This is a genomic window from Porphyrobacter sp. MBR-155 (genome assembly GCF_040547625.1).
In the GTDB taxonomy this organism is placed as follows: Bacteria; Pseudomonadota; Alphaproteobacteria; order Sphingomonadales; family Sphingomonadaceae; genus Erythrobacter.
Genome location: NZ_JBEPQB010000010.1, coordinates 1 through 57,671 on the forward strand (window position 1 = coordinate 1; position 57,671 = coordinate 57,671).

Sequence of the window (57,671 nt, forward strand, 5' to 3'; positions counted from 1 at the left end):
CGGCACATCATCGATGATCCGCACATCAAGGCTGGCATTGGCATCGGAGCCATCGGTATCGGTGACCACCACGGTGAAGCTGTCGAACACGCTGTCCTCGCCTGCGGCGGGGTGCGCGGTGGTGTTGTTCAGCAGCGTGACGCTGTAATCAAATGTCGCGCCGATAACTGTCGTCCCGTTCGCAGCGAACACCGGCGTCCAGCCCGTGATAGTCACTGAGAATATCCCGTTATTTGCAATCTCGACCGGGCCAGCGAATGCTCCGCCGGCCACTACGTTCACGCCATTGACCTGAACGCTGGCGAGCCCATCAGGCGCATCGACCGAGAAGGTTCCGCCTTCGTTCAGCGAACCAATGCCGTCCGACCCGTTGGCCAGAGCGCCTTCGTCAAGCACCGCCTCGGGCGTATCGTTGTCCAGGCCGAATATCGTAACTTCGTCATCATCATCGGGCAACAGAGCCGGGATGACTTCTTCTTCAAGTTCGAGCCTGACGGGAAGTTCGGTATAGGGCAGCAGGTCTCCCAGATCGAAGGCAGCCTGAATGTCACCTGGATCTACTGCAAAGTTACCACCAGAACTGGGATTGGGGCCAGCGGCCGGTTCTGGTTCGTTCCCAACCAGCAGGGCCGCGACGTTGGCGGGTGGGATCGGCGTGCCGTCAACAATGATCTGCGGAACCAGAATGATGCCGTCCGGCACCACAATCCTTGATCCATCGGTCAAGACGATCACGAGGTCGGGGCCATCAGCCTCCAGCCGTTCGATCGTCTGCCCTTCATTGAGGACTACAACATTGCCTGCTGCGGCTTGAGTCAACTGATTGGCTTGCCGCGAGGATTGCAGTTGCAGGCTTGCGAGCGACGCTTGCGAAGACCCCTCGTCGACACTGTACGAATCGCCCTCAAAGGCGCCCAGTTCTTCGTTCATTCTTACCCCCTCTTGCGCCGTTTGGGACATGGTCCCAAGCGCTGGCAAAGCCACCGGCACACTTTACCCTACGGGGAATCCAAACAAGCCGATCCGCTTACGAAGATCGCTTGTGACCCGATACGGGATACGTGCGCCGCGACTCAGTTTGTTATGGTGCGATGTTAACTTGAATTTACAAACTGTAAACAAACTCGTCGGTTTCAGAACGCATGGTGTCCTGATTATGGACAGCCGCTCGGGGAGTGTAAACAAAGCCACCTCGGGCAGCCTGAATGCCAGCCAAAGCATTGAGATGATCAAAAAATGGCGTAATAACTGATACTAAAGAGAAGCGCTACGCTGGACAAATCGAACATCTTGGTTGAGGGAAAGCGAGCGTATGGTCAGTTATGCAGATGGGATTGCTTTCGGTGCTAGACGTTGAATTTGACGAAGGGTAAGCTGAAACAACGCTTGGGTGTTAACCATTCCGGCCGGAGCGAACCTGATTCGAACGGTCTGGATTGGGCCACGTTGGGAAAGAATGGCGGCTAAAAGTCAGCACAACAGCTACAGCTGGGATGAGGTCTTCATGGCCTTGCTGCTGATTGTGCTCATTCCCGTTATGCTGCTTGGGGCCAATATTGACCTTCGCTCACAAGTGGGACTGATGCTGCATCAGTTTTCCAGCTCGGACGGCATCCGGTTCAGGCTCGACGACCTCGATTTGGAACAGGCTGCGAAACAAGGCGACGCGACGGCGGCACGCGCAGTGTCGTTGGCCCCCGCCACACAAGAGCCGACGGGGCGCGATCCAGAAAAACCGATCAGCGGCTCTGAAGCGCTGCCAAAAACCGAAACTCGCCTGTTATCGCTGATGCCGGTCGATTTTTCCCTAGATGAACTGGACAGCCTGAAGCTTCGTCAACGGTCAGATGTTGACGGCCAACTCACCGTGAACAAGCCGATTTATGCTGGCACCGATCTCATCGGCAACATCGATATCACCATAGCGGGGGAGGGCAACTTGCTGCTCGATGCAGAAGCAGTCAGGACGATCATGGGACAGCAAGCCATCGGCAAAGCGCAGGCTTCGTCACGATTGCCAGATCAGGGACTGGTGAGTTTTGCGGCCTTGCGTGATTTGGGAGTTGATCTGCGCTATTTCCCGAATGAGGATATCATTAGGTTCAATCCCTGAAACGCAGCAGTTTTGGTCTGCTTCTTTGGAAGGAAACCGATCACGAACGGAACAGCCAAAAACCGCTGATTTCCAGGACTTTCCGGACATCTGTGGATGCATCCGGAAGAACAAATGGTGCCAGAAGAGGCACTCGAACGAAACCCTTATAGATCTAATTTAAAATCTAATTTGTAGGACTTGTAAGCTTTGAACCCCCAATGGAACCCCGGGACTTTTTTGTGAAGAAGGTTCGTGTCTCGGGCTAGGACTAGAGGGGCATTGGCTGGCATCATCACCGCTAACACATCCACAGGCAATGCCAACCACAGCGCTTCAACGGCATCAAGAATTCAGCTGCGGTTTCAGGACACACCTCGCAAGCAGGGGGCTGAGCGAATCCCTTGTGCGAAGCGGTGTCGAACCTCTGGCCATCTATCTGTTTTCCGAACTTCCTGTGACCCACAGAAGTCAGAAGTCTCCTATCCTTATCGGAGGACCACCCTGTCAGGCGTATTCGCTTGTCGGTCGAGCCCGGAACAAAGGGATCGGCGATTACGACGCCGCCTCCGATCACAGGCATTTTCTGTATCGCGAGTACATCAGGATCGTGGGCCTGACTCAACCGGTCGCCTTCGTCATGGAGAACGTCAAAGGGATGTTGTCTGCGAAGGTCAATGGTGTGCGGCTGATCGATCAGATCGTGACCGATCTCCGTGGTGCCGGTGGGACCCCGGACAGCTACGTTTTGATCCCCCTTGCCGGTGACGATCGGGACGGCGCCTCGGCTCACATCATCCGCAGCGAAAGTTTCGGAGTCCCGCAGTGCCGTCACCGTGTCATCTTCCTCGGCATCCGCAAAGACGTCTATCAGCGTTGCGAACGTGATCGCGTGGCCCCCATGAAGCTTCAGCCGGCCGAAAATCGGTTGACCGTTGAAGACGTACTGCACGGAATGCCCCGGCTTCGAAGTGGCATCAGCAGATCCTCTGATGCGGATGAAGCTTGGCGCAACATCGTGGAGCATGCCTACAGGGACGCAAGTGAAGCATGCCGTGTTGACGGAACATGGCTTTCTGAAGTCTCCAGCCGATTGACCGCACAGGCGGAAAGGCTTGTCGAGAGTGGCGAAGTCCCGCCTCGTATCAGCAGGCAGCTCGCGCCTCTCGCGAATAACGCACTGTCAGACTGGTTGATTGACGATTGTCTTCCGGTACTCCCGAACCATGAGAGTAGGGGGCACATGGCTGCAGACCTAGCTAGGTACGCATTCGCTTCCGTGTTCGCTGAGGTTTTCGGGCGATCCCCAAAAGCAGAAGACTTCCCACAAGCTCTCGCTCCCGAACACAGAAGTTGGACGAGCGGCAAGTTTGCCGACCGCTTCCGAGTGCAGATGTGGCATGCACCGTCAACGACAGTGACGAGCCACATTTCCAAGGACGGGCATTACTTCATTCATCCGGACCCGTCCCAGTGCCGAAGCCTGGCCGCTTCGGCAGCGAAAGTTAACGCCCTCTCAAGCATTGCCGGCACACGTTGGAGCCGCCACACCTGATCCAAGTCGAGAACCCGCTTCCTGAGCTGGGCGTCATGCACGACCTTGGAGAATGCGTATGTGACGATGTTCGCACGATATCCCCCGGCATACCAAGGCTGTTGAGGGACCAGTTTTTCCAAGCTGCGGAAGATGATGGCCTTGGCGACAAGCCACTTGAACCAGACTTCGTCGAACACCTCTGCATCACACCGCCCGGTCATGACACCATACCTGAATACCTGGCTGGCAAACGACCGAGCCCGCTTTGCGCTTTCGCGATAGCCTTTCCGCTCGATCTTCTTGAGCGTGGCTAGGAGCTCCTGCGGCTTGATCTCTGCTATCGGTCGCTTGCCTATGCCCTTGCGGAGAAGCTCCAAGTACCAGTGCAGCTTCTTCAATGTGGCCGGAGCAACTTCCTCAGCTTCACGCTTTGCAATGAACTCCTCGGCGATGTCCTCGAACAGGTTGCCCGCACTGAGTTGAGCTGCCAGCTTCTCGTCGCGTCGACGCTGGATCGGGTTTCCGCCTCGCATCATTTCGAGCTTCACCTCGTCACGACGGCTCCTGGCTTCTTTGAGCGTCATCTGCGGGTAGGTGCCGAAGGTGAGTCTTTGCTCTTTGCCGTGGATGGTGAGCTTGCAGATCCAACTCTTGGTTCCCGTAGGACGAACCAGCAGGCTAAGGCCGCCACTATCAGTCAGCTTATATTGCTTATCCGACGGAATTGCTTTGCGAATTTGCACATCAGTGAGAGCCATTGGGGGTCTCGCTTTCAGAAATCCTCGTTCTGCAGGCTGATTCTGGGGTTTGGACCCCTTCCTGAACCCCATGAAACCCCCGATTCTGGGCAAACATGGCTGAACGAGCGTGGACGTTTGAAGCAAGAATATGGCGGTTTTCCGCGGCTTTAGCAACCGCACACGTACATCTGTGTATAGGAAAATGGTGCCCAGAAGAGGACTCGAACCTCCACGCCCTTGCGAGCGCCAGCACCTGAAGCTGGTGCGTCTACCAATTCCGCCATCTGGGCACGGTTGCGACCGGTCATTGGTGCCGGAAGCTGGGTAGGGGCGGGCCAATAGCTGTGGGGAGGGGTGGCTGTCAACGCAATCCTCGCGCTTTTGCGTCGGTTCTTGTGGCGGCAGCTAAGGGTTGGCAAAATGCGGGGTGGTTTATGGGGCCACGAGGGGGTGCGGCCCCTGCATTTTCTTCGGACAGGGGCACTGCATCCACGATACCGTATCCCGCAGCTGGCGGGGCTGGCTGTGACTCTATTCCGGCACAGTTGAAACGGGGTTGCGGGCCAGACGCGGCACCGGCACTAAGGGTATTTCAACCAGCTGCCGATTGCAGCCTTCTGCGGGCCTCCGCCTCACCGATCAAGGGTAGCAGTTCGCCCATATCGGGGCCGTGATCCATGCCGGTTAACGCCTGCCGCAACGGCAGAAACAACGCCCGGCCCTTGCGCTGCGTGGCTTGCTTCAGCGCCGTGGTGAGCGCGGCCCAGGGGTTTTCGTCCCACGTCAGCAGCCGTGCGGCGTCGGCCAGAAAGGCTTTGTCCTCTGGTGTGAAATCTCCTTGGGTGATCGGGCCAGTCACCAGCCGCCACCATTCGCCCACCTCATCGACATGCGCCAGATTGGGCCGGATCGCATGCCACCCAGCCTCGTCCATGCCCTGCGGAAGCCGATGCTGAACCGCCGTATAGGGCAGTTGGTGGACGATCGCTGCGTTGAGACGATCGAGGTCTTCGTCGTCAAACTTGGCGGGCGCGCGGCCAAAGGTCGACAGGTCGAAACCGGCAATCAGCGCAGCCCGATCGGCAATGGGTTCAACCGGCTGCGACGTGCCGAGCCGCGCCAGCAATGCGATGATCGCTTCGGGTTCAATCCCGCGTTCGCGAAAGGCATCGCAGCCAAGCGAGCCGAGACGCTTCGACAACTTGCCTTCACGCCCCACCAGCAGCGCTTCATGCGCGAATTCCGGAACGCATTTTGCTGCACCATTTGCTGCAGCAAAGCCCGCAGCAATAAGTGCGGTAAATATCTGAATTTGCACTGCAGTATTGGAAACGTGGTCTTCGCCGCGCAGCACCTGCATAACGCCCATATCAATGTCGTCGACCGCGCTTGGCATCATATAGAGCCACGAACCATCGGCGCGGCGTATGACCGGATCGGATAGCTGCGCCGCATCGAACTTTTGCGGCCCGCGAATGGCATCATCCCATGCGATCGGCTCGGCGTGGTCGAGCAGGAAACGCCAGTGGGGGGCGATGCCTTCGGCGTGTTTGGCGGCGCGCTCATCGTCGGACAAATCCAGCGCGGCGCGATCATAGATCGGTGGCAACCCGCGTCCCAGCGCGATCTTGCGTTTCACTTCCAGTTCCTGCGCGCTTTCATAGCAGGCGTAGATCCGCCCGGCGGCCTGCAAAGCGGCAAAGGCTGCCTCGTAACGGTCTAACCGCAAGGATTGGCGCTCTTCGCGGTCCCAGTCGAGGCCTAGCCACGCCAGATCCGCGCGGATGGCGTCGACATAATCCTCCCGGCTGCGGGCAGCGTCGGTGTCGTCGATCCGCAAGATGAAGGTGCCCGACGATTGGCGCGCCAGCATCCAGTTATGCAGCGCGGTGCGGATATTGCCGACATGCAGGCGGCCAGTGGGCGACGGGGCGAAACGGGTGGTGGTGGGTGCAGTGGTCATGGCCGAAAGCGGTAAAGCGCACACCGCCCGCCCGCAAGCGTTCACACCATTCGCATCTCCGCCGCGACCAGCGCTAGCGCGCCTTCCCACAGGCGATGCATCCGGTCGGCCCGGATCAATCCCGTCAGCGCAGCTTCAAAGCCCACGCGGTCGCCCGCAGCAGCCGCATCCACAAACGCGCCAATGGTCGCCTCATCATGGCTGAGCAAGCCGCAGCAGAAACGCGAGGCCTGGATGTTTTCCGGCCAACTCGCAGCGATTTCCTGCGCCAGCATCAGCGCCTTTGCCGCCACGTCGACCCCCTGCAGGCGGATTGCCAATTCGGGCACCGGATCGCGCCCGATCCGATCGTGCAGCGCGATCAACCGCAATGCGTGGATGAAGCGGCTCGCAATCGGCCCCAGCGCGTCGGCCCGCGGTGGCTGCGCCAAAGCGGCAATGATGGTGCGCGCGGTGGCGGTGGGGGTGTGGGGCCGGGACATGGAGCCTCGCTTGTGCTACGTGTGAATTGATGACCGCATAGCTAGCTTAATTGCGAGTGCGTTGCAATAGCATTATATGCCCTGAGCGCGGCCCGCTGCGCACATTGGCAAAGATACTGGCAAAGAAAAGCCCCGCCGGAGCATTGGCTCCAGCGGGGCAATTCATGGATCGCAATAACGCTGGGGTGGATTACTCCTCGCCAGCGTCCTCGATATCCGATGCGGGGGCCGCACCGGCCATCGCCGCCATCGCTGCCTTCATCTTCTCTTCCGAGCCAACTGCGTCCGCTGCGGGTTCAGCTTCGCGCTGGCCGCTGGCGGCGAGCGCATCCTGCTGCTTTTTCCACGCAGCCTTCAGCGCAGCGTCGCGGCTGTTGGCGGTCACGCGCAACCTGTTCATGCCCGCGCCGGTACCGGCGGGGATGAGGCGGCCAACGATGACGTTTTCCTTCAGCCCGACCAGCGTGTCCTTCTTCCCTTCAACCGCCGCCTGCGTCAGCACACGGGTGGTTTCCTGGAACGAGGCCGCCGAGATGAAGCTGCGGGTCTGCAGACTTGCCTTGGTGATCCCGAGCAGGATCGGCACCCCTTCAGCGGGCTGCTTACCCTTGCCCAGCTTGGCATTATATTCCAGCATTTCCGCCAGATCGAGCTGTTCACCCGGCAGCAGGGTGGTATCGCCGCCATTGGTGATTTCAACCTTTTGCAGCATCTGGCGAACGATCACCTCGATGTGCTTGTCGTTGATCTTCACGCCCTGAAGCCGGTACACTTCCTGGATTTCGTCGACCATGTATTCGGACAAGGCCTCGACACCCATCACCTCAAGGATATCATGCGGGTTGGGCGATCCGGAAACAAGGGTGTCCCCCTTCTTCACGTAGTCGCCTTCCTGCACATCAATCACCTTGGTCTTGGCGATCAGGTATTCCACTGGATCCCCTTCCTCGGGGATGATTGCGATCTTGCGTTTCGCCTTGTATTCACGGACGAATTCGATCCGGCCGGAAATCTTGGCGATCACCGAAACGTCCTTGGGCATACGCGCTTCGAACAGTTCGGCCACACGCGGCAGACCGCCGGTGATGTCGCGGGTCTTGGCGGCTTCGCGGCTGGCGCGGGCGACGATGTCGCCGGCTTCAACCGTCTGGCCATCCTCGACCGAAAGCGTGGTGCCCGGAGCCAGCATATAACGCGCCGCTTCGGTCTCGCCCTCGCCTTCGGCAAGCAAGGTCATACGCGGACGCAGGTCTTCCTTCTTCTTGCGTCCCGTAGCGCGGTTTTCTGTCACCACGCGCTGGGCAATGCCGGTGGCATCATCAAGCTGTTCTTCGAGCGTGATGCCTTCGATCAAGTCCTGATACTTCACCACGCCCGATTGTTCGGTGATGATCGGCAGGGTGAACGGATCCCACTCGGCAATCCGATCACCGATCTTCACATGGTCGCCATGCTTGAACATCAGCACCGTACCATAGGGCACCTTGTGCATCTCGCGCTCGCGCCCTTCGGCATCGATCACCGCGATTTCACCATTGCGGGCCAAGCTGAGGATGCGGCCGCGTTTGTCGCTGATGGTCGGCATGTCACGGAATTCGACGCGGCCTTCCGAAATCGCCTCAAGATGGCTGGTTTCGTTGATCTGCGCCGCGCCGCCGATGTGGAACGTCCGCATCGTCAGCTGCGTGCCGGGTTCACCGATCGATTGCGCCGCGATAACACCGACGGCTTCACCGATATTGACCGGGGTGCCGCGGGCAAGGTCACGGCCATAACAGCTCGCGCACACGCCCTGTTCTGCCTGGCACACCAGCGGAGAACGGATCTTCGCCGACTGAACTTCAGCCGCCTCGATATCCACCACCATTGCTTCGTCAAGCAGGGTGCCTGACTTGACGATGACTTCGCCGGTTGCAGCGTTGAGGACATCTTCCGCCACGGTGCGGCCCAGAATGCGCTCACCCAGCGACGCGATCACGCTGCCGCCCTGCACGATAGCGCGCATTTCGAGCGCGTTTTCGGTCTTGCAGTCTTCTTCGGTGATGACGCAATCCTGCGACACATCGACCAGACGGCGGGTGAGGTAGCCCGAGTTCGCCGTCTTCAACGCCGTATCCGCGAGGCCCTTGCGCGCGCCGTGGGTGGAGTTGAAGTATTCAAGAACGGTCAGACCTTCCTTGAAGTTCGAAATGATCGGGGTTTCGATGATCTCGCCCGAAGGCTTGGCCATCAGCCCGCGCATCCCGGCCAGCTGCTTCATCTGCGCCGGCGAACCACGCGCGCCGGAGTGGCTCATCATGTAGATCGAGTTGATCTGCGCTTCCTTGCCGTCCGCGTCGATCGGGGTTGCCTTGATCTCGGCCATCATCGCGTCGGCAACCATGTCACCGCACTTCGACCAGGCGTCGATAACCTTGTTGTATTTTTCCTGCTGGGTGATCAGACCGTCCTGATATTGCTGTTCATACCCAGCCACCAGTTCCTTGGTCTCATCCACCATCTTCACCTTGGCGTCGGGGATGATCATGTCATCCTTGCCAAAGCTGATCCCGGCCTTGAACGCGTAGCGGAAGCCGAGGCTCATGATCGCGTCGGCGAACAGCACCGTGTCCTTCTGGCCGGTGTGGCGATACACCTGATCGATCACGTCGGCGATTTCCCGCTTGGTCAGCAGGCGGTTGATGATGTCGAACGGCACCTTGTGGTTTTGGGGCAGACATTCGCCAATCAGCATCCGGCCCGGCGTCGTTTCAAACCGCTGCATCGCCACCTTGCCATGTTCATCGGCCTGCGGAACGCGGGCGATGATCTTGGTGTGGAGCGTGACCGCCTTGGTTTCCAGCGCCTGATGCACTTCGGCCATGTCGGAGAAACGCTGGAGCCGCTCGACCTTGGTGCCATCGGCGTTTTCGAGGTATTCAGGGTGCTTTTCCTGCCGCTCCATCGAAAGGTAGTAGATCCCCAGAACCATGTCCTGCGACGGCACGATGATCGGCTTGCCGTTGGCGGGCGAAAGGATGTTGTTCGTGCTCATCATCAGCACGCGCGCTTCCAGCTGGGCTTCGAGCGAAAGCGGCACGTGGACGGCCATCTGGTCGCCGTCAAAGTCGGCGTTGAAGGCTGCACACACTAGCGGGTGCAACTGGATCGCCTTGCCTTCGATCAGCACGGGTTCAAACGCCTGGATGCCCAAGCGGTGCAGCGTCGGCGCACGGTTGAGCATGACGGGGTGTTCGCGGATCACTTCGTCAAGGATGTCCCAGACTTCCTTGCGTTCCTTTTCGACCCACTTCTTGGCCTGCTTCAAGGTCATCGACAGGCCCTTGGCATCGAGCCGCGCGTAGATGAACGGCTTGAACAGTTCGAGCGCCATCTTCTTGGGCAAGCCGCACTGGTGCAGCTTCAGTTCCGGCCCGGTAACGATCACCGAACGGCCCGAATAATCGACACGCTTACCAAGCAGGTTCTGGCGGAAGCGGCCCTGCTTGCCCTTGAGCATATCAGACAGCGATTTCAGCGGGCGCTTGTTGGTGCCGGTGATGACGCGGCCACGGCGGCCATTGTCGAACAGCGCATCGACCGCTTCCTGCAACATCCGCTTTTCATTGCGCACGATGATGTCCGGCGCGCGCAGTTCAATCAGGCGCTTCAGACGGTTGTTGCGGTTGATGACGCGGCGATAGAGGTCATTGAGATCCGAGGTCGCAAAGCGGCCGCCATCCAGCGGCACCAGCGGGCGCAGTTCGGGCGGGATGACCGGGATCACTTCCAAGATCATCCATTCGGGGCGGTTGCCCGAATCGATGAAGCTTTCGACCACTTTCAGCCGCTTGATGATCTTCTTGGGCTTGAGCAGCGACTTGGTGGTGGCGAGCTCCTCCATCAACGCATCACGCTCGGCCTCAAGGTCGAGCTGGATCAGCATGGTGCGCACGGCTTCCGCGCCGATATCGGCGGTGAAGGCGTCTTCGCCATATTCGTCCTGCGCTTCGAGCAGTTCGTCTTCGGTCATCAGCTGGAATTTCTCCAGCGGGGTGAGGCCCGGTTCGGTGACGATGTAGCTTTCGAAATAGAGCACGCGCTCAAGCTGCTTCAACTGCATGTCGAGCAGCAGGCCGATGCGGCTCGGCAGCGATTTCAGGAACCAGATATGCGCAACCGGCGCGGCCAGTTCGATGTGGCCCATGCGTTCGCGGCGCACCTTGGTCACGGTGACTTCAACGCCGCACTTTTCGCAAACGACGCCCTTGTACTTCATGCGCTTGTACTTGCCGCACAGGCATTCGTAATCCTTCACGGGGCCGAAGATGCGCGCGCAGAACAACCCGTCACGTTCGGGCTTGAACGTGCGGTAGTTGATGGTTTCGGGCTTCTTGATCTCACCATAGGACCACGAGCGAATCCGCTCGGGGCTGGCGATGCCGATCTGGATCTGGTCAAAGGTTTCAGGCTTGGCCAGCTGGTTGGAGAATTTGCTAAGATCGTTCATGACTGTGTTCCCTTAGGGGGATAAAACTCGAAGGCGGATGGCGCGGGGCCGAAGGGGCGGGGGCAAAACCCCCGCGCCCTATTCCGCTGCAATCGCGCTGTAATCGGTCTGGTCGGCGTCATCTTCGTCGAGGATCGACTTCAGTTCGACGTTCAGACCCAGCGAGCGCATTTCCTTCACGAGAACGTTGAAGCTCTCGGGAATGCCGGCCTCGAAGGTATCGTCACCCTTGACGATCGCTTCGTAAACCTTGGTGCGCCCGACCACGTCATCGGACTTCACCGTCAGCATTTCCTGCAAGGTATAGGCCGCGCCGTAGGCTTGCAGCGCCCAGACTTCCATTTCGCCGAAGCGCTGGCCGCCGAACTGCGCCTTGCCGCCCAGCGGCTGCTGGGTGACGAGGCTGTAGGGCCCGATCGAACGCGCGTGGATCTTGTCGTCGACCAAGTGGTGCAGTTTGAGCATATAGATGATGCCCACCGTCACCTTGCGGTCAAACGCATCGCCCGTGCGGCCATCATACAGCACCGACTGGCCCGAGGAATCGATCCCGGCCTTGATCAGCATTTCCGACACGTCGGGTTCACGCGCGCCGTCAAACACCGGCGTTCCCATCGGCACGCCTGCGGAAACATTGGTGGCGAGTTCGACAATGCTGGCGGTCGAACGGCTTTCGAGGTCTTCGAAATATTGTTCGCCGTAAACATCCTTCAACCGTTCCATCACGGCTTCGGGCGGTTTCACATTGGCATAGTCTTCGGCCGCGTGGGGATTGGCGCGTTTCCACTCTTCGAGCTTGTCCGCGATATCCATGCCGAGCGCCCGCGCGGCAAAGCCGAGATGGGTTTCAAAGATCTGCCCGACATTCATGCGCGATGGCACGCCCAGCGGATTGAGCACGATATCAACCGGCGTCCCATCGGCGAGGAACGGCATATCCTCGACCGGCAGGATGCGGCTGACCACGCCCTTGTTGCCGTGGCGCCCGGCCATCTTATCGCCGGGCTGCATCTTGCGTTTGATCGCCACGAACACCTTGACCATCTTGAGCACGCCCGGTGCCAGATCATCGCCGCGTTCCAGCTTTTCCTTGCGGTCGGCAAACTTGGCATCGATCAGCGCGGCAGCTTCGTCGTACTGCGCTTTGATCGCTTCGATCTGTGACTGGCGGCCATCATCGGCCACTGCGAATTTGAACCATTCGTAGCGGTCGATCTGGTCGAGCATCTCTGCGGTGATCTCGGCGCCTTTCTTGATGCCTTTGGGCGCGGCGCTTGCCACCTGACCCAGCAGCATGTCGTGCAGGCGATTATAGGTCGCGCGGTTGAGGATGTTGCGTTCATCCGCGCAATCCTTGCGCAGATGTTCGATTTCCTCGTTCTGGATCGCACGGGTACGATCATCGATTTCGATCCCGTGGCGGTTGAACACCCGAACTTCCACGATCGTGCCCGCCACGCCCGGCGGCAGCCGCAGCGATGTATCGCGCACGTCAGACGCCTTTTCACCGAAGATGGCGCGCAGCAGCTTTTCTTCCGGCGTCATCGGGCTTTCACCCTTGGGCGTGATCTTGCCGACCAGAATATCGCCCGGATGCACTTCTGCCCCGACATAGACGATCCCGGCTTCGTCGAGGTTGCGCAGCGCTTCCTCACCGACATTGGGAATGTCGCGGGTGATGTCTTCCGGCCCCAGTTTGGTATCGCGGGCCATGACTTCGAATTCCTCGATATGGATCGAGGTGAACACGTCATCTTTCACGATCCGTTCCGAAAGCAGGATCGAATCTTCGTAGTTGTAGCCATTCCACGGCATGAACGCGACGAGGCTGTTGCGCCCCAGCGCCAGTTCACCCAGATCGGTCGACGGGCCATCGGCGATAATATCGCCCTGCTCGATCACTTCACCCACCTTCACCAGCGGCCGCTGATTGATGCAGGTGTTCTGGTTCGACCGCTGGAACTTTTGCAGCGTGTAGATGTCGACGCCCGATTGACCCGGCTCGACATCGCCGATCGCGCGGATCACGATGCGGGTGGCGTCGACCTGATCGACGATCCCGCCGCGCTTGGCTGCAATCGCCGCGCCCGAATCGCGCGCCACGGTTTCTTCCATCCCGGTGCCGACCCACGGGGCTTCGGCCTTGACCAGCGGCACCGCCTGGCGCTGCATGTTCGATCCCATCAACGCGCGGTTGGCGTCATCGTTTTCCAGGAACGGGATCAGCGATGCAGCCACCGAAACCAGCTGTTTCGGGGACACATCCATCAGCGTAACGTGTTCACGCGGCGCCATCAGGTTGTCGCCATTGTGACGCGCGGAAACCAGTTCTTCGACAAAGCTGCCGTCGTCGTTCAGTTCGGCGGAAGCCTGCGCAACCGTGTGCTTCTGCTCCTCCATCGCGGAGAGGTAGATCACGTCGGCGGTCACCTTGCCGTCGATCACCTTGCGATAAGGGGTTTCGATGAAGCCGTATTTGTTGACTCGGCTGAACGAAGCCAGCGAGTTGATCAGACCGATGTTCGGGCCTTCGGGCGTTTCAATCGGGCAGATCCGGCCATAATGGGTCGGGTGAACGTCGCGCACTTCAAAACCTGCGCGTTCGCGGGTCAAACCGCCCGGGCCCAAAGCCGAAACGCGGCGTTTGTGGGTGACTTCGCCCAGCGGGTTGGTCTGATCCATGAACTGCGACAGCTGTGATGAGCCGAAGAATTCACGCACCGCGGCCACGGCGGGCTTGGCGTTGATCAGGTCATTGGGCATCACGGTCGAGACATCGACCGACGACATCCGTTCCTTGACCGCGCGCTCCATGCGTAGCAGGCCGACGCGGTACTGGTTTTCCAGCAACTCGCCCACCGAACGCACCCGGCGGTTGCCGAGGTTGTCGATATCATCGACGTCGCCCTTGCCGTCTTTCAGGCCGACCAGTTCCTTGACCACCGCCAGGATATCTTCCTTGCGCAGCGTGGTCACGGTGTCTTCGGCATCAAGCCCAAGCCGCATGTTGAGTTTGACGCGGCCCACAGCCGACAGGTCATAGCGTTCGGCATCGAAGAACAGGCCTTCGAACAATGCCTCGGCAGTTTCCTTCGTCGGCGGTTCGCCCGGACGCATCACCTTGTAGATCGATTCGAGGCCCTCATCACGGTTTTCGGCCTTGTCGACCTTGAGCGTGTTGCGGATCCACGGGCCGGTGTTGATTTCATCGATGTCGAGCAGTTCGAGCCGGTCAATCCCGGCCTTGTCGAAAGCCTCGACATGTTCGAGCGTCAATTCGTCACCGGCTTCGATATAGATGCGGCCCGTGCCTTCATCGATGATGTCGCGCGCGGCATAGCGGCTGACGACTTCCTCGGTCGGCAACAGCAGATCAGCGAGGCCATCCTTGGCCGCCTTGTTGGCAGCGCGCGGGGAAATCTTCTGCCCGGCGGGGAACACTTCTTCGCCGGTGGCGGCGTCGATCAGCGGGAAGGTCGGCTTGGACCCGCGCCATTGTTCGGCCACGAACGGGATCTTCCACCCGTCTTTCGCGCGGTCCCAAACGACCGTGTCATAGAAATGCTGCAGGATGTCTTCGGCATCAAGGCCGAGCGCATAAAGCAGCGCGGTGACCGGCAGCTTGCGCTTGCGGTCGATGCGGACGTTGACGATGTCCTTGGCGTCGAATTCGAAATCGAGCCACGACCCGCGATAGGGGATCACGCGGGCAGCAAACAGCAGCTTGCCCGACGAATGGGTTTTGCCGCGATCATGATCGAACAGCACGCCCGGCGAACGGTGCATCTGCGATACGATCACGCGTTCGGTGCCGTTGACGATAAAGGTGCCGTTATCGGTCATGAGCGGCATGTCGCCCATGTAAACGTCCTGCTCCTTGATATCGAGCACCGAGCGGGTTTCGGTTTCCTGATCCACTTCGAACACGATCAGGCGCAGCGTCACCTTCATCGGCGCGGCATAGGTGATCCCGCGCTGACGGCATTCGGTGGTGTCGTATTTGGGTTCTTCGAGTTCGTAATGCACGAAATCAAGCTCGGCAGTGCCGGCGAAATCGCGGATCGGGAACACGGAACGCAGGGTCTTTTCGAGGCCGGAGACATAGCCCGTCGCCTTGTCAGACCGCAGGAACTGTTCGTAGCTTTCGCGCTGCACCTCGATCAGGTTCGGCATCTGCACGACTTCGTGGATGTCGCCGAAAATCTTGCGGATGCGCTTTTTCGCGGTGCCCTCGGCCTTGCGGCTGCGGGTGACGGGCGTCTTCGCCTTGGTTGCCATGGAGGAGATGTGCCTCTTTGATTGGGCCGCGCGAAGCTTATCCGCGCGGACAGGAAAATATCGTGTCGTTCCGCGCGAATGGGTGCCGATTGCGACGCGCAAGCGCTGCGTGCCCTGCACCACTCTTGGAAGAATGATACTGGCAGCAGCCGTTCAACATGCGTCGCGAAAATGGCGTGTCGCCGCTTCCATTCCCAGACCGATACCCGCGCATGAATCAGTCCTGCTCGAAGCGAGCGAGAAAGCGCCATGTAGGATTACCCCCCGCGCCTGTCAACGCTGCGCGGGAATGATCGCGCCGAGTTTGACGGGTTTACCGAAAAACAACGCCTGAAATATCGTTTTTCAATATTATTGATTGACGATAAGCCGCGAATCGGGTTAGAGGGATTTTATCGACATACGATGTGAACATTAAAGGAAATCGATATGAACCATGTTTTCAATCACACGCTTGCTGTTGTTGCCGCCTGCGTCCTCGCCTTTGGATCAATCGGTGCAATCGTTGCCGTGCCCCCTATGCAGACTCACGTCCCGCACGCCGCTTTTGAAATCGCATGATTGACCCACTCCAACCGGGGATAATGACCATGGGCAACCACCGCTACCAACCCAACGACCCTTTGCTGATCATCGCCAAGGCAATTATCTGGCTGATCGTTGGGGTGCTGGCCTTTGCCGGGATCATCGTTGTGATCTGCATTCCCGGCGTTTTAATCTTCGGCGCCGAATTCGTGGATGCGCCCGAGATCGCACCGCTTACAGTCGACATACGGGCACTGATCGCGCTGCTGCTCGCGGGTGTGGCAGCCCTGTTGTATCTCGCGTGGCGCTTCTTCCAATCCATGCTGGCAATCGTCCGCAGTGTTGGCGAAGGCGACCCGTTCATACCCGCCAATGCTGATCGGCTGACAGCGATGGGCTGGATCATGCTGGCCATCAATATTGCCGCCATCCCGCTTGCGATTCTTGGCACCTATATTGCCAGCATTGCCGGGGAAGATGCGATTTCGGTGGACGCAGGTGTTGATTTTGGCGGCATCGTTCTCGTCCTCACGCTGTTCATCCTCGCCCGCGTCTTCCGCCACGGCACTGCAATGCGCGCCGATCTGGAGGGAACCGTCTGATGCCCCCGATCAACGATGACATCGAAGGAACCCGGATCATGGTGAAACTCGACGACCTGCTTCACGCGCGCCGCATGACCCTGACAGATCTGGCCGAACGCGTGGGCCTGACGCTCGCCAACCTCTCGATCCTCAAGACCGGCAAGGCCAAGGCGATCCGTTTTTCCACCCTCGCTGCGATCTGCCGCGAACTGGAATGCCAGCCGGGCGATCTTCTCGCCTATGAAGGGGAGTAGCGAAACCATGTGAGTCCCCGCGAAGGCGGGGATCTCGGACGGGATGGCGCTACATCGACTGAGACCCCCGCCTGCGCGGGGGCTCACACGTTGGAGATCGGGCTCTCACGCTTTTGATTGACTCTGCGCCCCCCGTCGCTAATGGCCCTGCCGACCCTTTCGGGGGTCATCCGTCCGAGACAGTTGGTGAAGGCAATTGAGCCTTCTTAATTTCCAGCCTAGACGGGGAAACGAGATTCCGGCGATTTTGCGCAAGCAATCGCCCGCGTGCTGGCCATGATGCTGGCGCACACCCTCCTTCCCTTTCGACGGACTCGCCCGTGTTCGGAGCCTCGGCTCCGCGTGCGGACAAACGTAGCCGATCGTCCGGGAGCCATCCCGAACGGTCAAATGTGAAGGAGTATGGCATGGATCGTTCGCAGAAAGCCGACGCGGTTGCCCAGCTCAATGCGGTCTTCAACGAGGTCAGCGTGGTGGTCGTCACCCGCAATCTCGGCATGACGGTGGCTCAGTCCACCGACTTGCGCACGAAGATGCGCGATGCTGGTGCATCCTATAAGGTTGCGAAGAATCGTCTCGCCAAGCTCGCCCTTGAAAACACCGACTATGTCGGGCTGGATGATATGTTCACCGGCCCGGTCGGGCTGGCCTGGTCGAAAGACCCGGTCGCGGCTGCAAAGGCCGCTGTCGATTTCGCCAAGACGAACGACAAGCTTGAAATCGTCGGCGGTTCGATGGGTTCGGTGGTGCTCGATGAAGCCGGGATCAGGGCGCTTGCCTCGATGCCGAGCCTCGACGAGCTGCGCGCCAAGCTCATCGGTCTGGTCAACGCCCCGGCGACGAAAATCGCTCAGGTCGTTACCGCGCCCGCCGCGAAGGTCGCCCGTGTTTTCGCCGCCTATGCGGACAAGGCAGCCTAAGAGACGTTTTTCGTCAGACGACACAATCTTGGGGTTATGGACATGGTGTCCGGCCCCGCCAAAATTTGGAGTGAACCATCATGGCTGATATTGCCAAGCTTGTAGAAGAACTTTCGAAGCTGACCGTGCTTGAGGCAGCTGATCTTGCCAAGGCGCTCGAAGAAGCATGGGGCGTTAGCGCCGCTGCTGCGGTTGCGGTTGCCGCCGGCCCGGCCGCTGCTGCCGAAGCTGTCGAAGAGCAGACCGAATTCGATGTTATCCTGACCGGCGACGGCGGGAAGAAGATTCAGGTCATCAAGGAAGTCCGCGCCATCACTGGTCTGGGCCTGACCGAAGCCAAGACCCTTGTGGAATCGGCTCCGAAGGCGATCAAGGAAGGCATCAACAAGGCCGAAGCCGAAGAGATCAAGAAGAAGATCGAAGAAGCCGGCGGCACTGTCGAGCTCAAGTAAGCTTTCGCTTAAGTTTTGCGGGTGTCTTGAAGCACTCGCAGATGGGAGGGCGGCGCCAGCGATGGTGCCGCCCTTTTTGCATCTCCACCGGCCTTTTCCGCCCTGCGCCCGCTTTGGTGCTTTCCCCGAATCGCGGCTGCGCCTATCGGGGCCGGCTGCCTTTCGGCGGGCACCGGAACGATCATGCAACAGGCCATACCCCTCAACACGCCCACCTGGGGCCAGGAACTGCGCGCCACGCTGGGGCTGGCGGGGCCGTTGGCGGCTGCCAATCTGCTGCAAATGCTGACCTATGCGGTCGACGTGATCTTCATCGCCCGGCTGGGTGAGGAGGAACTGGCTGGATCGGCGCTGGCGGTGTCGCTGTTCGGGCTGGTGCTGTGGGCGCTGACCGGATTGATCGGTGCAGTCGCGCCGCTGATTGCCGAATCGGTCGGCGCACGCGCGCCTGCACTGCGCCCGGTGCGGCGCTCGGTGCGGATGGCATTATGGCTTGCGGTGATCGCCGGGATTGGCGGGATGGGGCTGTGCCTGCTGCTTGATCCGATCATGCGTGTGTCGGGCCAGCAGGCGGGCATTATGGCGCTCGCCAACCAGTATAATAACGTGGTCGTGTTTTCGATGGTGCCGATGCTGCTGGCGGCGGTGCTGCGCAATTTCGTGTCGGCGCTGGGCCGCCCGATCTTTGCCACCGCGATCACCGGGCTAGGCATTTTCGTCAACGCGCTGGCCAATTACGCCTTTATTTACGGCAACCTCGGCGCGCCGGAAATGGGGCTGGCCGGGGCCGCCGTGGCCACGATCATCACCGCGTTCTTCACGCTGGGCACCTATATTGCCGCGATCCGGTTTGACCGGCGGCTGCACCGCTATCACGTGTTGGGCAGGATCTGGTCGCCCGATTGGGCGCGGCTGAAGCAGATTGTCCGGATCGGCACCCCGATTGCACTGACGATCACCGCCGAGGCAGGCATTTTCGGGGCGGCAGCGTTTCTGATGGGGCGGTTCGGCGCGGCAGAACTGGCGGGGCATACCGTGGCGTTGCAACTGGCGGCGATGGCGTTTCAGGTGCCGTTCGGGGTCGGACAGGCCGCGGCCATCCGGGTCGGCTATTTCTATGGTGCGCGCGATCCGGTGGGCGTGGCGCGGGCTGGCTGGGTGGCGCTGGGGATCGGCACGGGGTTCATGGTGTTGACCGCGGGCGCGATGGTTGCATTCCCCGAATTGCTGCTGACGATCTATGTCGATCCCGCCGCGCCGGCCAATGCCGCGCTGGTTGGTTTCGCGCTGCAATACCTGGTGCTGGCGGCGATATTCCAGCTGGCGGACGGGGTGCAGGCGGTGGCGGCTGGCGCGCTCAGGGGATTGCAGGACACCCGCGTGCCGATGTGGATCGCGATCTTCAGCTATTGGGTGCCGGGCATCGGCATGTCGGTCGGCCTCGGCTTTTTCACGCCACTGCAAGGCACCGGCGTGTGGATCGGGCTGGCCACCGGGCTGTTCTTTGCCGCCGCGCTGCTGATCTGGCGCTGGTATCGGCGCGAAGCGCTGGGCCTGACCGCGCGTTAAGCACTCGCGACGATGGTTCGCACTTCGCGCTGCGGGAAGGGAATGGTGATTCCCACTTCGCCAAAGCGGGTCTTGGCCGCCTCGGTCAACGCCCATGACAGCGCGAGGTAATCATCGGTCGCGCACCACACCCGCAGCCCGATCGTGACCGCGCTATCGGCCAAGGCGGATACAAACGCCACCGGTTCGGGATCATCCAACACCCGGTCATCGGCCGCCGCCAGTGCCAGCAATTCCGCGCGCGCCTGTTCGATATTGTCTGAATAGCCAATGCCGATCAGCAGTTCGAACCGGCGGGTCGGCATCCGGGTAAAGTTGACGATCGGCTTGTTCCACAATTCATTGTTGGGAACCATTACATACAGCCCGTCATACTGGAGGATTTCGGTGGTAAACAGGCCAATCGCCTGAACCGTGCCGGTGACGGTGCCCGCACTAATCGCCTCCCCCACCCGGAACGGGCGCTGGATCAGGATCATCACCCCCGCCGCGACATTGCTGAGCGTGCCTTGCAGCGCGAGGCCGACCGCCAGTGCCAGACCGCCAAGCGCGGCGATGATGCTGGTGGTTCTCACCCCGAACTGGGTCAGCACCGTGACGGCCACCACCACCCACAGCACATATTTGATGATGTTGCTGAGGAATTTGGCGACCGTCGGCTCGATCCGGTCGGATCGGGTCAGCGCGCGGTCAGCCGCCTTTGACAGCAACCGGGCAAGGATCACCCCGATCACCAATACCGCAATTGCCCCGGCTAATTGCGGGATGCTTTCGCGCAGCCAGACCAGCGCCTGCGCGGCGATATCAAACTCGTTTGCGAGTTTCGCGTTGAGATTGGCGAGCTTCGGACTGGTCATCGGGGGAATGGCTCCATCGGATGGGCCGCGCCTGTGCGCGGGATCGGTCGGGTTGCGGTGCCAGATAAACGACCGGGCCAGCCCTGACCACCCCACGCGCCAAATCAGCTGCACAATCATCTGCGCAGTGAATTTTTTTGCGGTTCAGCCCTTGATTCATTCGCAGCCCACGACCAAATGTGCCCCGTTGGCACTCTCAAGCGGAGAGTGCCAAGACACCTCATTCATTCAAGGAAAGGTCATCATCATGGCATTTCGTCCGCTGCACGACCGCGTTGTGGTCCGTCGCATCGAAGCCGACCAGAAGACCGCTGGCGGCATCATCATCCCCGATAGCGCTCAGGAAAAGCCGAGCGAAGGCGAAATCGTCGCCGTTGGCGACGGCGCCCGTGACGAAGACGGCGACCGCATCCCGATGGATGTCAAGGCCGGCGACCGCGTGTTGTTCGGCAAGTGGTCGGGCACCGAAGTCAAGATCGACGGGGAAGACCTGCTGATCATGAAGGAAAGCGACATCATGGGGATCATCGGCTGATCCCACAAGCTTTTCCTTTCCAAACAACCAATTTCAGGAGAAACAATCATGGCTGCCAAGGACGTAAAGTTCGGCCGCGAAGCCCGCGAAGGCATTCTGCGCGGCGTCGATATCCTCGCCAATGCCGTCAAGGTCACGCTCGGCCCCAAGGGGCGCCACGTCGTGATCGACAAGAGCTTCGGCGCACCGCGCATCACCAAGGACGGCGTCACCGTCGCCAAGGAAATCGAACTTAAGGACAAGTTCGAAAACATGGGCGCACAGATGCTGCGCGAAGTCGCCAGCAAGGCCAATGATACGGCTGGCGATGGCACCACCACCGCCACCGTGCTCGCTCAGGCGATTGTCACCGAAGGCATGAAGTCGGTCGCCGCCGGCATGAACCCGATGGATCTGAAGCGCGGCATTGATCTGGCCGTCACCAAGGTGGTCGAAAACCTCAAGAGCCGTTCGAAGGACGTGTCAGGTTCCTCCGAAATCGCGCAGGTCGGGATCATTTCGGCCAATGGCGACGTGGAAGTGGGCGAAAAAATCGCTCAGGCCATGGAAAAGGTCGGCAAGGAAGGCGTGATCACCGTCGAGGAAGCCAAAGGCCTCGAATTTGAACTCGATGTCGTCGAAGGCATGCAGTTTGATCGCGGCTACCTGTCGCCCTACTTCATCACCAACCCCGACAAGATGACCGTGGAACTGGAAAATCCCTATATCCTGATCCACGAAAAGAAGCTGTCGAACCTGCAGTCGATGCTGCCGATCCTTGAAGCTGTGGTGCAGTCGGGCCGTCCGCTGCTGATCATCGCCGAAGATATCGAAGGCGAAGCGCTGGCGACCCTGGTGGTCAACAAGCTGCGCGGCGGGCTGAAGGTTGCGGCGGTCAAGGCCCCCGGCTTTGGCGATCGTCGCAAGGCGATGCTGCAGGACATCGCGATCCTGACCAAGGGCGAGATGATTTCCGAAGACCTCGGCATCAAGCTCGAAAACGTCACTGTCGGGATGTTGGGTGAAGCCAAGAAGGTTTCGATCGACAAGGACAACACCACCATCGTCGATGGCGCCGGCGCAGCTGACGACATCAAGGCGCGCGTGGCTGAAATCCGCACCCAGATCGACAACACCACCAGCGATTACGACCGCGAAAAGCTGCAGGAACGGCTTGCCAAGCTGGCTGGCGGCGTGGCCGTGATCAAGGTTGGCGGCGCATCCGAAGTCGAAGTGAAGGAACGCAAGGACCGCGTTGATGACGCGCTCCACGCGACCCGCGCTGCGGTCGAAGAAGGCATCGTTCCGGGCGGCGGCACCGCGCTGCTTTACGCCACCAAAGCCCTGGAAGGGATGAAGGGCGCGAACGAAGACCAGACCCGCGGCATCGACATCATCCGCAAGGCGATCACCACCCCGATCAAGCAGATCGCCCAGAACGCCGGCCATGATGGCGCGGTGGTTGCGGGCAACCTGCTGCGCGAAGATGACGAAACCCAAGGGTTCAACGCGGCGACCGACACCTATGAGAACCTCGTCGCCTCGGGCGTGATCGATCCGACCAAGGTGGTTCGCGTGGCGTTGCAGGATGCGGCCTCGGTCGCTGGCCTGCTGATCACCACCGAAGCGGCAATCGTGGAACGCCCGGAAGACAAGTCGTCCGCACCTGCGATGCCTGACATGGGCGGCATGGGCGGCATGGGTTTCTAAGCTCTCGCGCTGGTGACTTCCCGGAGGCGGTATCGCCTTCCGGCAGAAACGGATAAGCCCCGGAGGTTCGCGCCTCCGGGGTTTTTCTGTTATCGCTTTCGGCAGTCGGGGCGAACCCCGGCACTGGCCGAAGAAAGGGGAATTATGAAGCTTGCACACAAAGCCCACGTCGCCTTGCTTGATGGTGAGAATTTTTCACTGTTGCGCAACGACGGGCAAATTTTTGAACCAAGGCTGGTGCCCGAAGCGCGGCCCGAACTGGTGCCGACCAATTTCAGCGCCGGGGTGCGCCATCAGGATCAACTCGGCAAACTGCTGGGCCGCACGCAGCTGGATGAACTGGCGCACGGGGCCGCGGCTGCCGAATGGCTCAACGCCAAGGCGATTGCCGGTGAGATTGAGGCGCTGCTGATCATCGCTGACCCCAAAACGCTGGGCGAAATGCGCCACCATTACCATGCCGAGCTTGAAAAACGGCTGGTCGGGGAAATCGACAAATCTTTCGCAGGCCGCCCGATCGAGGAAATTCAGCAGGCCATCATCGCCGCCTGAAACGGCGGGCGATGATGATTGCCTCCGGCGCGCGAACCCCTCACCCGCCCTTGCGGCTGGCCTCGGCGGCTTCGATCACCGCTGCATCCCACGTCACCCGTGTCTGGGTTTGCGGGTTGAAGCGGCCGCCTTCGTAGATGGCCGCCTTGGCCGCCGCGATTTCCGCCTCGGTCAGGTGTTCGCTCGGCTGAAGCGCAAACACGTCGATCCCGCGCGTGATCTCGGTGCCGTAGATATGGCCGTTATACCAGTAGGTTGACCAGTATCCGCCCAGCACCAACTGCTTGGTATCAATCGGGCCGCGATCGAAATAGGCAATTTCCTTGGGGCTCGCGCTGTCGGTAAAGTCCATCACCGAAAGGCCGCCCTGATACCACGCCTGCACAAACAGATCGCGGCCCGGCACCGGGATGATCGATCCGTTATGCGCAACGCAGTTTTCCATGTCGGTCTGCGGCGCAGGCATTTTATAGTGCGCGCGGAACACCAGCTTGCCATCGACGATATCGTAGATCGCATTGGCGCCCCAGGTCTTGGGATCGGATGCCTTGCAGCGCGGCCGCCCGCCGCCGCCCCATTCATCGGTGAAGATCACCTTGGTGCCATCATTGTTGAAGGTGGCCGAATGCCAATAGGCAAAGGTGGTGTCAGTTACCGCGTCGATCCGCTTGGGGTTCACAGGATCGCTGATGTCGAACAGGATGCCGTTGCCCGAACACGCGCCCGCCGCCAGCTTCAGCGCGGGGAACACCGTGATGTCGTGACAGTGGTTGGTCTGCGCGGTGCGCTGTGTGCCGTCGCCATGATCGCCGCCGCGCCACAACCCGGCGATTTCGCCCGATTCGGTATCGGCAAACACGCGCGGGCTTTTGATGATCCGGGCTGCCGCGGGATTGGCCACCGGAATCTCGATCACGTCGACCGAAAACAGCGCGGTGCGGGTGTCGCCCGGAATCCCGCCGATGCACCCGGCCAGCTCTTCCTCCTCACGCACCCCAGCGGTGCCGGAGTTATAGACGATCAGCCGCGTGTCATCGGCGCTAACGATTGAATGCGTGTGGCTGCCCCGGCAGGTCTGCACCCCGCCGACCTGCACCGGACGGGTGAGGTCAGAAATATCGAAGATGCGCAGCCCCCGGAACCTTTCGGTGCTGACCTTGCCCGGCGCGCCTTGCAGCCCGCAATCGATGCGCCCGCGGGTCTGTTCGACACTCATCACCAGCAGGTTGCCAGCCACCGAGACATCGCCCTGCCCGCCGGGGCACACGACACTGCTCATCAGATTGGGCACGCCGTCATCGCCCAATTTGTAGATGTTGAACCCGTGGTAAGAGCCTGCGACCATCACATCGCCAAAAAACGCGATGTCGGTGTTGGCGAAGTTGAGCAGCGGCGAACGTTCGGCAAATTCGGTCAGGCTGTCCTCTTCGGCCCGTTCAGCCGGTGCGGGCGGTACGGCATCTGCGGCGGCTTGATCGGGTGCAGGGATGGCATCGGCAGCCGCTTGACCGGGCGCGGCGGCGGGTTCGGCCGGTTCAGGTGCGGCCTTGCCTCCGTCCTGCTTGTCTTTATCTGCTTTTTGCTTGTCCTTTCTGGGGGCAGCCAGCGGGCGCAGATCGGCTGGGTTGGCAGGATCAAAGAACCCGGCGGGCTTGGCAAGGCTGGCCAGTTTGGTGAGGTTCAGGATCGCCTCACCGGCATTATCGAACCCGGCAGCAAGCCCTGAACGCGGGTCTGCCGACAAGCCGGCCAGCAGCTTGTCCATCCGCGCGATCTCGCCGGTCTGTTCGTTTTCGATATCGCTGATGAAGCGGAACAATACCGGGTCAACCGCAGTGCCATCTTCATCGAGCAGCTTTTCCACCATCTCCACCGCGCCTTCGTGGTGAGCGATCATCAGGGTGAGGAATTGCCGGTCAAAATCCACGCCCTTGGCCGCGGCCAGCGCCTGCATCTGTTCGGGGGAGGCCATGCCTGCCATGGTCGCGTGGGCGTGGTGGGCGTTGTGCCCCTGCAACATCGGGTCTTCGGCGGGCTGGCCGCGTTCAGCCAGCCAGCCTTTCATGAAGGCGATTTCGTCAGCCTGGCTCGATTCGATCCGTCCGGCAATCGCCACCAGGTCTTCGGTATTGGTGCGATCCTTGACCAGCACCGCCATATCGACCGCCTGCTGATGGTGCACGATCATGTGCTGCATGAAGGTAACGTCAGCCGGTGCGTAACCCGCCGTCACCAGCCGGGTCGCCTGTTCGGCGGTGAGCGTCTGGCTCGCCTGCCCCGGCGCACCGGGCTGCACGATCGGGGCACTTTGCGCAAAGGCGATGCCCGAGGCAGACAGCATCAGTGCGGAAAGAGCAGCGCGGGTGGCGCGCAGCGAGGCGGTGTTGGTCATAATGTCCCCTTGGTTGAAAGCCTTGCCGCCAGACTGCCGGGATCACCGGTGCAGTCAAGTCCAGGCCCGCACCGGCAAGCCCCCATTCGACGAACCTGCCACTGCGGTCGAGGAGCGGCGAATCGCGCCTGCGCGCTGCCCTGTCGCGACCTGCGCACCATTCACCGCACTGGTTAACATGAGGCCTTGTCGCGGCGAATCGGGCATGACTAGTATGGTTTATTAATCCGTCATAAACCCTGCCGGAGTAGCTTATCCCTATGGCACGCTCTCGTATCCTTGCTCTCGCCACTGGTTTTGCCGCTGCTTTTGCGGCCTTGGCAATGCCGGCCGCCGCGCGCGCTGACGAACTTCAGGCCAGTTTCGACACCGCGTTTGGCACGCAAATGCGCGAGCCGCAGAGCTTTGAGGCGATCTATGCCTCCAGCTTTGAACAACGCATCGCCGAACTTGCAAACGCCGACCAGGGCCGCATTGGCGTTGCCGCAATTGACCTTGCCACTGGCGAGGAAATCATGGTGCTGGGCGACCAATTGTTCCCGTTGGCATCGACCAGCAAGATCGCGATTGGCGCGGCCTATCTCGAAATGGTCGAACAAGGGCGCTATTCGCTGACTTCGGAATTTCCGCTGATGATGGCGGTGCGTTCGGCCAAATATTCCTCGCCCAAGGCTCCGGTGCGCGAAGGGCAATATATGCCCGCAATCGACCTGATCGAGATCATGATAACCCGGTCGAGCAATCCGGCGACCGATGCGATGCTGGCCGCGATCGGCGGGCCGGCTGTGGTCAATGACTGGATGCGGCGGCAGGGCATCAATGATTTCAGCATCAACCGCGATATCGCGACCTTGGTGCGCGATGATGGCGAATATGATCCCGCCAACCACATCGACCCGCGCGATGCCGCCACGCCGCGCGCGATGGTGCGCCTGCTGGCGGGCCTGTATCGCGGGGAGTTCCTGTCCGACCAAAGCCGTCAGGTCTTGCTTGGCGCGATGAGCCGCACCATTACCGGCAAGCGCCGCATTCCGGCGCACATCCCGCTCGAAGCGCGGGTGAGCCACAAGACCGGATCCTTGAACAACACGTCGAGCGATATCGGCATCATCGAAACCCCCGATGGCCGCGCGATTGCAGTGGCGATCTATGTGACGGGGCAGGGAACCAGGCTGGCCCGCGAGCAGCGCATCGCAGCGATTGCCCGCGCGCTGTATGATGGTTTTGCAGTGCGCGCGCAGCAGAACCCGACCAAGAACTGGACCGCCGCCCCCTATTCAACCGGGGGCTGATCCTCGGTTCAATTCATGACAGGCAGCAAAAAGGGCGGCGCCTTTCGGCACCGCCCTTCTGTATGACCGCCACCGCAAAAGCGGTGCGGATCATATCCGATTACTCGGCAGCAGCAGTCGCAGCTTCGGCGGTCGCGGCAGCGGCATCAGCAGCTTCGGTCGCGGCGTCGGCGGTTGCTTCAGCAGCTTCGGCAGTCGCGTCGGCAGCGCCTTCGACGGCTTCAACAGCGGCGTCGGCGTTGGCTTCGGCGTCAGCAGCCATCGCGTCGGCAGCTTCTTCGGTTTCGGTGGCGGTTTCGCCGCTGCAAGCAGCAAGGCCGAGGGCCGAGGTGGCGATCGCGGCAGCAAGAATGATCTTACGCATAATATGAATTCCTTCTTCAGCGAATGTCACGCACCCCGCTTGGGATTGCGTCGAACCCGGCGACTGAACTCCGGTTCACCGCTGCAAATAATGGCAAGATTGCGGCAGCGCAAGCGAATTAAGGCACCGCCGCCCAAATTTCGCCGTTTTCCTGCCACAATTTAACGCCCCGCCACCTGCGATCCCCCTCTACCCGCGCGCTTTGCCGGGTGCTAGCAGGCGGCATGGCCGAACCTTCCAAACAGCACCTCTATCTCGTCGATGGATCATCCTATATCTTCCGGGCCTATCACCGGCTGCCCCCGCTCACCAATCCGCACGGCACGCCGGTCGGCGCGGTCTATGGCTACACCACCATGCTGTGGAAGCTCGCCGCCGATCTTGATGCGGCCGACGGGCCGACCCACCTTGCGGTGATCCTTGACGCAGGATCAATCAGTTTCCGCAACGGAATCTACGCCGAATACAAGGCCAACCGCCCCCCTGCGCCCGAAGACCTGGTGCCGCAATTCCCGCTGATCCGCGATGCCACCCGCGCCTTCAGCCTGCCTTGCATCGAGGAAGCAGGGCTGGAGGCCGACGATCTGATCGCCTCCTACGCGCGCGAGGCGCAGCGCATGGGATGGGACGTGACCATCGTTTCATCCGACAAGGATCTGATGCAATTGGTGGGCGAGGTTGATGGGCCGCACGGCCCCGCCCGGATCGATATGCTCGATACGATGAAGAACCAGCGCATCTATCTCGATGAAGTCGAAGAGAAATTCGGCGTCCCGCCCGAACTGGTGGGCGATGTGCTGGCGTTGATGGGGGACACGGCTGACAATGTGCCGGGCATTTTCGGGGTTGGGCCAAAAACCGCGAGCAAGCTGATCGCTGAACACGGCTCGCTCACCGCGGCGCTGGATGCGGCGTCCGACATGAAGCCATCGAAGCTCAAAGACCGCCTGATCGAAAGCCGCAGCGATGCCGAACTGAGCAAGGTGCTGGTAACGCTGAAAGAAGATTGCGCGCTGCCGCAGCCGATTGCGGAAATGAAGCTTGGCCCCGTCCCGCCCGCCCCGCTGGCGGCTTTCCTTGAACAGCACGGCTTCACCTCGCTGCTGCGGCGGCTGGATGCAGGGCGCGGCAGCCCGTCGCGCACCACCGATTTGAACCCGCCCAAACCCGATACGCCGGGAGCAAACGGGGACGGCGCCAATGGCAGCGCCAACCGCCAGCCGCTGCCCGATATGCCCCCCGTCGATCACAGCGCCTATGAAACGGTGCAGACGATCGAGCGGCTGGAAGCATGGATCGAGCGCGCCTTCGCTGCACGGGTGGTGGCGGTTGATACCGAAACCACCTCGCTCGATGCGATGCGCGCCGATCTGGTCGGGGTCAGCCTTGCGCTTGGCCCCAATGACGCGTGCTACATCCCGCTCGCGCACCATAATATCGAGGGGGGCGGGGACGATATGTTCGCGCAAAAGCCGCAGCAGGTGGGCATGGCCGCCGCGCTCGCCGCGCTAGGGCCGCTGCTGGAGGATGCAGCCGTCCTCAAGGTGTTCCAGAACGGCAAGTATGATCTCAACATCTTCGCGCGTCAGGGGATCAATGTCGCCCCGATTGACGATACGATGGTGATCAGTTTTGCGCTGGATGCCGGACGCGGGGAGGAAGGCATGGGCGGCGGCCATGGGATGGACGAGCTCAGCCAGCGCCACCTCGGCCATACCCCGATTGCGTTCAAGGACGTGTGCGGCACCGGCAAGAAGGCGATCTTGTTCAGCGAAGTGCCGCTCGACCGCGCGACGCCTTATGCCGCCGAGGATGCCGACGTCACCCTGCGGCTATACCGCCACCTCAAACCGCGCCTCGCCATCGAAGGTGGCACGCGGGTCTATGAGCGGGTTGACCGCCCGCTGATCGCGGTGGTCGCCGCGATGGAGCGCGAAGGGATCCGGGTTGACCGCGCGCGGCTGGCAAAGCTGTCAGAGGAATTTGCGGTCGAGATTGCCCGGCTCGAAGGGGAAATCCATAGCCTTGCCGGGCAGGAATTCACCGTCGGCAGCCCGAAGCAGTTGGGCGATATCCTGTTCGACAAATTGGGGCACAAGGGCGGGAAGAAGGGCAAGAGCGGACAATATTCGACCGATGTCTCGGTGCTGGAAAAGCTCGCCGGGGAAGGCGCGCCGATTGCCCGCAAAGTGCTCGAATGGCGGCAGTTGGCGAAGCTGAAATCGACCTATACTGATGCGCTGCAAGCCGCGATAAATCCGGCGACCGGGCGTGTTCACACCAGCTACAGCCTGGTCGGCGCGCAGACCGGGCGGCTGTCGTCGACCGATCCCAACTTGCAGAATATCCCGATCCGCACCGCGATTGGCCGCCAGATTCGTGAAGCCTTTGTGCCCGAACCGGGCAATGTCCTGCTGGCCGCCGACTATTCGCAGATCGAATTGCGGCTGGCCGCGCATATGGCCGGGGTCGACACGCTGAAGGCGGCATTCGCGGCGGGTGAGGACATCCACGCCCGCACCGCCACCGAAATGTTCGGCGAAGTCACCCGCGACACCCGCGCGCGGGCAAAAACTATAAATTTTGCAATACTTTACGGAATTTCACGCTGGGGCTTGGCGGGGCGGCTGGAGGTTACGCCCGAAGAAGCGCAGGCGATGATCGACACCTATTTCCAGCGTTTCCCCGGCATCCAGCGCTACATCCACGAAACGCTCGAAACCGTGCGGGCCAAGGGTTATTCCGAGACATTGTTCGGGCGCAAAACGTGGTTCCCGCGGATCAATTCCAAGAACCAGGCCGAACGTCAGGGGAGCGAGCGCGCCGCGATCAATGCCCCGATCCAGGGCACCAGCGCCGACATCATCAAGCGCGCAATGGCGCGGATGCTGCCCGCGCTGGGCGATGCGGGCCTCCACGATGTGCGGATGCTGTTGCAGGTGCACGACGAATTGGTGTTCGAACTGCCAGAGGACCGCGTCGAAGCCGCCACCCCGATCATCCGCCGCGTGATGGCCGAAGCCGCGCTGCCAGCCGTCGAACTCACCGTGCCGCTGGGGGTCGATATCGGCACGGGCCGATCATGGGACGCGGCGCATTAGGGCAGGCTAGACCCCCTTTAGACCCCCCTTAGACACTTCCAGACAGCGCGATTGCGGTGCTCGCAGCAATGTTTCACGTGAAACATTTGCGGAACTTTGGAGTGTGCCCGATCCTCTAACCCAGCCCGCTCAATCGTGCTTTTTCTCCCGCGTCGGGGTCAGCATATCCGGCGCGATGAAGCCGATCGGGTGAACTTCCGCCGCGCGCTTTTTCAGCTCGCCGCGCATATTCTTGTATTCAGCCTCCATCGCCTCGGTCACGGTGGCGCGCGAATCCTTTAAAGCCTCGTCGAAATCGAGCGCGCTGACCGCGTCCACTTCGCCGCCCACACGGCGCAGCGCGGACAGGCCGGCGCGTCGCACCACATCTTCAAGATCGGCCCCGGTATAGCGTTCGGTCTTTCCCGCCAGCGCGGCCAGATCAACGTCCGCCGCCAGCGGCATTTTGGCGGTGTGAATGCCAAGGATGTGCTCACGTCCCGGCTTGTCAGGGGTGCCGACGTAAACCAGTTCGTCAAACCGGCCGGGCCGCAGCAACGCCGGATCGACCAGCGCCGGACGATTGGTCGCGCCGATCACGATCACCGATTGCAGTTCCTCCAGCCCGTCCATTTCGGCCAGAATGGTGTTGACCACGCGGCCCGTCACCTGCGGTTCGCCCTGCCCGCTGCCGCGCGCGGGAACCAGTGAATCGATCTCGTCGATGAACAGCACACACGGCGCAACCGACCGGGCACGGGCGAACAGTCGGGCGATTTGCTGTTCGCTTTCGCCATACCATTTCGACAGCAGGTCAGAACTTTTCATCGAGATGAAATTGGCCTCAGCCTCCTTCGCCACCGCCTTGGCCAGCAGGGTTTTGCCAGTGCCCGGCGGGCCGTAGAGCAGGAAGCCCTTGGCCGGACGAATGCCCAGACGCCGGAACGCTTCGGGGTTTTTCAGCGGCAGTTCGATCCCCTCTTTCAGCTTGTCGATGGCATCATCCACGCCGCCGATATCGCTCCAGCTGACATTGGGCATCTGCACCATCACCTCGCGCATGGCCGATGGCTGCACGCGCTTGAGCGCGGCGAGGAAATCGTCGCGGGTCACGCACAGGTCTTCGAGCACTTCGGGGGGGATCGTGCGTTCATCCAGATCCAGCCGGGGCATGATCCGCCGCACCGCCTCAATCGCCGCCTCACGCGCCAGCGCGGCGATATCCGCGCCGACAAAGCCGTGAGTGACGCGGGCAAGTTCTTTCAGATCAACCGCCGCCTCCAACGGCATCCCGCGGGTGTGAATGCTGAGAATCTCGCGCCGCCCGCGTTCATCAGGCACGCCGATCACAATCTCGCGGTCAAACCGGCCCGGCCGCCGCAATGCCTCGTCAATCGCGTCGGGCCGATTGGTGGCTGCGATCACCACCAGATTGGCGCGCTTTTCCAGCCCGTCCATCAGCGTCAGCAACTGCGCCACCAGACGCTTTTCGGCCTCCCCCGGCACCTGCGTGCGTTTGGGCGCGATCGAATCGATTTCGTCGATGAAGATGATCGCGGGCGCCGCGCGGGCAGCCTCCTCGAACACTTCGCGCAGGCGCTTTTCGCTTTCGCCATAGGCGGAACCCATGATTTCCGGGCCGTTGATGGTGAAGAATTCGGCATCCGATTCGTTCGCGACCGCCTGCGCCAACCGGGTCTTGCCGGTACCCGGCGGGCCGTGGAGCAGCACGCCCTTGGGCGGTTCGACGCCGAGGCGGATGAACAATTCCGGATAGCGCAGCGGCAATTCCACCATTTCGCGCAAGGCGTTAATGGTATCGTCCATCCCGCCGACATCATCGTAATTGACCGCCGCCCGGCCATCGCGCGGTTCTTCGAATTCGGCGCGCAGTTCGACCTCGGTGTTCTCGTCAATATGGACGATGCCCTTGGGGCTGGTCGCGGCGACGGTGAGGCGAATCTGGGTCAAGGCATAGGCTGGAGCGCGCAAGAGCTGGCGAACATCGGGCGGCATATTCTGCACCGGCTGCTGCCCGGTGGTCGCCACCAGATCACCGGCCACCAGCGGGCGGCGGAAGAAATTACGCTTCAACGCCTGGGTCGGCCCCTGCAGCCGCATTTCACGCTGGGCAGGCGCAAATACCACGCGGGTGGCTGGGCGCGATTCGGCTTTGGCGATGTCAACGTGCTCACCCGATCCCGCCTCGGCATTGCCGCGCTGCAACCCGTCGAGCCGCACCACATCGAGCGCGTCATCTTCCGGATAGGCGGCCATGGCGATCGCGGCAGTGGCGCGCTTGCCGGTGATTTCGACCACATCGCCCTCGGTAATCCCGAGCTTCTGGAACGCCGATCGCGGCATACGGGCAATGCCCTGCCCCGATTCTTCCTGTCGCGCAGGAGCAACCTGCAACCTTACGTTGCGGGTCGGAGCGGCGGTTTCGGCATCGGCCATGAAGGAATCCCTGTGCAGCTGGCGGTCTTGGGTCGAAACCAATAGCTAGGAACAAGGAAAGGCGAATGCAATCAGCAGGCGGCGCAGCGTGTCCGGCACGCCTGGCGATTTGTGCCGGGCAAAAAAAGCCCGGCACGGGGCCGGGCTTTGAAAGTTTTGGGAGAGGATGCCTGAAAGGCACTTCGCATATGCAGCAGGCATGGCTGTTGTGCAAGTGCGAAAGCCTCATTGATAGTTGCATACGACGCAACGAATGAGGAAATCGCAGGGTTTCTATACGAAAGGGCGCACATAACTGCTTGCAATGAAAGCAGTTGCCTAATTATTCAGCAATTGAATGGCAAAATCGCGTGCTGCATCGCAACATGAATATAAATTCACCTTTGGCGATCGCATGGGCGTGACAGCGCGCTTCGAAGCCTCTAATCATCCTATGTGACATTCCGCAGACGGCCTGTGCGTGCCGATTGAGTGAGCGAGCAAACCAGTTCGATGACCAAAATCTACTCCGATGCCGCCAGTGCGCTTGCAGGCGTCCTGAAAAACGACATGCTGATCGCCGCAGGGGGCTTTGGCCTATGCGGCATTCCCGAAAGATTGCTCGACGCGATCCGCGATAGCGGGGTGACTGGCCTCACCTTTGCCAGCAACAATGCCGGGATCGACAATCAAGGCATCGGCAAACTGCTGCGCACCCGGCAGGTGGCCAAGATGATCAGTTCCTATGTCGGCGAAAACAAAGAGTTTGAACGGCAATATCTGGCGGGTGAGCTTGCAGTTGAATTCTGTCCTCAAGGCACACTGGCCGAACGGATGCGCGCAGGCGGCGCGGGCATTCCCGGATTCTACACCCGCACCGGGGTCGGCACCGAAGTCGCCGAGGGCAAGGAACACAAGGACTTCCCCGACCGTGACGGAGTGATGCAGACCTATATCCTTGAACACGGCATCTTCGCCGACCTCGCCATCGTCAAGGCGTGGAAAGCCGATGAAACCGGCAACCTCATCTTCCGCAAGACCGCGCGCAATTTCAACCTGCCCGCGGCCACCTGCGGCAAGGTGTGCGTTGCCGAGGTCGAGGAAATCGTTCCCGCAGGCGCGCTTGATCCCGATCAGATCCACCTTGCCGGGGTGTTCGTGAACCGCATCGTGATGGGCGCGCCCTATGACAAGCAGATCGAATTCCTGACCACACGCGAAAGGGAGGTTGCGGCATGAGCTGGACCCGTGACCAGATGGCAGCGCGCGCCGCGCGCGAATTGCAGGATGGCTATTACGTCAACCTTGGCATCGGCATCCCGACGCTGGTCGCCAATCACATCCCCGAAGGGATGATGGTGACGCTGCAAAGCGAGAACGGGATGCTCGGCATCGGGCCGTTCCCTTATGAAGACGAGGTTGACGCTGACCTGATCAACGCCGGCAAGCAGACCATCAGTGAACTGCCGCACAGCGCCTATTTCGACAGCGCCACCAGCTTTGCGATGATCCGCGGCGGGCATATTGATCTGACCGTGCTGGGCGCGATGGAAGTGGCGGAGAACGGCGACATCGCCAACTGGATGATCCCCGGCAAGATGATCAAGGGCATGGGCGGGGCGATGGATCTGGTCGCGGGCGTCAAGAAGATCATCGTAGTGATGGATCACACCGCCAAGGACGGCAGCCCCAAATTCATCCCCGCCTGCACCTTGCCGCTGACCGGCACGGGGGTGGTGGACATGGTGATCACCAATCTGGCGGTGTTCCAGCGGCCCGACCACGCCTCACCCTTTCGCCTGATCGAAATGGCCCCCGGCGTGACCGAAGCTGACATCGCCGCCTCCACCACCGCGCATTACGCGGTGTGATGCGGCGTGGAATCGCGTTTGTCGGCCTGGCATTGCTGTTGGTGATCGGCGGCATCCTCGCCTTCACTTCGCCCCCACGGCTGCTGTCGGCCTATGACTGGGCGATGGGCGGCGGCGCGGGCGCGCGGCAGGTGGTCGAAGGCGTGCCTTTCGGCAACCACGGGCAGACGCTCGACATCTGGGCACCGGACACCGCAGTCAAAAGCAAGCTGCCGGTGGTGATCTTCTGGTACGGCGGCGGCTGGGCCAAGGGTGACCGCGCCGCCTATGCTTTTGCCGGGCGTGCACTGGCAAAACAGGGCTTCCTCGTCGTCATCCCCGATTACCGCAAGGTGCCGCAGGTGCGCTTTCCCGCCTTCCTCGAAGACGGGGCCGAGGCGGTCGCGTGGACGCGCGACAATATCGCCGCGCAGGGCGGCGACCCGACGCGGATCGCGTTCATGGGCCATTCGGCGGGGGCCTATGTCGCGGTGATGCTGGCACTGGACACGCAGCGGCTGACAGCGGCGGGGGTTGATCCTGCCATCACCAAGGCGGCGGTTGGGCTGTCTGGCCCCTATGATTTCCACCCCTTCACCAGCAAGCGTTCGATCGATGCGATGGGGCAATGGCCGCGCCCGGCTGAAACGCAGCCGATTGCCTATGCCCGCACAGATGCCCCGCCGCTGCTGCTGGCGACGTCGCAGGGCGATACCACGGTGCGCGCGAAGAATGCCAACAACCTCGCGGCGAAATTGCGCGAGTTGGGTGCGCCGGTCGAGGTGAAGAACTACGGCCCGTTGTCCCACGAGGAGGTGGTGATGGCGCTGTCCACACCCTACCGCGCCAAGGCACCCGTGCTGGCCGATAGCGTGGCTTTCCTGCGCGCGCATCTGGCGGCAGGCGGGGATTGACGCGATGTGGCTCGACCAGCCCCGCAACCCCGATGCGCCGCTTGCGGGGCTCAAGGTGGTGGAACTGGCGCGGGTGCTGGCGGGGCCGTTTGCGGGACAGATCCTCGCTGATCTGGGCGCGGATGTGATCAAGGTGGAAAGCCCGGAAGGCGATGGCACCCGGCTGTGGGGGCCGCCTTGGGTAGAGCGCACCGATGCGCAGGGGCGGGTCCACCGCGAGGCCGCCTATTACCACGCCTGCAATCGCGGCAAACGCTCGATCATCGCCGATTTCGCGGATGCAGGCGATCTTGCGCGGGTCAAGGCGCTGATCGCCGGGGCCGACGTGGTGATCGAAAACTTCAAGACCGGCAGCCTCGCCAAGTTCGGCCTCGATTACGCGAGCGTTGCGGGCGGCAATCCCGGCCTCGTCTATTGTTCGATCACCGGCTTCGGCCAAACCGGGCCGCGCGCGCACGAAGCGGGCTATGATTTCGTCGCGCAGGGGATGAGCGGGCTGATGTCGCTGACTGGGGAGCCGCACGGCCATCCGGTCAAGATGGGCATCTCGATATCTGACATCACCACCGGCATCTGGGCAGCCAACGGCATTCAGGCGGCGCTATTGATGCGGGCGCGGACAGGACGCGGACAACAGGTCGACATGAGCCTGATGGATTGTTCGGTCGGGCTACTCGCCAATCAGGCGACCTATCTGTTCACCACCGGCGAAAACCCCCCGCGGATGGGCAATGCCCACGCGCAGGTCGCGCCTTACGGGGTGTTTGCGGTGGCCGATGGCCACGTGATCCTTGCGCCCGCCAATGACGGCTTGTTCCACAAGCTGATGGCGGTGCTGGGGCTGGCCCATCTGTCCGCCGATCCGCGCTTTGCCACCAATGGTGATCGCACCGCCAATGCCGCAGCGCTCGATACCGAAATCGCGGCGGCGGCAGCGGGGTGGACCAAGCAAGGCCTGCTCGATGCCTGCCATGCTGCGGGCGTTCCTGCGGGGCCGATCAATCGCTTGGACGAGGTGTTTGCCGATCCTCAGGTGATCGCGCGCGGGATGCGGGTGGAGCTTGGTGGGATGGCGGGGGTGCGCAGCCCGTTCACCTTTTCCGATGCCGAACTGGCGCTCGATCGGCCTTCCCCGACCCATGGTGAGGATGGCTAAGATAGCGTCTTCGCCGCGCCGCGCCATAACCGTTCAAACGGGCCTTGCCCCCATCGTGCGAGCCACAGCGGCGACCACGCCAGCATCGCCGCAATCGGCACGAAACTGAGCGTGAAAGCCTGCGCGCGGGTAACTTCGCCAAACAGCCCCAGCCCCCACGGGGCGAAGATCGCGGCGAGCACCACGCTGGTCATCAGGTAATTGGTCAGCGACAACCTGCCCACCGCCGCCAGCCGGCGGGTGAACGCGTTGTCGCGCGCCAGAAACGCCATCGCCAGCGCCGCATAGGTCAGCCCCAGCAGCATATCGAACGGAGCCGACAGCACCAGCGCTACCGGCCCGACCAGCGCCGCCGGAAAGCCCTGTGCCACCAGCCACCCCGCCAAACCCAGCAGCCCCGGCAGCGCCGCTAGCGCGGCTATTCCCGCCACGCGTTGCAGCCGGAAGGTGCGCCATTCGCCCCGCAGCATCCCCGCCTTCCACAGCCCCATGCCCAGCGCAATGGCGGCAAGGTTGATCGGGATTGAGGCCATGATGGTCGCCAATTGCGCCGGGATTCCCAGACCCCGCCGGACGATCCGTTCGCCCAGCCCCTCGCGCCCTTGTTCCAGCAGCATCGCCATCGCCGCCGGATCGCGGCCAAATTGCCGCTCCGCCCACAGCAGCGCGTCTGTGCCCCAATGTTTCACGTGAAAATCGACCAAGGGGGTACCAAGCGCGGTCAAGCCCAGGGCAAGGTGCACCGTAAGCAGACCGAGCGCGACCGCCACCAGTGCCCGCGCCGACAATCCGGCCAGCAGCGGCAGCGCAAGCCCCGCGATCGCATAGGCACGCAGCACATCATTGCTGGCCAGCAGCGTCGCGTGGATCAGCCCGATCGCAAACAGCACCGCCATGCGAGCATAATGCGCTCGCCACATACGCCCCGCGCCGCTCGCCCCGCCGCGTTCCAGCAGGATCAGGCAACCCACGCCAAACAGCATCGCGAATAGCGTGCGGAACTTGTCCTCGATGAACACGAAGCTGCCCAGCCACACCCAGTAATCGACTGGGCTGGCCGCGCCGTAGGACAGCAGATTATAATAGGCCGGCCCCGGCAGCGCGAAGGCGAGGACGTTCATCCACACGATCCCGATCACCGCAATCCCGCGCAGCGCATCAAGCGCAAGGATACGTTGAGCGGGCGGGCAAGCAGGGGGTGGGGCGGGCGTCACCATCGGTTTCGCCCTACCCGAAAAATCAGGCCAGCGCTGCCTTCAGATCATTGACCAGATCCAGCCGTTCCCACGGGAAGAAATCCCCTTCGGCCTTGCGCCCGAAATGGCCATAGGCGGCTGCGCGCTGATAGATCGGTTTATTGAGGCCCAGATGGGTGCGGATGCTGCGCGGGGTCAGCCCTCCCAACTTGGCAATGCTCAGCAGCGCTGCCTCGATCTTTTCATCGCCAACCGTGCCGGTTTCATGCGTGTCGACATAGAGCGACAATGGCTGCGACACACCGATGGCATAGGCAATCTGGATGGTGCAGCGCGTAGCAAGGCCCGCCGCCACGACGTTCTTGGCAAGATAGCGGGTGATGTAGGCCGCGCTGCGATCAACCTTGGTCGGGTCTTTGCCGCTGAACGCGCCGCCGCCATGCGGGGCCGCGCCGCCATAGGTATCAACGATGATCTTGCGTCCGGTCAGGCCTGCGTCGCCATCCGGCCCGCCAATTTCAAACGCCCCGGTCGGGTTGATGTAATAGACGGTTTCGCGCAGCAGCACCGGCGGAATGATCTCTGCAACGATGCGCTTTACGTAGCTTTCCAGCTCGCGATATTTGGCCGGGTCGGCATTGTCCCCGGTCAGGCAATAGCCCGGCTTGTGCTGGGTGGACACCACCACCGCGGTCGCCGCGACGGGGAGCGATTCTTCATAGCGCAGCGTCACCTGGCTTTTGGCATCGGGTTCAAGAAACGGGGCCGCGCCCGAATGGCGGTCGGCTGCCATGCGTTCGAGGATCTTGTGGCTGTAATACAGCGTGGCGGGCATCAGATCGGGGGTTTCATCGGTTGCGTAACCGAACATGATCCCCTGATCGCCCGCGCCTTCATCCTTGTTGTCGCCGGCATCCACGCCTTGCGCGATATGTGCCGACTGGCCGTGCAGCTTGTTTTCAAACCGCAGCGTTTCCCAGTGGAAACCATCCTGTTCGTAACCGATGCGCTTGACCGTGGCGCGCACGGTGGCTTCGATCTCTTCCTTGGCCCCCGGCACCCAATCGCCGTTTTCAAACACGCCCTTGCAGCGGATTTCCCCCGCGAGCACAACGCATTGCGTGGTGGTCAACGTTTCGCAGGCGACGCGTGCTTCGGGGTCTTTCGACAGCAGCAGATCGACGATTCCGTCGGAAATCTGGTCGGAAACCTTGTCCGGGTGGCCTTCGGAAACGCTTTCAGAGGTGAACAGATATTCGGTGCGCATGGATCCTCCGAGGGATTGAAAGTGCGGTGTCTGGCGGAAAACCGGCCCTTATGCAGATATAAGGAAACCTTTATGTCCGCCTGCTTGCCTGCTCGCCCTAGCCGCGCCGGTGGATGAGCGCAAGCAATCTTGGCATCCCCAGCCCCAGCAGCAGCAGGGACAGCGCCCAGCCCAGCGTCAGCCAATGCCCCGCGCGGGCGAACAGCGTCGGTGGAAGGGCGGTGGGGACGATACCTTCGAGCTTATCCGCCTTGCCCGGCCCAATCGCGCCGCGCACGATGCCATTGGCGTCGATCACCGCGCTGATCCCGGTGGTGGTGGAACGCAGCACAGGCAGCCCTTCCTCCAGCGCGCGCATCCGCGCCTGCGCCAGATGTTGCGGCGGGCCCCAAGTACCGAACCAGCCATCGTTCGAGGGATTGAAGATGTAATCGGGCCGGTTGGCAGCATCCACCACCGCGCCCGAAAACACGATTTCATAGCAGATCTGAATGCCCGCCTTGCCGTGCTCGCCCAGATTAAGCGTGCGCGGCCCCGGCCCCGGCGCATAATCTATCGTGCCCGCCACCAACCGTGACAGGCCCAGCGGTTCGAGCAAGGTGCGCAGCGGCAGATATTCGCCAAACGGCACCAGATGCGCCTTGGCATAGTGGTGCGCGATATCGCCTTCGCCGCCCAGCGCGATCACCGAATTGCGCGCGCTGACCGCCCCCAAACTGCCGTCCTTGCGCGCGGCAATGTCAAGATTGACGACGCCCGCCAGCAGCGTCGATTGCGGCCCGATCACCGCACCGATCCGCCGCCGCGCAAACTCCGGGTCGGCCCCGGCGGTCGTTTGGAAATAGTAGCGTTCGGGATAGCCATCCTCGAGGTAATCGGGGATCGCGCTTTCGGGCCACAGCACAATCCGCGACTGATCACGCCCCGGCATGGTGAGGTCTGCGAGGCGGACGAATTGTTCCTCGAACTTGCTCGCATCGTTGATTTCGGTCTGCTTGAGCAGCGGTTGCACGAGGGTGTAATTCAGGCCTTTGTTCGGCGGCGCGGCCTCGATTGCCGGAAAGTGCATCGACGTTGCAACAACCACAGCGCCCGCCCCTGCCACGACCCAGCGCCGCGCAATCAGCGCCCACAGCAACAGGCCCGCCAGCACGACAGTAAACCCGGACAGCGCATAGGTGCCCATCCACGGCAGCACCGCCGCCAGCCCCTGCGCTTTCCACTCGCCGAGCAGCATCAGCCCGGCCGGCGGCCACGGATAGCCGGTGAAGAACGTCCCCCGCGCCCATTCGGCCAGCACCCACGCACCTGCCAGCACCAGCGCAAAGGCAGGCAACGGCGCGCGCCGGGCCAGCAGATGCGCCGCCAGCGCGGCCAAGGCGGGATAGATCGCCAGATACATGCAAACAAGCGGCACCGCGACCCAGCCCAATGCCTCGGGCATCTTGGCCTGATGGGTAAAAGCGGTCGCGATCCAGTTATTGGCGAGCGTCAGGTGCGCCCAACCGAACCACCAGCCCAGCCACAGCGCCGCGCGCTTGGTGGGGGCGGTGTAAATCAGCCACACGAACCCCGCCAGCGCGGCAAGGCCCAGCGGCCACAGGTGCAGCGGCGGGTAAGCGCAGGCCGCGATCAACCCCAGCACAATCGCGGCGAGCGCGGGGCGACGCTGGATCAGCGCCGGGATTGCGGAAATCCGCGCATCCATTGTCCGGGTTTCCGCCACGGGGACGAACCGCACCCGCGATCAATCAGCCGACCGCTTCGAGCGTGCCGTCGCCATCACCAGAACCATTGCCCGAATCCTCGCCGCGGATCGACGGCGGGAGGATCGAGGAATCAATGCTCCCACGATCAGCATCAACCGGCGGGCGCGGCTTGCGGGCGCGGGGGGCGGGCTTTTCAGCACGCTTTTCGGCAGGCTTTTCGGCGCGTGGTTCGCTGCGTTCGGGACGCTCGGTGCGTTCGGCGCGGGCGCCGCGTTCCGGGCGGTCGCTACGCTCAGGCCGTTCGCTGCGGGCATCATCACGCGGTTTGCGCGGCTGGCGGCGCGCATTCTGCTGGCGCGGCTGCGATTCGCTGCGGCCGTCATCACGGTCATCGGACGCGGAGCTTTCGCCTTCCTGCCCCGATTCGCCTTCTTCAGCATCGGCGCGCGGCTGCCTGCTGTCATCGTTCTGCCGATCATGCGACGGGCGATCGCTGCGGCGGCCCCGGTCGAAATCGAAATCATCATCGCTGTATTCTTCGGCGGCTTCCCGCTCATCCGGGCGGCGTCCGCCGCGCACTTCATCCTGACGCGCCTTGTTATCGGCGATCACGCGGAAATAGTGGTCGGCAAATTGCAGATAATATTCCATCTGCACCCGGTCGCCATTGTGATGGGCGTCCTGCGCAAGCTTTTTGTACTTGTCGAGCATCTGCGGCGCATTGCCCCGCGCGCGGCTGTCAATCCGGTTGAGCTGACTGCCATTGCCACCCTGAGGGCGGTTGCCGCGTCCACGACGACGGTTATTCCGATTATTGTTATTCAAGGAAATTGTTCCTTAATCAGCGACCGGCTGCAAAAAATTCTTGCACGCGCGGTCAACAGACCCCTCGTCAAAGCGCGTCATCACCTTGGCTTGCCAAAAGATGCCGCGCGCTCCGTGCTGCCGTGGCCGGGGACAAGCCCAGACGGCCGATTCAAGCGAGTTTAGGAGCTTGGCTCAGCGATTTGCGCCCTTCGCACATCATCTGGCCTGTTTTTCCAATTAGCGATGCAAAAGCACTTTGCCAAGCCCTACAGCGCTTTTCCTCACCGAAGGGTGCTTACCAAAGGATTAGCGCGCGCGGTCGGCCAGCAAGGTCGCGGCGCAGTTCTACAGCAAACCCGGCCGTGGCAGCGATGGCGCTGACTGCCTCGGCCTGGCGTGCGCCGATTTCGAAAATCGCGATCCCGTCCGGCACAATCAGCTTGCCAAGCTGCGGGATCAGCGCGCGATAATCGTCAAGCCCCTGCGGCCCGGCGAACAGCGCGCTGGCGGGTTCATAATCGCGCACCTGCCGGTCAAGCGCGGCATCCGCCTCAACATAGGGCGGGTTGCACAGGACGAGATCGAAGGTACCCAGCCCATCCGCCCAGCCCCAGGCGTGCCAATCGCGCTGATGCCACGCGCTGTGATTCGCCAGCCCCAGCGCATCGGCATTACCCGCCGCCACCGCCAGCGCCGCGGCCGAGGCATCCACCCCCACGCCCTGCCAGCCCGCGCGGTTCGCCAGCAGCGCCAGCAGCAGCGCCCCCGATCCGGTGCCAAGGTCAAGCGCGCGGCCAGCCGTGCCCGCAACCTCCAGCGCGGCTGCGATCAGCGTCTCGCTATCCCCGCGCGGGATCAGGGTGGCGGGGGTGACGGTGAGCTCCAGCCCGTAAAACTCCGCAAGCCCGGTAATATAGGCGACCGGTTCGTGCGCAGCGCGCCGCTCGACCAGCGCGGCGAAACCGGCGGGCGCAGGGCTTTGCATCTCCCGTAGCAGCATGTCCGAGCGGCTGACCCCCAGCGCGTGGGCCATCAGCAATTCGGCATCAAGCCGCGCAGTGTCGCTGGCGGCGGCAAGCCGTTCGGCAGCGGCGCGGATGGCTTCGGAAACGGTCATTGCGCCCCGATTACTCGGCCAGCGCCGACAGCCGCTTGCCCTCGTCCTCGGCGATCAGCGCGGCGATCAGTTCGGCCAGCCCCGGCCCGGCGAGCACTTCTTCGAGCTTGTGCAGCGTCAGCCCGATGCGGTGATCGGTGACGCGGCCTTGCGGAAAATTATAGGTGCGGATGCGTTCGGAACGATCCCCGCTGCCGACCATCGCCTTGCGCGCCTCGGCCTCTGCGCCTTGGGTGGCTTCACGCTGCGCTTCAAACAGCCGCGCGCGCAGCACCTGCATCGCTTTTTCCTTGTTCTTGTGCTGGCTGCGACCATCCTGACAGGTCACTACCGTGCCGGTCGGCAGGTGGGTGATGCGGATGGCGGAATCGGTGGTGTTGACGTGCTGCCCACCCGAACCGCTGGCGCGGTAGGTATCGATTTTTAGATCACCCGGATCAATCGTGACATCAACCTCGTCGGGTTCAGGCAGCACCGCCACGGTCGCCGCGCTGGTGTGGATGCGCCCGCCGCTTTCGGTCACGGGCACGCGCTGCACCCGGTGCACCCCGCTTTCAAACTTCAGCTTGGCAAACACGCCGGTGCCGGTGATGTTGGCGATCACTTCCTTGAAGCCCCCGATTTCAGAGGCGTTGATGCTGACCGGCTCGATTTTCCAACCCTGCTCGTCGGCGTATTTTTCATACATCCGGTAGAGGTCGGCGGCGAACAGAGCGGCCTCATCGCCCCCCGTCCCGGCGCGGATTTCGAGCATCGCGGGCTTGGCATCGGCGGAATCGCGCGGCAGCAATTCGATGGCGAGGCGGCGTTCGAGATCGGGGAGTGTCGCCTTGAGCGCGGCGAGTTCCTCCTCCGCCATGGCCTTCATTTCGGGGTCGGCGAGCATGGCGTTGAGCCCCGCCATTTCCTCGCGCGCGGCTTTCACCTCGGCGGCGATTTTGGCGACGGTCTGGAGTTCGGCGTAATCGCGGCTGGCGCGGACAAAGGCCTCACCCTCCAGCGTGCCGGACGCCATGCGCGCTTCCAGCTCCGCAAAGCGGTGCGCGATCTGGTCAAGGCGTTCGGGAGGGATTTGCATGGTTGGCTTCTCTTACACGTCATGCTGAACTTGTTTCAGCATCCATTTTGCAATTTCGGGCCGCTGTGGAGGCGGCGCGATGGACCCTGAAACGAGTTCAGGGTGACGATGCGGGCTAAGAGAGCGCGAAGTTCATCGGTTTCTACTTCTTTCGTCATCCCGGACTTGATCCGGGATCCCGCTACTTCATGACCCGCCGCGAGATAAAAAGCGGGACCCCGGGTCAAGCCCGGGGCGACGATTGGGTTAGGAGCGGGTCAGCGTGAACGCAGTCGGAGGGAGGATAACGCGGCCCCAGTTATCTTCGCTTTGCACTTCAACATCTGGCGAAGAAAAGCCATTGTTCTCAAGCACAGTTAGCACATCGCCAAAGGTCCAAGCATCTACGCCGAATGCTCCACTTGATAATCTTAATGTGGCCCGATCTCTATCGGTATCCTGCCCAACCACTACAATCGCTGCCGAGACTTTCGCCGCTCGTTGGAACGCCTTGCTAAAGCTACCAGTGAAACATTCAATCGTAACGAAAGGCCTGTCGAAGCGAGCCCACTTTGCTTGGCGTAATAGGCTGGTAATTTCGTGTGCTAGACTTACCGATGCCGGGCTTTCGGGCACCAGAGCCACTCGCACAACCGAGTATTCTCGAGCCTTAACCTCAAATCCTTCACTAGCTTGGACCAGCATCGCCAGCCGCTCAATTCCTGCAGCCCAGCCAACTGCGGGCGTCGGCTTACCACCCAGCGATTCCATCAGCCCATCATAACGCCCGCCGCCCAGCACCGTGCTCTGGCTGCCCAAGGCCGCTGCTGAGGCGCTGCCCTCGTCGGGGATGAACTCAAACGCGGTGTGGCGGTAGTAATCGAGGCCCCGCACGAGGCTTTCGGCCCGCGCCCACTTCACCCCCGCCGCATCCAGTCCGCTGGTCACGGCGGCAAAGAACGCCTGCGCCTCGTCGGACAAAAACGCGTCGATCTTGGGCGCATCAGCCAGAAACGGTTTGTCGCGCGGGTCTTTGGAATCGAGAATCCGCAGCGGGTTCTTCTCCAGCCGTTCCTGCGATTCTTCGGACAGGTCGCCCTTCACCGCCCCGAAATAGTCGATCAAGGCCGCGCGCCATGCCTCGCGGCTGTTCGCATCGCCCAGCGTGTTGAGGTGGAGCGTCACATCGTGGATGCCCAGCTCTTTCAGCAGCTGATCCGCCATCGCCAGCAGCTCGACATCCGCCTGCGGCTCGCCCGCGCCGATCACTTCGGCGTCGATCTGGTGGAACTGGCGGTAGCGGCCCTTTTGCGGGCGTTCGTAACGGAACAAAGGCCCGTGGGTCGCCACCTTCAGCGGCGCATATTGCTGCCAGCCGTTGGTGAGGAAAGCGCGCGCGATCCCGGCGGTGAATTCGGGGCGGAGAGTCAGAGACTCTCCACCCCGGTCGTCGAAGGAATACATTTCTTTCGACACCACATCGGTGGTTTCGCCCAGCGAACGCGCGAACACCTCGGTCTTTTCGAACACCGGCATTTCCACCCGGCGGAACCGATAAAGCCGCCGCACGCGCTCGAATGTTTCAACCACAAAGGCGAAAGCCTCGGCATCGGGGCCGAAAATATCCTGGGTGCCTCTGATGGCTTGCGGGGTCTTTTTGCTCATAAGCGCGCGATTAAGCCCACGCGGGGTCTTTCGCAATCCTGCGCCACCGATTAAGGGGCGCGGCACAATTCAACCTCTCCGCCGCAAGCGAATACGCACGGCCCAAGCCAAAGAGACCACCATGCGCATCGACAAGATCCCCACCGGCAAGAACCCGCCCGAAGAACTCAACGTGATCATCGAAGTGCCCACCGGGGGCGAGCCGGTGAAATACGAGTTTGACAAGGAGAGCGGCGCGCTGTTCGTCGACCGCATCCTGCACACTCCGATGCGCTATCCGGCGAATTACGGGTTCGTGCCGCACACGTTGAGCCCCGATGGCGATCCGCTGGATGCGCTGGTGATTGCGCGTTCGCCCTTCATCCCCGGCTGCGTGGTGCGCGCGCGGCCCATCGGGGTGCTCAACCTCGAAGACGAACATGGCGGCGATGAAAAGCTGATCTGCGTGCCGGTGGACACGACCTTCCCCTATTATTCGGACGTGGCCGAAACCAAGGATCTGCCGTCGATCATCTTCCAGCAGATCGAACACTTCTTTACCCATTACAAGGACTTGGAAGCCGAAAAGTGGGTGCGCGTGGGCAAGTGGGGTGACGCCGCCGAAGCGCGTCAGGTCACGATCGAAGCGATCGAGCGGTATAAGAATTCCTGATGTTCGTGCGCCCGGCGGGGTGCACGGAAATCACAACCCCCCCAGCAACGCCTTGAAAATCACTGTCAGCACAAACGGCAGGCCAATCACCACCGCCCACAGCCCGATCACATCGCGGCGGAAGGCAGCGGCGTAGGCCATGTCAGCGGCCTGCGCATCATCAAGATTCAACCAGCGTTTTTCGAACCAGCGGCACACCGGGATGATACCCGCCACCAGCACGATCAGCGCCATATAGGGCATCAACCCCGATGTCCCTTCGGACAGTGCCTTTACAGTCACGAAAATCTGCAATCCGGTGTAAACCAGCAGGCCATAGGCGACATGATCGCTCATCGCCTTGCGCCAGTCCCGCACCCGGCCATTGCCCCTGACCTGCTCGGTTGCTTTGCCCATCATACCCGCTCCCCAACGGTTTGTTGTGATGGATGCAGTATCGCAAAGGCGGCGCACAGTTGCAAGCGGGTGCGCGGCGCGCGAAATCTTGTTGCCCGGCAGGCATCAGTGATTGCCCAAGCCGCGAGAATCGCACAGCCTTTCCCAGTCGACAGGGCAATTGTCGGCGATGATGCCGCAACTAAGCAAAAATCCTGCCAAACTGCTTGAAGCCCTTTCCAGCCGCTTCAAGACTGCTAAAGACCGCAGAGTATGAGCACGTCGACGCTATCCGAAGCGGGCAGCCCCGCTGAATCCGCCGCCGCCCCGATCCAACCGCTGGGCAGTGGGCTGGAGGTGATTTCGATCGCCAAAAGCTACGACAAGACGGCGGTGCTGACCGATATTTCGCTGCACGTGGCCAAGGGCGAAGTGCTCGGCCTGCTTGGCCCCAATGGCGCGGGCAAGACCACCTGTTTCTATTCGATCATGGGTCTGGTGAAGCCGGATTCGGGCCGCATCCTGATGGACGGCGAGGATGTGACCTGCCTGCCGATGTATCGCCGCGCGATTCTGGGGCTGGGCTATTTGCCGCAGGAAACCAGCATTTTCCGCGGGATGACGGTCGAACAGAACATCAATTGCGTGCTCGAACTGGTCGAGCCTGACGGCGCCACCCGCGCGGCTGAACTGGAACGCCTGCTCGACGAATTCGGCCTCACACGGCTGCGCGAATCGCCCGCGATGGCGCTTTCAGGCGGCGAGCGGCGGCGCTGCGAGATCGCCCGCGCACTGGCGGCCAAGCCTTCGATCATGCTGCTGGATGAACCCTTTGCCGGGATCGATCCGCTGTCGATCAGCGACATCCGCGAGCTGGTGCGCGACCTGAAATCGCGCGGCATCGGGGTGCTGATCACCGATCACAACGTGCGCGAAACGCTCGACATTGTTGACCGCGCCTGCATCATCTACGGCGGGCAGGTGCTGTTTTCCGGCAGCCCGCAGGAACTGGTCGCCGATGAGAACGTCCGGCGGCTCTATCTTGGCGAGAGCTTCACGCTCTAGGGCTGGCAGGCATGGCTCTCGGCCCTCGCCTTGATCTTCGGCAATCCCAATCGCTGGTGATGACGCCGCAATTGCAGCAGGCGATCAAGCTGTTGGCGGCCTCCAATCTCGAAATTGAAAGCTTCATTGCCGAGGCGCTTGAGGCCAACCCGTTGCTCGATACCACCACGCCCGAGCCGGATGAGCCAGAGCGCGGCGAAGTGGCGGCGGCGCTGCCCGAAGATGCGCCCGCCGACCAGTTGATCGCATTGGGCGGCGGCGAAGGCGATGCGCCGCTCGATCTCGCGTCGGTCGACCGTGATTGGGACACTGGCGACGGCACAGCTGCTTTGGCCCGCGATGCCGAATGGGGCGCAGCGGAGGCGGGAGGGGGCGATTTCGGCGATGCGCCAGACTGGGAGCAATTGCGCGCCGCCGAGGTAACGCTGGCCGACCATCTCGACGGACAAGTTGGCGCGCTCGCCTCCGATCCGCGCACCGCCCTGATCGCGCGCCATATCATCGGGCTGCTCGATGAGGCGGGCTATCTGGCTTCCGCGATTGACGAGATTGCCGATGATCTCGGCGTCACGCCTGACGAAGCTGAGGCCGCGCTGGCGCTGGTGCAATCGCTTGACCCCAGCGGCGTGGGCGCGCGCAATCTGGCCGAATGCATCGCGATACAGGCGCGCGAGGCGGATCGTTACGACCCGTGCATGGCGGCGCTGATCGCCAATCTCGATCTGGTCGCGCGCGGCGAGGTGGAACGGCTTAAACGCCTGTGCCGGGTGGATGACGAGGATTTCGCCGACATGCTGCGCGAATTGCGCAGTTACAACCCGCGCCCCGGCCTCGCCTTTGCATCATCCGTTACCAGCACCGTGGTGCCCGACATCCTGATTACCGCCAACAACGCGGGCGGATGGGACATCGCGCTGAACGAGGAAACCCTGCCCAAGCTGATCGTCAATCGCGGCTACTTTCTCGAACTCAATGCCGGGGTATCGGACAAGCAATCGCAAGGCTGGCTGAAAGAAAAGCTGGCCGATGCCCACTGGCTGATCCGCGCGCTTGACCAGCGGCAGAAAACCATCCTCAAAACCGCTGCCGAAATCGTGCGCCAGCAGGAAGGCTTCTTTCGCCGCGGTGTATCCGAACTGCGCCCGCTGACCTTGCGCGAAGTGGCCGAGAAGATCGACATGCACGAAAGCACGGTCAGCCGGGTGACGAGCAACAAATATCTCGCCTGCGCGCGCGGGACGTTTGAATTGAAATATTTCTTCACCAGCGGGGTCGGGTCAGCAGACGGCGAAGGCGCATCGTCCGCCGCGATCAAGGCGCGGATCAAGGCGCTGATCGATGACGAAACCGCCAAGAACATCCTGTCCGATCAACAACTGGCTGAAATGCTACAAAAAGAAGGCTTCGACCTCGCCCGGCGCACCGTGGCCAAATACCGCGAAGCGATCGGCCTGGGCTCCAGCGCCGAACGGCGGCGGGCGAAAAAGCTGGCGGGGGCGGGGTAACGGGGCGGTGCGCGCTGGCACTGTGTCTGCGCCGCACGGGCCTTGGTGTTATTCTTCGGCTTCGTTCTGGCTGAAATGCTAAACCATCCGGCGGCGCAGGATCGCGTGATAGAGCGCCAGCGCGGCTGCGCTCACCGCCACGGCCACGCCCATACCGATCAGTGATAGCCCGCCCAGCATCGTGCCGCCATTGGCAATGGTGCCAGCCACCAGCGCGGTCAGCACCCCGATGGCGATTTGCCGCAGGATCGCGCCCGGCGCTTCGGTGCGGGCAACGATCGAGGCCAGCCAGCCCAGAAACGCCCCCAAAAAGATCAGCACCAGCACTGCCATTGTAACACCTGCCCCGATCACCGCCGGGAGCGTGTCCCGGCTCTATATCAGCGCATCATTAGCCAGATAATCGCCGCGCTGCCAATCACGATCCGGTAATAGGCAAACGGCGCAAAACCGAAACGGCTGACATAGGTCACAAACGCGCGGATCACGACCATCGCGGTCAGAAACGCGGCGACAAAGCCGATGGCGATTTCGGCCCAACCGATCATCCCGCCGCCTGCCAGCAGTTTTTCCGGCTCTGACGCGATCTTGACCGTGGCCGCGCCCAGCATGGTCGGGATGGCGAGGAAAAAGCTGAACTCTGCCGCCGTTTTGCGGCCCACACCCATCGCCAGCGCGCCAAGGATGGTCGCGCCCGAACGGCTGGTGCCGGGGATCATCGCCAGACATTGCATGAAACCGATGCCGATTGCCTTGGCCAGCGGCACATCGGCCACCCCGCTATCGGTGCCGGGGCGCACCGCCTTTTCCAGCCCGATCATCGCCACCCCGCCAACCAGCAGCGCCCAGGCGACCACCAGCGGGCTTTCGAGCATCATGTCGATCTGGTCTTTCACCGCCAGCCCGATCACCGCGGCGGGCATGAACGCCACCAGCAGATTGCGCACAAACCGCACTGCCACCGGCTCCCACCGCAGCAGGCCGATCAGCATTCCCCAAAGATAGCGGAAATAGGTGACGACCACCGCCAGAATCGCGCCCAGTTGAATGACGATATTGAACTGCGCCCACTGCGCAGCGTTATAACCGAACAGCTCTGTGGCAAGGATCAGGTGCCCGGTGGATGACACGGGCAGGAATTCGGTCAGCCCTTCAAGAATGCCGAGCAGGATCGCAGCGATGGTTTCACTCATGGGAAACGCGCTTTGACGAGGCATTGCGGTCTGTCAAACCAAAAGGCCCGCCCGGATGTTGGGGCGGGCCTATGTGTCGCGTGCCACACGGCCCGCCAACGGACGAGCCGCGAGCGCACGCGCGCGAGCCGCAGGCGATCAGGCCCACAAGGCCTGAGGCTCGCCGAGGACGTGCCCGCGGAGGCGGGCACGCACACAAGAAACCTTACCAGATGCGTACGCGCTGTTCCGGCGGCAGATACATCGCATCGCCAGGCTTCACGCCGAAGGCTTCGTACCATTCATCCAGATTGCGCACGACGCCGTTGACCCGATATTCCTCGGGGCTGTGATTATCGGTGCGCAGGCGGGTGCGGTAGTTTTCTTCGCGCTGGGCAGAACGCCACACCTGCGCCCAGGCAAGGAAAAACCGCTGATCGCCGGTCAGTCCGTCGATCACTGGCACGTCCTTGTCTTTGGTCGCGATTTTATAGGCGCGGTAGGCGAGGCTCAGCCCACCGACATCGCCGATGTTCTCGCCGAGCGTCAGGCGGCCATTGACGCAGGTGGTGCCATTATCGAGCGGGCAGAAGCCGTTATATTGCGCCACCAGCCGATCACCCAACGCATCAAACGCCTTGCGGTCATCATCGGTCCACCAATTGCGCAGCATCCCGGTGGCGTCCGATTTCGACCCCTGATCGTCAAACCCGTGACCGATTTCATGCCCGATCACGCCGCCAATCGCGCCGTAATTGACCGCGATATCATTGCTCAGCGCAAAGAACGGCTGTTGCAGAATCGCGGCGGGGAACACGATTTCGTTCTTGGTCGGGTTGTAATAGGCGTTCACCGTCTGTGGCAGCATGAACCATTCGGTGCGGTCAATCGGCTGGCCCAGTTTGGCCACGTTATCGGCCATTTCCCACTTGGCCGATGCCATGCGGTTGGCAATCGGATCGCCCGGTATGATGGCGAGGCCTTCGTAGGTTTCAAGATTGGGGCGATAGCCGATCTTGGGATCGAAACTATCCAGCTTGGCGCGCGCCTGAACCTTGGTTTCCTCACCCATCCAGTCGATGTCTGCGATGGAATCGCGCAGCGCAATCCGCAGGTTGGCGACCAATTCATCCATCGCCGCCTTGTTTTCGGGCGGAAAATAACGCGCGACATAGGATTTGCCGATCAATTCACCGAGCAGGCTTTCGGATTCGCCAATCGCGCGTTTCCAACGCGGGCGCTGTTCGGGCGTGCCGCGCAGGGTCTTGCCGTAGAATGCAAAGCTGGCATCGTCGAACCGCTTGGGCAGCACCGCGGCGTTGCCCGACAGAAACTCCTTCGCCATCCACGCCTGCAAGGTCGCGACCGGGGTTTCGCTCAACAACGCGAACATCCCCGGCAGGCCGGTGCCGATCTTGGCGAGCGTCGCCTCATCCAGCCCCAGCGCGGCGATTTCTTCCTCGGTCGGCGGCATCATGCTGACGACGAAGCCGGGGCTTTCCGCAACCCCCATCGCCGCCATCATCGCGGCCACCGGCACCTTGCCGCCGATCGCAGCGAGTTCTTCGGCGGTCAGCAGATTGTAGGTCAGATCGCGGTTGCGGCGCACGGTGCGATCCCATGCGACGGTGCGGGCGATGCTGTCTTCAAAGGCATAGACCGCTTCGGCTGCCGCCGCCGGATCGGCATAGCGTGCCTCACCCAGCAGGAAGGCAAGGTAGGCTTTATAAGCGGCCTGAATCGCGCGGCCTTTTTCGCTTTCGTCGAGGTAGTAATCGCGGTCAGGCAGGCCCAATCCGCCAAACCCGACCGAGGCAATGTGACGATCGGGCTGCTTGGCATCCACGCCCACGCCGCCGCCCACCGGACTGGCATAGCCTGGCTCGGCCCACAGCATCGCCAGATCATCGAGCGTCTGCGCGCCCATGATCCGGTCAAGATGCGGCTGCGCGGGGGCGAGGCCCGCGGCTTCGATCGCGTCGGTATCGAGATAGGAATTATACGCAGCAACAATCCGCTGCTCATCCTCGCTGAGGCTCGCGGCGTCCTTGGCCAGCAGATCATCCATCAGCGCCTTGACGTCAGCGGTGCTCTTTTCGCCCAGCAGCGTGAACGCGCCCAGACGGCTGAATTCGGACGGCAGCGGGTTGGCATCGATCCATGGCTGATTGACGAAGGCGAAGAAATCATCCCCCGGCTTGACCTCAGCTGAGAGCAGCGCCGGATCAACGCCCCATGCGCCAAAGCTCATCGTCGGCAGGGTCGAGGCCGGAGCGGGGGTGGCGGCGCTATCTTCCACCAGCAATTCAAGACCGTCTTCGTGAACATGGGTGTCGTCATTGGCAAGCGCGGGCGCGGCGGCAAATGCCAGCGCAGCCAAGCTGACGCCAAGCAGGGCGGGTTTGTGGATCATGTCTGGAGTCCCGAAAATTGGAGCAGGAAATCTGCCTATCCCACATTAACGCGCCGCGCAGGGAAAGGTCGCCCTTTGTCCGGCGGCTCAGGCGTTTCGTCGAAAACCGGAGGGAAATCAGGCGGCGGCGTGGGTGAATTGCAGCCGCGCCAGCCGCGCATACAGCCCGCCCGCCTTGGACAGCGCATCATGCGTGCCCTGTTCGACGATCCGGCCTTCATCGAGCACGATGATCCGGTCTGCCGCGCGCACCGTCGCCAGCCGATGCGCGATCACCAGCGTGGTGCGCTGCGCCATCAGCTTTTCGAGGGCCTGCTGCACCAATTGTTCGCTTTCCGCATCCAGCGCGCTGGTCGCCTCGTCCAGCAGCAGGATCGGCGCATCGCGCAGCAGCGCGCGGGCGATGGCGACGCGCTGTTGCTGCCCGCCCGACAGCTGCGTGCCGCCTTCGCCAAGGTAAGTGTCCAGCCCGCTTGGCAGCGCGCGCAGGAAGGTTTCAGCATTGGCGGCGCGCGCGGCGTTCCAGATGTCCTCGTCGCTCGCGTCCCACTTGCCGTAACGCAGGTTGTCACGGGCATTGGCGCTGAACAGCACCCCGTCCTGCGGCACCAGCGCAAGGCGCGCGCGAATGTCAGCCGGGTCGGCAGCGGTCAACGGCACGCCATCCAGGCGGATGGTGCCGCCCTGCGGATCGTAAAACCGTTCGACCAGCTGGAAAATCGTCGACTTGCCCGCACCCGAAGGCCCGACAATCGCAATCGTCTCCCCCGGCTCGATTTCGAGCGTGAAGTCTTTCAGCGCCGCCGTTTCAGGCCGTGCGGGGTAGCGGAAGGTGACATTGCGGAAAGACAGGCTGCCGCGCGGTGGCTGCGGCAGGCTTTCGGGCCGCGCAGGCGGGGCGATATCGGCCCGCGCTTCCAGCAGTTCGGCCAGCCGGCTCGCCGCGCCCGCGCCGCGCAGCAGATCGCCATACACTTCGGTGAGCGACCCCAGCGCGCCCGCCACCAGCCCGCCGGTCAGCACAAATGCGGCAATCGTCCCGCCGCTGATCACGCCTTCCGATACCGCCAGCGCGCCGCGCCACATCACCACCACGATCCCGCCAAACACCAGCAGGATGACGATCGATGTCATCGCCGCGCGCAGCACGATCCGCCGCCGCGCGGTGGCGAAGGTTTCCTCGACCACGCTGGCAAAGCGCGCGCTTTCACGGCGTTCCTGCCCGAAGCTCTGGACGATCTTCATCGCCGACAGCACTTCGGTGACATAGGCGCCAACATCAGCGATCCGATCCTGACTGGTGCGCGAAACAGTGCGGATCTTGCGCCCGAAATAGACAATCGGCGCGATCACCAGCGGGATGCCGATCAGCAGGCCCAGCGTCAGCGACGGGGCGAGATATAGCAGCAGCCCGATCCCGCCAATCGCGGTGAGCGAATTGCGCAGCGCCACCGAAATCGTGGTGCCGACCACGTTTTCGATGATCGCGGTGTCGCTTGTCATCCGGCTGCTGATTTCCTTGGGGCTGTTGACCTCGTAGAAGCCGGGCGAAAGACGCAGCAGGTTTTCCTGCACTTTCAGCCGGATATCAGCCACTACCCGTTCACCCAGCCAGCTGACGAAATAGAACCTGAGCGCGGTGCCGATGCCGAGGATCAGCACGATCATCAGCAGATACTGGAAGGCGTGGCCGATCTGTTCGGCATTGGCGGTGCCGCCGAACGCCTCGTCGATAATCACCTTGAACCGCCACGGGATCGCCAGTGTCGCAGCCGAGGTGATCACCAGCGCCAGCAGCGCGAGGCCGATCTGACGCGGATATTGCACCGCTGCACCAAACACCATCCTGAGCGGCGCGAGCGAGCGTGGGCGGGTGGCAGGTTCGGCCTCGGCCCCTGCCCCTACCTCTGTATCCGTCGCGATTGCCCGTGTGTCCAACACGTCTGGCCCACTGCCAGCGGGAGCGTCGGAAATTTCGCGATCGAGAGGTTTGCCGTCCATATCCGCAGCGCTCTAGCCGTGGCTGGCGCGAATTTCACGCGCAAAAAGTGCCGCTCTGACAACCCGTGTTCACAAGATTGCCACAATTGTGCATTGCACAATAGCGCGCAAGGGGCCATCTGGAGGCCCAAGTGCCCCGGTGAGAGGCGCAGATTGTTCGCGATGACGGAGAGCCAAACGATGCTTTACCACGCCTATGAGCTTCAACGCAGCTGGATGAACAGCGCCAGTGCGCTGGCCTCGATCAGTGTCGGCGTGCTTTCCAATCCGGCCAATCCGTTCGGCTATATCGGAATGGGGCCGATGGCCGCCAATGCGCTTGACGTGTTCGCCCACGCCACCGCGCATTATGGCAAGCCCGCTTTCGGCATCACCGAAGTCACCATCGACGGCAAAGCCCACGCGGTAAGCGAAAGCACCGCGATCAAGCGCCCGTTTGGTGATCTGCTGCGCTTTACGGTCGAAGGCGCGCCTGCTGACCGTCCGCGCCTGCTGATCGTCGCCCCGATGAGCGGGCATTACGCCACGCTGCTGCGCGGCACGGTCGAACGGATGCTCGAAAGCTGCGAAGTGTTCATTACCGATTGGGCCGATGCCAAGATGGTGCCGCAAAGCGCCGGGCAGTTCGATCTGGATGAATATATCGACTATCTGATCGAATTTGCCGAGCATATCCATGATGATGCGGGCGGGCAACGCATCCACATGATGGCGGTGTGCCAGCCATCGGTGCCAGCCTTTGCCGCGACCGCGCTGCTGAACCTGCATAAATCGCCCGCGACGCCGGCTACGCTGACGATGATGGGCGGGCCGATCGACACCCGCGAATGCCCCACCGTGGTCAACAACATGGCGATGCAGCGTCCGATCGAATGGTTCCGCCAATCGGTGATCGCCACCGTGCCGATGAAATATCCCGGCAGCGGGCGGCGGGTCTATCCCGGCTTCATGCAGCTATCGGCGTTCATGAGCATGAACCTGCGTAGCCACATGATGAGCCACTATGAGATGTTCAAACATCTGACCGCCGGAGACGAGGCGAGCGCGCAGGCGACCAAGGATTTCTACGACGAATATCGCTCTGTATGCGACATGACGGCGGAGTTTTATCTCCAGACGGTCGAAGAAGTGTTCCAGAACCATTCAATCCCCAAGGGCGAATTCCGCCACAAGGGCGAATTGGTCGACATCACCCGGATCACCGACACCGCGCTGCTGGCGATCGAGGGTGAGCGCGACGATATTTCAGGCCTCGGCCAGACCAAGGCCGCGCTGAAGCTGACCCCCAACCTGCCCGACGACAAAAAGCGGTATTACATGGCCGAAGGCGCAGGCCATTACGGCATCTTCAACGGCAGCCGCTGGCGCACCAAGGTCGCCCCCGTGGTCGAAGAATGGATCGCCGCGCACAAGGGGTGACGGTTGGCGGCACCGCAGCGGCAGGTTCAGCGGGCGTTGCCTATATTGACCACCGCACCGGGTCGCAGTTCGGGCATCAGCATCTGCGCCACGTAGGCTTCAAACCCGTCGCCTTGGCCCGCGCCGCCGCATCAGCAGATAGGCGGCGGGCAGCACGAACATTGATAATAGCGGCGCGGTGATCATTCCGCCGATCATCGGCGCGGCGATGCGGCTCATCACTTCGGAACCCGCGCCTGTGCCGATCAGCACCGGCAGCAGCCCCGCCAGAATGGTCGCCACCGTCATCGCCTTGGGCCTCACCCGCAGCAGCGCCCCTTCGCGGATCGCCGCCGACACCGCTTCGGCATCCGGATCGTCCCCGTGCCGGGCTAGCGCGGATTTGAGATAGATCATCATCACCACGCCAAACTCTGCCGAAACCCCGGCCAGCGCGATGAACCCCACGGCGGTCGCCACCGACTGGTTATAGCCGAGCAGATAAAGCAGCCAGAACCCGCCGGTCAGCGCAAACGGCAGCGTGGCCATGATCAACAGCGCTTCATCCAGCCGCCGGAAGATCAGGTAGAGCAGCAGGAAAATGATTCCCAGCGTCGCCGGAACCACGATTTGCAGCCGCTGATAGGCGCGTTCCATATATTGGAACTGCCCGGCATAGGACAGGCTGACCCCCGGCGGCAGGGTGACATCGCGCGCCACCGCTTGCTGGATATCACCCACCACCGCCACCAGATCGCGCCCGCGCGCATCGACATAGACATAGCTGGTCGGCCGCCCCTGTTCGCTTTTCAGCATCGGCGGCCCATCGCTCACCGCAATGCGGGCGAGAGTGCCCAGCGTGATCTGCCCGCCCGCAGGCGTCAGCAGCGGCAAGTTGCGCAATTCGTCCACGCTATCGCGGATTTCGCGCGGGTAGCGGACATTGATCGGATAGCGCGCCACGCCTTCCACCGTGCGGCCGATATTCGCCCCGCCGATGGCGCCCGCCACGATCTGCTGCACATCGGCGATGTTGAGGCCGTAACGCGCCGCTGCCACCCGGTCGATGGTGACATCGATATAGCGCCCGCCCGTCAGCCGTTCTGCCAGCGCCGAACTGACCCCCGGCACCTGCCTTGCCGCGCGTTCCACCTGCACCGCGGTTCGCTCCAGCTGCGCCAGATCCTCACCCGACAGCTTGATGCCGATCGGGCTTTTGATCCCGGTTGCCAGCATGTCGATGCGGTTGCGGATCGGCGGTACCCAGACA

At 62.0% G+C, this 57,671-nt stretch carries 43 protein-coding genes and 1 tRNA gene (1 of these 44 running past the window's edge); 20 read left to right on the forward strand and 24 right to left on the reverse strand.

Annotation, left to right across the window (positions count from 1 at the left end; all coding sequences use genetic code 11):
• On the reverse strand, positions 1-930 hold a 930-nt coding region (locus ABIE62_RS11355), incomplete at its 3' end, for a hypothetical protein (protein ID WP_354326123.1).
• A 460-nt stretch (positions 931-1,390) separates the two neighbouring features.
• Here ABIE62_RS11355 and ABIE62_RS11360 point away from each other — a divergent pair.
• Together ABIE62_RS11360 and ABIE62_RS11365 are read left to right on the forward strand one after the other, a co-directional pair.
• Positions 1,391-2,113, forward strand: coding sequence for a hypothetical protein (locus tag ABIE62_RS11360; RefSeq protein WP_354326125.1), 723 nt, complete (start codon positions 1,391-1,393; stop codon positions 2,111-2,113).
• 298 nt (positions 2,114-2,411) lie between these two features.
• The gene (locus tag ABIE62_RS11365; protein ID WP_354326127.1) at positions 2,412-3,647 is read left to right on the forward strand and encodes a DNA cytosine methyltransferase; all 1,236 of its coding nucleotides are present in this window, start codon (positions 2,412-2,414) and stop codon (positions 3,645-3,647) included.
• Here the strand turns inward: ABIE62_RS11365 and ABIE62_RS11370 are convergent.
• From ABIE62_RS11370 to rpoB, 6 genes are all read right to left on the reverse strand, one after another.
• The gene (locus ABIE62_RS11370; protein WP_354326128.1) at positions 3,548-4,387 is read right to left on the reverse strand and encodes an AIPR family protein; all 840 of its coding nucleotides are present in this window, start codon (positions 4,385-4,387) and stop codon (positions 3,548-3,550) included. The genes ABIE62_RS11365 and ABIE62_RS11370 overlap by 100 nt on opposite strands.
• Positions 4,388-4,572: 185 nt before the next feature.
• Positions 4,573-4,659, reverse strand: a tRNA-Leu gene (locus ABIE62_RS11375).
• Between the two features lie 302 nt (positions 4,660-4,961).
• Positions 4,962-6,332, reverse strand: a complete 1,371-nt coding sequence (gltX, locus tag ABIE62_RS11380; RefSeq protein WP_354326129.1) for a glutamate--tRNA ligase — start codon at positions 6,330-6,332, stop codon at positions 4,962-4,964.
• A gap of 41 nt (positions 6,333-6,373) precedes the next feature.
• Positions 6,374-6,814, reverse strand: coding sequence for a DNA-directed RNA polymerase subunit beta' (locus ABIE62_RS11385; protein WP_354326131.1), 441 nt, complete (start codon positions 6,812-6,814; stop codon positions 6,374-6,376).
• Positions 6,815-7,004: 190 nt separating this feature from the next.
• Entirely contained in the window at positions 7,005-11,303 is a 4,299-nt protein-coding gene (gene rpoC / locus ABIE62_RS11390; RefSeq protein WP_354326132.1) for a DNA-directed RNA polymerase subunit beta', read from the reverse strand.
• 78 nt (positions 11,304-11,381) lie between these two features.
• Positions 11,382-15,581: a DNA-directed RNA polymerase subunit beta gene (rpoB, locus tag ABIE62_RS11395; RefSeq protein ID WP_354326134.1), complete on the reverse strand. Its 4,200-nt coding sequence runs from the start codon at positions 15,579-15,581 to the stop codon at positions 11,382-11,384.
• 584 nt (positions 15,582-16,165) lie between these two features.
• Between rpoB and ABIE62_RS11400 the strand changes: the two genes are divergently transcribed.
• From ABIE62_RS11400 to ABIE62_RS11420, 5 genes are all read left to right on the forward strand, one after another.
• Complete coding sequence (locus ABIE62_RS11400; protein ID WP_354326136.1) at positions 16,166-16,708, forward strand: DUF2975 domain-containing protein; 543 nt, start codon at positions 16,166-16,168, stop codon at positions 16,706-16,708.
• Positions 16,708-16,944, forward strand: coding sequence for a helix-turn-helix domain-containing protein (locus tag ABIE62_RS11405; RefSeq protein ID WP_354326138.1), 237 nt, complete (start codon positions 16,708-16,710; stop codon positions 16,942-16,944). The genes ABIE62_RS11400 and ABIE62_RS11405 overlap by 1 nt, the downstream gene beginning before the upstream one ends.
• Before the next feature lie 407 nt (positions 16,945-17,351).
• Positions 17,352-17,864: a 50S ribosomal protein L10 gene (rplJ, locus tag ABIE62_RS11410; protein ID WP_354326140.1), complete on the forward strand. Its 513-nt coding sequence runs from the start codon at positions 17,352-17,354 to the stop codon at positions 17,862-17,864.
• A gap of 80 nt (positions 17,865-17,944) precedes the next feature.
• A complete protein-coding gene (gene rplL / locus ABIE62_RS11415) occupies positions 17,945-18,316 on the forward strand; it encodes a 50S ribosomal protein L7/L12 (protein WP_354326142.1) in 372 nt (123 codons plus the stop codon).
• A gap of 183 nt (positions 18,317-18,499) precedes the next feature.
• The gene (locus ABIE62_RS11420) at positions 18,500-19,885 is read left to right on the forward strand and encodes an MATE family efflux transporter (protein WP_354326144.1); all 1,386 of its coding nucleotides are present in this window, start codon (positions 18,500-18,502) and stop codon (positions 19,883-19,885) included.
• Here ABIE62_RS11420 and ABIE62_RS11425 read toward each other — a convergent pair.
• Complete coding sequence (locus tag ABIE62_RS11425) at positions 19,882-20,742, reverse strand: mechanosensitive ion channel family protein (RefSeq protein WP_354326146.1); 861 nt, start codon at positions 20,740-20,742, stop codon at positions 19,882-19,884. The genes ABIE62_RS11420 and ABIE62_RS11425 overlap by 4 nt on opposite strands.
• A 247-nt stretch (positions 20,743-20,989) precedes the next feature.
• On the opposite strand from ABIE62_RS11425, the gene groES reads away from it, so the two are divergent.
• The 3 genes from groES (at position 20,990) to ABIE62_RS11440 (ending at position 23,518) form a co-directional block, all read left to right on the forward strand.
• Positions 20,990-21,277 (forward strand): co-chaperone GroES, encoded by a 288-nt coding sequence (gene groES / locus ABIE62_RS11430; RefSeq protein ID WP_354326148.1) that lies wholly within the window; start codon positions 20,990-20,992, stop codon positions 21,275-21,277.
• Positions 21,278-21,325: 48 nt separating this feature from the next.
• Positions 21,326-22,966, forward strand: coding sequence for a chaperonin GroEL (groL, locus tag ABIE62_RS11435; RefSeq protein ID WP_354326150.1), 1,641 nt, complete (start codon positions 21,326-21,328; stop codon positions 22,964-22,966).
• A gap of 144 nt (positions 22,967-23,110) precedes the next feature.
• Positions 23,111-23,518 carry a baeRF12 domain-containing protein gene (locus ABIE62_RS11440; RefSeq protein ID WP_354326152.1) on the forward strand — a complete coding sequence of 136 codons (408 nt, stop codon included), beginning with the start codon at positions 23,111-23,113 and terminating at the stop codon, positions 23,516-23,518.
• A 40-nt stretch (positions 23,519-23,558) separates the two neighbouring features.
• On the opposite strand, the gene ABIE62_RS11445 is transcribed toward ABIE62_RS11440, so the two are convergent.
• On the reverse strand, positions 23,559-25,910 hold the full coding sequence (locus tag ABIE62_RS11445) for a DUF305 domain-containing protein (RefSeq protein ID WP_354326153.1): 2,352 nt from the start codon (positions 25,908-25,910) through the stop codon (positions 23,559-23,561).
• A 323-nt stretch (positions 25,911-26,233) separates the two neighbouring features.
• Here ABIE62_RS11445 and ABIE62_RS11450 point away from each other — a divergent pair, with 323 nt between their 5' ends.
• Positions 26,234-27,202 (forward strand): serine hydrolase, encoded by a 969-nt coding sequence (locus tag ABIE62_RS11450; RefSeq protein WP_454184815.1) that lies wholly within the window; start codon positions 26,234-26,236, stop codon positions 27,200-27,202.
• Positions 27,203-27,302: 100 nt separating this feature from the next.
• Here the strand turns inward: ABIE62_RS11450 and ABIE62_RS11455 are convergent, their stop codons facing one another.
• Positions 27,303-27,566 carry a hypothetical protein gene (locus tag ABIE62_RS11455; protein WP_354326156.1) on the reverse strand — a complete coding sequence of 88 codons (264 nt, stop codon included), beginning with the start codon at positions 27,564-27,566 and terminating at the stop codon, positions 27,303-27,305.
• 224 nt (positions 27,567-27,790) lie between these two features.
• Between ABIE62_RS11455 and polA the strand changes: the two genes are divergently transcribed.
• Entirely contained in the window at positions 27,791-30,667 is a 2,877-nt protein-coding gene (polA, locus tag ABIE62_RS11460) for a DNA polymerase I (RefSeq protein ID WP_354326157.1), read from the forward strand.
• A gap of 129 nt (positions 30,668-30,796) precedes the next feature.
• On the opposite strand, the gene ABIE62_RS11465 is transcribed toward polA, so the two are convergent.
• Positions 30,797-33,103 (reverse strand): CDC48 family AAA ATPase, encoded by a 2,307-nt coding sequence (locus tag ABIE62_RS11465; RefSeq protein WP_354326159.1) that lies wholly within the window; start codon positions 33,101-33,103, stop codon positions 30,797-30,799.
• A 492-nt stretch (positions 33,104-33,595) separates the two neighbouring features.
• Between ABIE62_RS11465 and ABIE62_RS11470 the strand changes: the two genes are divergently transcribed.
• The 4 genes from ABIE62_RS11470 to ABIE62_RS11485 are packed head-to-tail and all read left to right on the forward strand — an operon-like array spanning position 33,596 to position 37,002.
• Positions 33,596-34,321 (forward strand): CoA transferase subunit A, encoded by a 726-nt coding sequence (locus ABIE62_RS11470; RefSeq protein WP_354326282.1) that lies wholly within the window; start codon positions 33,596-33,598, stop codon positions 34,319-34,321.
• On the forward strand, positions 34,318-34,953 hold the full coding sequence (locus tag ABIE62_RS11475; RefSeq protein WP_354326160.1) for a CoA transferase subunit B: 636 nt from the start codon (positions 34,318-34,320) through the stop codon (positions 34,951-34,953). The genes ABIE62_RS11470 and ABIE62_RS11475 overlap by 4 nt, the downstream gene beginning before the upstream one ends.
• Positions 34,953-35,846, forward strand: coding sequence for an alpha/beta hydrolase (locus ABIE62_RS11480; protein WP_354326162.1), 894 nt, complete (start codon positions 34,953-34,955; stop codon positions 35,844-35,846). Before ABIE62_RS11475 ends, ABIE62_RS11480 begins: the two co-directional genes overlap by 1 nt.
• A gap of 4 nt (positions 35,847-35,850) precedes the next feature.
• Positions 35,851-37,002 (forward strand): CaiB/BaiF CoA transferase family protein, encoded by a 1,152-nt coding sequence (locus ABIE62_RS11485; protein WP_354326163.1) that lies wholly within the window; start codon positions 35,851-35,853, stop codon positions 37,000-37,002.
• Here the strand turns inward: ABIE62_RS11485 and ABIE62_RS11490 are convergent.
• The 7 genes from ABIE62_RS11490 to hisS form a co-directional block, all read right to left on the reverse strand.
• Complete coding sequence (locus ABIE62_RS11490; protein WP_354326165.1) at positions 36,999-38,219, reverse strand: DUF418 domain-containing protein; 1,221 nt, start codon at positions 38,217-38,219, stop codon at positions 36,999-37,001. The two genes, ABIE62_RS11485 and ABIE62_RS11490, sit on opposite strands and share 4 nt — an antisense overlap.
• 22 nt (positions 38,220-38,241) lie before the next feature.
• A complete protein-coding gene (metK, locus tag ABIE62_RS11495) occupies positions 38,242-39,465 on the reverse strand; it encodes a methionine adenosyltransferase (RefSeq protein ID WP_354326166.1) in 1,224 nt (407 codons plus the stop codon).
• A gap of 97 nt (positions 39,466-39,562) precedes the next feature.
• Positions 39,563-41,173 (reverse strand): apolipoprotein N-acyltransferase, encoded by a 1,611-nt coding sequence (lnt, locus tag ABIE62_RS11500; protein WP_454184816.1) that lies wholly within the window; start codon positions 41,171-41,173, stop codon positions 39,563-39,565.
• 43 nt (positions 41,174-41,216) lie between these two features.
• Entirely contained in the window at positions 41,217-41,999 is a 783-nt protein-coding gene (locus tag ABIE62_RS11505) for a DUF4167 domain-containing protein (protein ID WP_354326168.1), read from the reverse strand.
• Positions 42,000-42,276: 277 nt separating this feature from the next.
• Positions 42,277-43,098 carry a peptide chain release factor N(5)-glutamine methyltransferase gene (prmC, locus tag ABIE62_RS11510; RefSeq protein WP_354326169.1) on the reverse strand — a complete coding sequence of 274 codons (822 nt, stop codon included), beginning with the start codon at positions 43,096-43,098 and terminating at the stop codon, positions 42,277-42,279.
• Between the two features lie 10 nt (positions 43,099-43,108).
• Positions 43,109-44,176: a peptide chain release factor 1 gene (prfA, locus tag ABIE62_RS11515; RefSeq protein WP_354326171.1), complete on the reverse strand. Its 1,068-nt coding sequence runs from the start codon at positions 44,174-44,176 to the stop codon at positions 43,109-43,111.
• A 246-nt stretch (positions 44,177-44,422) separates the two neighbouring features.
• Positions 44,423-45,820, reverse strand: a complete 1,398-nt coding sequence (gene hisS, locus ABIE62_RS11520) for a histidine--tRNA ligase (protein ID WP_354326173.1) — start codon at positions 45,818-45,820, stop codon at positions 44,423-44,425.
• A 121-nt stretch (positions 45,821-45,941) separates the two neighbouring features.
• Between hisS and ppa the strand changes: the two genes are divergently transcribed.
• Positions 45,942-46,472 (forward strand): inorganic diphosphatase, encoded by a 531-nt coding sequence (ppa, locus tag ABIE62_RS11525; RefSeq protein WP_354326174.1) that lies wholly within the window; start codon positions 45,942-45,944, stop codon positions 46,470-46,472.
• A 30-nt stretch (positions 46,473-46,502) separates the two neighbouring features.
• Here ppa and ABIE62_RS11530 read toward each other — a convergent pair whose 3' ends face one another.
• Positions 46,503-46,871 (reverse strand): hypothetical protein, encoded by a 369-nt coding sequence (locus ABIE62_RS11530; protein WP_354326176.1) that lies wholly within the window; start codon positions 46,869-46,871, stop codon positions 46,503-46,505.
• A gap of 249 nt (positions 46,872-47,120) precedes the next feature.
• Between ABIE62_RS11530 and lptB the strand changes: the two genes are divergently transcribed.
• Entirely contained in the window at positions 47,121-47,912 is a 792-nt protein-coding gene (lptB, locus tag ABIE62_RS11535) for an LPS export ABC transporter ATP-binding protein (RefSeq protein ID WP_354326178.1), read from the forward strand.
• Between the two features lie 11 nt (positions 47,913-47,923).
• Positions 47,924-49,417: an RNA polymerase factor sigma-54 gene (gene rpoN / locus ABIE62_RS11540; RefSeq protein WP_354326180.1), complete on the forward strand. Its 1,494-nt coding sequence runs from the start codon at positions 47,924-47,926 to the stop codon at positions 49,415-49,417.
• A 78-nt stretch (positions 49,418-49,495) separates the two neighbouring features.
• Here rpoN and ABIE62_RS11545 read toward each other — a convergent pair whose 3' ends face one another.
• From ABIE62_RS11545 to ABIE62_RS11560, 4 genes are all read right to left on the reverse strand, one after another.
• On the reverse strand, positions 49,496-49,750 hold the full coding sequence (locus ABIE62_RS11545; protein WP_354326181.1) for a hypothetical protein: 255 nt from the start codon (positions 49,748-49,750) through the stop codon (positions 49,496-49,498).
• A gap of 47 nt (positions 49,751-49,797) precedes the next feature.
• Positions 49,798-50,610: an undecaprenyl-diphosphate phosphatase gene (locus ABIE62_RS11550; RefSeq protein ID WP_354326183.1), complete on the reverse strand. Its 813-nt coding sequence runs from the start codon at positions 50,608-50,610 to the stop codon at positions 49,798-49,800.
• Between the two features lie 205 nt (positions 50,611-50,815).
• A complete protein-coding gene (locus ABIE62_RS11555) occupies positions 50,816-53,002 on the reverse strand; it encodes a M13 family metallopeptidase (RefSeq protein WP_354326184.1) in 2,187 nt (728 codons plus the stop codon).
• A 117-nt stretch (positions 53,003-53,119) separates the two neighbouring features.
• Positions 53,120-54,847, reverse strand: a complete 1,728-nt coding sequence (locus ABIE62_RS11560; protein WP_454184817.1) for an ABC transporter transmembrane domain-containing protein — start codon at positions 54,845-54,847, stop codon at positions 53,120-53,122.
• A gap of 336 nt (positions 54,848-55,183) precedes the next feature.
• On the opposite strand from ABIE62_RS11560, the gene ABIE62_RS11565 reads away from it, so the two are divergent.
• Positions 55,184-56,422, forward strand: a complete 1,239-nt coding sequence (locus ABIE62_RS11565; RefSeq protein WP_354326284.1) for a polyhydroxyalkanoate depolymerase — start codon at positions 55,184-55,186, stop codon at positions 56,420-56,422.
• Positions 56,423-56,521: 99 nt separating this feature from the next.
• On the opposite strand, the gene ABIE62_RS11570 is transcribed toward ABIE62_RS11565, so the two are convergent.
• Positions 56,522-57,671: the final stretch of an efflux RND transporter permease subunit gene (locus ABIE62_RS11570; protein ID WP_354326188.1), read on the reverse strand. Its footprint extends 1,979 nt past the window's final position; only the last 1,150 of its 3,129 coding nucleotides appear in the window; the start codon falls outside the window, past its right edge; it ends in the stop codon at positions 56,522-56,524.

What these genes read in the sequence shown, in the direction of transcription:
- ABIE62_RS11365 (WP_354326127.1), top strand. Translation starts at nt 2,412, where the DNA reads ATGCCAACCACAGCGCTTCAACGGCATCAAGAATTCAGCTGCGGTTTC.
- ABIE62_RS11370 (WP_354326128.1), bottom strand. Translation starts at nt 4,387, where the DNA reads ATGGCTCTCACTGATGTGCAAATTCGCAAAGCAATTCCGTCGGATAAG.
- gltX (WP_354326129.1), bottom strand. Translation starts at nt 6,332, where the DNA reads ATGACCACTGCACCCACCACCACCCGTTTCGCCCCGTCGCCCACTGGC.
- ABIE62_RS11385 (WP_354326131.1), bottom strand. Translation starts at nt 6,814, where the DNA reads ATGTCCCGGCCCCACACCCCCACCGCCACCGCGCGCACCATCATTGCC.
- rpoC (WP_354326132.1), bottom strand. Translation starts at nt 11,303, where the DNA reads ATGAACGATCTTAGCAAATTCTCCAACCAGCTGGCCAAGCCTGAAACC.
- rpoB (WP_354326134.1), bottom strand. Translation starts at nt 15,581, where the DNA reads ATGGCAACCAAGGCGAAGACGCCCGTCACCCGCAGCCGCAAGGCCGAG.
- ABIE62_RS11400 (WP_354326136.1), top strand. Translation starts at nt 16,166, where the DNA reads ATGACCATGGGCAACCACCGCTACCAACCCAACGACCCTTTGCTGATC.
- ABIE62_RS11405 (WP_354326138.1), top strand. Translation starts at nt 16,708, where the DNA reads ATGCCCCCGATCAACGATGACATCGAAGGAACCCGGATCATGGTGAAA.
- rplJ (WP_354326140.1), top strand. Translation starts at nt 17,352, where the DNA reads ATGGATCGTTCGCAGAAAGCCGACGCGGTTGCCCAGCTCAATGCGGTC.
- rplL (WP_354326142.1), top strand. Translation starts at nt 17,945, where the DNA reads ATGGCTGATATTGCCAAGCTTGTAGAAGAACTTTCGAAGCTGACCGTG.
- ABIE62_RS11420 (WP_354326144.1), top strand. Translation starts at nt 18,500, where the DNA reads ATGCAACAGGCCATACCCCTCAACACGCCCACCTGGGGCCAGGAACTG.
- ABIE62_RS11425 (WP_354326146.1), bottom strand. Translation starts at nt 20,742, where the DNA reads ATGACCAGTCCGAAGCTCGCCAATCTCAACGCGAAACTCGCAAACGAG.
- groES (WP_354326148.1), top strand. Translation starts at nt 20,990, where the DNA reads ATGGCATTTCGTCCGCTGCACGACCGCGTTGTGGTCCGTCGCATCGAA.
- groL (WP_354326150.1), top strand. Translation starts at nt 21,326, where the DNA reads ATGGCTGCCAAGGACGTAAAGTTCGGCCGCGAAGCCCGCGAAGGCATT.
- ABIE62_RS11440 (WP_354326152.1), top strand. Translation starts at nt 23,111, where the DNA reads ATGAAGCTTGCACACAAAGCCCACGTCGCCTTGCTTGATGGTGAGAAT.
- ABIE62_RS11445 (WP_354326153.1), bottom strand. Translation starts at nt 25,910, where the DNA reads ATGACCAACACCGCCTCGCTGCGCGCCACCCGCGCTGCTCTTTCCGCA.
- ABIE62_RS11450 (WP_454184815.1), top strand. Translation starts at nt 26,234, where the DNA reads ATGCCGGCCGCCGCGCGCGCTGACGAACTTCAGGCCAGTTTCGACACC.
- ABIE62_RS11455 (WP_354326156.1), bottom strand. Translation starts at nt 27,566, where the DNA reads ATGCGTAAGATCATTCTTGCTGCCGCGATCGCCACCTCGGCCCTCGGC.
- polA (WP_354326157.1), top strand. Translation starts at nt 27,791, where the DNA reads ATGGCCGAACCTTCCAAACAGCACCTCTATCTCGTCGATGGATCATCC.
- ABIE62_RS11465 (WP_354326159.1), bottom strand. Translation starts at nt 33,103, where the DNA reads ATGGCCGATGCCGAAACCGCCGCTCCGACCCGCAACGTAAGGTTGCAG.
- ABIE62_RS11470 (WP_354326282.1), top strand. Translation starts at nt 33,596, where the DNA reads ATGACCAAAATCTACTCCGATGCCGCCAGTGCGCTTGCAGGCGTCCTG.
- ABIE62_RS11475 (WP_354326160.1), top strand. Translation starts at nt 34,318, where the DNA reads ATGAGCTGGACCCGTGACCAGATGGCAGCGCGCGCCGCGCGCGAATTG.
- ABIE62_RS11480 (WP_354326162.1), top strand. Translation starts at nt 34,953, where the DNA reads ATGCGGCGTGGAATCGCGTTTGTCGGCCTGGCATTGCTGTTGGTGATC.
- ABIE62_RS11485 (WP_354326163.1), top strand. Translation starts at nt 35,851, where the DNA reads ATGTGGCTCGACCAGCCCCGCAACCCCGATGCGCCGCTTGCGGGGCTC.
- ABIE62_RS11490 (WP_354326165.1), bottom strand. Translation starts at nt 38,219, where the DNA reads ATGGTGACGCCCGCCCCACCCCCTGCTTGCCCGCCCGCTCAACGTATC.
- metK (WP_354326166.1), bottom strand. Translation starts at nt 39,465, where the DNA reads ATGCGCACCGAATATCTGTTCACCTCTGAAAGCGTTTCCGAAGGCCAC.
- lnt (WP_454184816.1), bottom strand. Translation starts at nt 41,173, where the DNA reads ATGGATGCGCGGATTTCCGCAATCCCGGCGCTGATCCAGCGTCGCCCC.
- prmC (WP_354326169.1), bottom strand. Translation starts at nt 43,098, where the DNA reads ATGACCGTTTCCGAAGCCATCCGCGCCGCTGCCGAACGGCTTGCCGCC.
- prfA (WP_354326171.1), bottom strand. Translation starts at nt 44,176, where the DNA reads ATGCAAATCCCTCCCGAACGCCTTGACCAGATCGCGCACCGCTTTGCG.
- hisS (WP_354326173.1), bottom strand. Translation starts at nt 45,820, where the DNA reads ATGAGCAAAAAGACCCCGCAAGCCATCAGAGGCACCCAGGATATTTTC.
- ppa (WP_354326174.1), top strand. Translation starts at nt 45,942, where the DNA reads ATGCGCATCGACAAGATCCCCACCGGCAAGAACCCGCCCGAAGAACTC.
- ABIE62_RS11530 (WP_354326176.1), bottom strand. Translation starts at nt 46,871, where the DNA reads ATGATGGGCAAAGCAACCGAGCAGGTCAGGGGCAATGGCCGGGTGCGG.
- lptB (WP_354326178.1), top strand. Translation starts at nt 47,121, where the DNA reads ATGAGCACGTCGACGCTATCCGAAGCGGGCAGCCCCGCTGAATCCGCC.
- rpoN (WP_354326180.1), top strand. Translation starts at nt 47,924, where the DNA reads ATGGCTCTCGGCCCTCGCCTTGATCTTCGGCAATCCCAATCGCTGGTG.
- ABIE62_RS11545 (WP_354326181.1), bottom strand. Translation starts at nt 49,750, where the DNA reads ATGGCAGTGCTGGTGCTGATCTTTTTGGGGGCGTTTCTGGGCTGGCTG.
- ABIE62_RS11550 (WP_354326183.1), bottom strand. Translation starts at nt 50,610, where the DNA reads ATGAGTGAAACCATCGCTGCGATCCTGCTCGGCATTCTTGAAGGGCTG.
- ABIE62_RS11555 (WP_354326184.1), bottom strand. Translation starts at nt 53,002, where the DNA reads ATGATCCACAAACCCGCCCTGCTTGGCGTCAGCTTGGCTGCGCTGGCA.
- ABIE62_RS11560 (WP_454184817.1), bottom strand. Translation starts at nt 54,847, where the DNA reads ATGGTGTTTGGTGCAGCGGTGCAATATCCGCGTCAGATCGGCCTCGCG.
- ABIE62_RS11565 (WP_354326284.1), top strand. Translation starts at nt 55,184, where the DNA reads ATGCTTTACCACGCCTATGAGCTTCAACGCAGCTGGATGAACAGCGCC.